The organism is Streptomyces sp. 4F14 (assembly GCF_048159485.1).
In the GTDB taxonomy this organism is placed as follows: Bacteria; Actinomycetota; Actinomycetes; order Streptomycetales; family Streptomycetaceae; genus Streptomyces.
In genome coordinates this window covers 113,299-169,389 of record NZ_JBLRVY010000025.1, presented here as the reverse complement: position 1 = coordinate 169,389, position 56,091 = coordinate 113,299, and the positions used below count along the sequence as shown (strand labels likewise).

The 56,091-nt window shown below is 70.5% G+C and carries 53 protein-coding genes, 1 pseudogene and 1 riboswitch (1 of these 55 only partly in view); of the genes and pseudogenes, 7 read left to right on the top strand and 47 right to left on the bottom strand.

Translation table 11 applies throughout. The features are described from left to right. The first annotated feature begins 154 nt into the window (after nt 1-154). Nucleotides 155-808 carry an LAETG motif-containing sortase-dependent surface protein gene (locus tag ACLZOT_RS35355; RefSeq protein WP_416973252.1) on the top strand — a complete coding sequence of 218 codons (654 nt, stop codon included), beginning with the start codon at nt 155-157 and terminating at the stop codon, nt 806-808. A 32-nt stretch (nt 809-840) separates the two neighbouring features. On the opposite strand, the gene ACLZOT_RS35350 is transcribed toward ACLZOT_RS35355, so the two are convergent. From ACLZOT_RS35350 to rpsB, 10 genes are all read right to left on the bottom strand, one after another. Beyond that, complete coding sequence (locus tag ACLZOT_RS35350; protein WP_416973228.1) at nt 841-1,617, bottom strand: maleylpyruvate isomerase N-terminal domain-containing protein; 777 nt, start codon at nt 1,615-1,617, stop codon at nt 841-843. Between the two features lie 9 nt (nt 1,618-1,626). Further along, nucleotides 1,627-2,652, bottom strand: a complete 1,026-nt coding sequence (locus ACLZOT_RS35345) for an ABC transporter ATP-binding protein (protein ID WP_416973227.1) — start codon at nt 2,650-2,652, stop codon at nt 1,627-1,629. After that, a complete protein-coding gene (locus tag ACLZOT_RS35340; protein WP_416973226.1) occupies nt 2,653-4,254 on the bottom strand; it encodes an ABC transporter permease in 1,602 nt (533 codons plus the stop codon). A 14-nt stretch (nt 4,255-4,268) separates the two neighbouring features. Next, the gene (locus tag ACLZOT_RS35335; protein ID WP_416973251.1) at nt 4,269-5,312 is read right to left on the bottom strand and encodes a thiamine ABC transporter substrate-binding protein; all 1,044 of its coding nucleotides are present in this window, start codon (nt 5,310-5,312) and stop codon (nt 4,269-4,271) included. Between the two features lie 32 nt (nt 5,313-5,344). Continuing rightward, nucleotides 5,345-5,452: riboswitch (TPP riboswitch) on the bottom strand. 19 nt (nt 5,453-5,471) lie between these two features. Continuing rightward, nucleotides 5,472-6,578 (bottom strand): 23S rRNA (adenine(2503)-C(2))-methyltransferase RlmN, encoded by a 1,107-nt coding sequence (rlmN, locus tag ACLZOT_RS35330; RefSeq protein ID WP_416973225.1) that lies wholly within the window; start codon nt 6,576-6,578, stop codon nt 5,472-5,474. A gap of 296 nt (nt 6,579-6,874) precedes the next feature. Further along, entirely contained in the window at nt 6,875-7,978 is a 1,104-nt protein-coding gene (locus tag ACLZOT_RS35325) for a phosphatidate cytidylyltransferase (protein WP_416973224.1), read from the bottom strand. Continuing rightward, nucleotides 7,978-8,535 (bottom strand): ribosome recycling factor, encoded by a 558-nt coding sequence (gene frr, locus ACLZOT_RS35320; RefSeq protein WP_055720515.1) that lies wholly within the window; start codon nt 8,533-8,535, stop codon nt 7,978-7,980. Before frr ends, ACLZOT_RS35325 begins: the two co-directional genes overlap by 1 nt. Before the next feature lie 118 nt (nt 8,536-8,653). Then, nucleotides 8,654-9,403: a UMP kinase gene (pyrH, locus tag ACLZOT_RS35315; RefSeq protein ID WP_416973223.1), complete on the bottom strand. Its 750-nt coding sequence runs from the start codon at nt 9,401-9,403 to the stop codon at nt 8,654-8,656. Nucleotides 9,404-9,564: 161 nt separating this feature from the next. Further along, the gene (gene tsf / locus ACLZOT_RS35310; RefSeq protein ID WP_416973222.1) at nt 9,565-10,401 is read right to left on the bottom strand and encodes a translation elongation factor Ts; all 837 of its coding nucleotides are present in this window, start codon (nt 10,399-10,401) and stop codon (nt 9,565-9,567) included. A 138-nt stretch (nt 10,402-10,539) separates the two neighbouring features. Then, complete coding sequence (rpsB, locus tag ACLZOT_RS35305; protein ID WP_416973221.1) at nt 10,540-11,460, bottom strand: 30S ribosomal protein S2; 921 nt, start codon at nt 11,458-11,460, stop codon at nt 10,540-10,542. A 270-nt stretch (nt 11,461-11,730) separates the two neighbouring features. Here rpsB and ACLZOT_RS35300 point away from each other — a divergent pair, with 270 nt between their 5' ends. Continuing rightward, nucleotides 11,731-12,279: a M23 family metallopeptidase gene (locus ACLZOT_RS35300; protein WP_416973220.1), complete on the top strand. Its 549-nt coding sequence runs from the start codon at nt 11,731-11,733 to the stop codon at nt 12,277-12,279. Here ACLZOT_RS35300 and ACLZOT_RS35295 read toward each other — a convergent pair. The 18 genes from ACLZOT_RS35295 to proS form a co-directional block, all read right to left on the bottom strand. Beyond that, the gene (locus ACLZOT_RS35295) at nt 12,171-12,725 is read right to left on the bottom strand and encodes a TetR/AcrR family transcriptional regulator (RefSeq protein ID WP_416973250.1); all 555 of its coding nucleotides are present in this window, start codon (nt 12,723-12,725) and stop codon (nt 12,171-12,173) included. The two genes, ACLZOT_RS35300 and ACLZOT_RS35295, sit on opposite strands and share 109 nt — an antisense overlap. 62 nt (nt 12,726-12,787) lie before the next feature. Next, nucleotides 12,788-13,627 (bottom strand): RNA polymerase sigma factor WhiG, encoded by an 840-nt coding sequence (whiG, locus tag ACLZOT_RS35290; RefSeq protein WP_055724640.1) that lies wholly within the window; start codon nt 13,625-13,627, stop codon nt 12,788-12,790. A gap of 253 nt (nt 13,628-13,880) precedes the next feature. After that, nucleotides 13,881-15,026: a DNA-processing protein DprA gene (gene dprA, locus ACLZOT_RS35285; protein ID WP_416973219.1), complete on the bottom strand. Its 1,146-nt coding sequence runs from the start codon at nt 15,024-15,026 to the stop codon at nt 13,881-13,883. A 266-nt stretch (nt 15,027-15,292) separates the two neighbouring features. After that, nucleotides 15,293-16,900, bottom strand: a complete 1,608-nt coding sequence (locus tag ACLZOT_RS35280) for a YifB family Mg chelatase-like AAA ATPase (RefSeq protein WP_416973218.1) — start codon at nt 16,898-16,900, stop codon at nt 15,293-15,295. A gap of 1 nt (nt 16,901) precedes the next feature. Beyond that, a complete protein-coding gene (locus ACLZOT_RS35275) occupies nt 16,902-17,303 on the bottom strand; it encodes a YraN family protein (RefSeq protein WP_416973217.1) in 402 nt (133 codons plus the stop codon). Between the two features lie 79 nt (nt 17,304-17,382). Continuing rightward, nucleotides 17,383-17,691 (bottom strand): DUF2469 domain-containing protein, encoded by a 309-nt coding sequence (locus ACLZOT_RS35270; RefSeq protein WP_010353840.1) that lies wholly within the window; start codon nt 17,689-17,691, stop codon nt 17,383-17,385. 56 nt (nt 17,692-17,747) lie between these two features. Continuing rightward, complete coding sequence (locus ACLZOT_RS35265) at nt 17,748-18,281, bottom strand: NUDIX hydrolase (RefSeq protein WP_416973249.1); 534 nt, start codon at nt 18,279-18,281, stop codon at nt 17,748-17,750. A gap of 141 nt (nt 18,282-18,422) precedes the next feature. Continuing rightward, the gene (gene lepB / locus ACLZOT_RS35260) at nt 18,423-19,208 is read right to left on the bottom strand and encodes a signal peptidase I (RefSeq protein ID WP_416973216.1); all 786 of its coding nucleotides are present in this window, start codon (nt 19,206-19,208) and stop codon (nt 18,423-18,425) included. 115 nt (nt 19,209-19,323) lie between these two features. Then, nucleotides 19,324-20,304 (bottom strand): signal peptidase I, encoded by a 981-nt coding sequence (gene lepB / locus ACLZOT_RS35255; RefSeq protein ID WP_416973215.1) that lies wholly within the window; start codon nt 20,302-20,304, stop codon nt 19,324-19,326. After that, nucleotides 20,192-21,292: a signal peptidase I gene (gene lepB / locus ACLZOT_RS35250; protein ID WP_416973214.1), complete on the bottom strand. Its 1,101-nt coding sequence runs from the start codon at nt 21,290-21,292 to the stop codon at nt 20,192-20,194. Before lepB (ACLZOT_RS35250) ends, lepB (ACLZOT_RS35255) begins: the two co-directional genes overlap by 113 nt. Next, on the bottom strand, nt 21,285-21,971 hold the full coding sequence (gene lepB / locus ACLZOT_RS35245) for a signal peptidase I (RefSeq protein WP_416973213.1): 687 nt from the start codon (nt 21,969-21,971) through the stop codon (nt 21,285-21,287). The genes lepB (ACLZOT_RS35250) and lepB (ACLZOT_RS35245) overlap by 8 nt, the downstream gene beginning before the upstream one ends. A gap of 36 nt (nt 21,972-22,007) precedes the next feature. Continuing rightward, complete coding sequence (gene rplS, locus ACLZOT_RS35240; RefSeq protein ID WP_030943163.1) at nt 22,008-22,358, bottom strand: 50S ribosomal protein L19; 351 nt, start codon at nt 22,356-22,358, stop codon at nt 22,008-22,010. A gap of 137 nt (nt 22,359-22,495) precedes the next feature. Beyond that, nucleotides 22,496-23,329, bottom strand: coding sequence for a tRNA (guanosine(37)-N1)-methyltransferase TrmD (gene trmD / locus ACLZOT_RS35235; RefSeq protein ID WP_416973212.1), 834 nt, complete (start codon nt 23,327-23,329; stop codon nt 22,496-22,498). Beyond that, nucleotides 23,329-23,895: a ribosome maturation factor RimM gene (rimM, locus tag ACLZOT_RS35230; protein WP_416973211.1), complete on the bottom strand. Its 567-nt coding sequence runs from the start codon at nt 23,893-23,895 to the stop codon at nt 23,329-23,331. Before rimM ends, trmD begins: the two co-directional genes overlap by 1 nt. A 100-nt stretch (nt 23,896-23,995) precedes the next feature. After that, nucleotides 23,996-24,235, bottom strand: a complete 240-nt coding sequence (locus ACLZOT_RS35225) for an RNA-binding protein (protein WP_003973401.1) — start codon at nt 24,233-24,235, stop codon at nt 23,996-23,998. A 5-nt stretch (nt 24,236-24,240) separates the two neighbouring features. Beyond that, a complete protein-coding gene (rpsP, locus tag ACLZOT_RS35220; protein ID WP_416973210.1) occupies nt 24,241-24,660 on the bottom strand; it encodes a 30S ribosomal protein S16 in 420 nt (139 codons plus the stop codon). 249 nt (nt 24,661-24,909) lie between these two features. Then, nucleotides 24,910-25,506 carry a hypothetical protein gene (locus tag ACLZOT_RS35215; protein ID WP_355861052.1) on the bottom strand — a complete coding sequence of 199 codons (597 nt, stop codon included), beginning with the start codon at nt 25,504-25,506 and terminating at the stop codon, nt 24,910-24,912. A 262-nt stretch (nt 25,507-25,768) separates the two neighbouring features. After that, nucleotides 25,769-27,184, bottom strand: a complete 1,416-nt coding sequence (gene proS / locus ACLZOT_RS35210) for a proline--tRNA ligase (protein ID WP_416973209.1) — start codon at nt 27,182-27,184, stop codon at nt 25,769-25,771. A 215-nt stretch (nt 27,185-27,399) separates the two neighbouring features. Between proS and ACLZOT_RS35205 the strand changes: the two genes are divergently transcribed. Then, nucleotides 27,400-28,191: a class I SAM-dependent methyltransferase gene (locus ACLZOT_RS35205; RefSeq protein ID WP_416973208.1), complete on the top strand. Its 792-nt coding sequence runs from the start codon at nt 27,400-27,402 to the stop codon at nt 28,189-28,191. 52 nt (nt 28,192-28,243) lie between these two features. On the opposite strand, the gene ftsH is transcribed toward ACLZOT_RS35205, so the two are convergent. The 6 genes from ftsH to ACLZOT_RS35175 form a co-directional block, all read right to left on the bottom strand. Continuing rightward, nucleotides 28,244-30,178 (bottom strand): ATP-dependent zinc metalloprotease FtsH, encoded by a 1,935-nt coding sequence (ftsH, locus tag ACLZOT_RS35200; protein ID WP_416973207.1) that lies wholly within the window; start codon nt 30,176-30,178, stop codon nt 28,244-28,246. 124 nt (nt 30,179-30,302) lie between these two features. Further along, nucleotides 30,303-31,850 (bottom strand): signal recognition particle protein, encoded by a 1,548-nt coding sequence (gene ffh / locus ACLZOT_RS35195; protein ID WP_416973206.1) that lies wholly within the window; start codon nt 31,848-31,850, stop codon nt 30,303-30,305. A gap of 108 nt (nt 31,851-31,958) precedes the next feature. Next, complete coding sequence (locus ACLZOT_RS35190) at nt 31,959-34,397, bottom strand: [protein-PII] uridylyltransferase (protein ID WP_416973205.1); 2,439 nt, start codon at nt 34,395-34,397, stop codon at nt 31,959-31,961. A gap of 26 nt (nt 34,398-34,423) precedes the next feature. Beyond that, on the bottom strand, nt 34,424-34,762 hold the full coding sequence (locus tag ACLZOT_RS35185; RefSeq protein ID WP_055725071.1) for a P-II family nitrogen regulator: 339 nt from the start codon (nt 34,760-34,762) through the stop codon (nt 34,424-34,426). After that, nucleotides 34,759-36,093, bottom strand: coding sequence for an ammonium transporter (locus ACLZOT_RS35180; protein WP_416973204.1), 1,335 nt, complete (start codon nt 36,091-36,093; stop codon nt 34,759-34,761). Before ACLZOT_RS35180 ends, ACLZOT_RS35185 begins: the two co-directional genes overlap by 4 nt. A 317-nt stretch (nt 36,094-36,410) precedes the next feature. Beyond that, nucleotides 36,411-37,889 carry a hypothetical protein gene (locus ACLZOT_RS35175; protein ID WP_416973203.1) on the bottom strand — a complete coding sequence of 493 codons (1,479 nt, stop codon included), beginning with the start codon at nt 37,887-37,889 and terminating at the stop codon, nt 36,411-36,413. 460 nt (nt 37,890-38,349) lie between these two features. Here ACLZOT_RS35175 and ACLZOT_RS35170 point away from each other — a divergent pair, with 460 nt between their 5' ends. Continuing rightward, nucleotides 38,350-39,003, top strand: coding sequence for a bifunctional DNA primase/polymerase (locus ACLZOT_RS35170; RefSeq protein WP_416973202.1), 654 nt, complete (start codon nt 38,350-38,352; stop codon nt 39,001-39,003). Between the two features lie 153 nt (nt 39,004-39,156). Here ACLZOT_RS35170 and ftsY read toward each other — a convergent pair whose 3' ends face one another. Beyond that, entirely contained in the window at nt 39,157-40,335 is a 1,179-nt protein-coding gene (ftsY, locus tag ACLZOT_RS35165; protein ID WP_416973201.1) for a signal recognition particle-docking protein FtsY, read from the bottom strand. A gap of 134 nt (nt 40,336-40,469) precedes the next feature. Between ftsY and ACLZOT_RS35160 the strand changes: the two genes are divergently transcribed. After that, nucleotides 40,470-41,441 carry an LLM class flavin-dependent oxidoreductase gene (locus ACLZOT_RS35160; protein ID WP_416973200.1) on the top strand — a complete coding sequence of 324 codons (972 nt, stop codon included), beginning with the start codon at nt 40,470-40,472 and terminating at the stop codon, nt 41,439-41,441. 134 nt (nt 41,442-41,575) lie between these two features. On the opposite strand, the gene ACLZOT_RS35155 is transcribed toward ACLZOT_RS35160, so the two are convergent. From ACLZOT_RS35155 to ACLZOT_RS35140, 4 genes are all read right to left on the bottom strand, one after another. After that, nucleotides 41,576-42,991 (bottom strand): sugar porter family MFS transporter, encoded by a 1,416-nt coding sequence (locus ACLZOT_RS35155; protein WP_416973199.1) that lies wholly within the window; start codon nt 42,989-42,991, stop codon nt 41,576-41,578. 224 nt (nt 42,992-43,215) lie between these two features. After that, a complete protein-coding gene (locus tag ACLZOT_RS35150) occupies nt 43,216-47,064 on the bottom strand; it encodes an AAA family ATPase (RefSeq protein ID WP_416973198.1) in 3,849 nt (1,282 codons plus the stop codon). 191 nt (nt 47,065-47,255) lie between these two features. Then, nucleotides 47,256-47,459, bottom strand: a complete 204-nt coding sequence (locus tag ACLZOT_RS35145; protein WP_010353869.1) for a hypothetical protein — start codon at nt 47,457-47,459, stop codon at nt 47,256-47,258. Between the two features lie 357 nt (nt 47,460-47,816). Further along, nucleotides 47,817-48,098, bottom strand: coding sequence for an acylphosphatase (locus ACLZOT_RS35140; protein ID WP_416973197.1), 282 nt, complete (start codon nt 48,096-48,098; stop codon nt 47,817-47,819). A 127-nt stretch (nt 48,099-48,225) separates the two neighbouring features. On the opposite strand from ACLZOT_RS35140, the gene ACLZOT_RS35135 reads away from it, so the two are divergent. Together ACLZOT_RS35135 and ACLZOT_RS35130 are read left to right on the top strand one after the other, a co-directional pair. After that, on the top strand, nt 48,226-49,251 hold the full coding sequence (locus tag ACLZOT_RS35135) for a CAP domain-containing protein (protein WP_416973196.1): 1,026 nt from the start codon (nt 48,226-48,228) through the stop codon (nt 49,249-49,251). Nucleotides 49,252-49,318: 67 nt separating this feature from the next. Continuing rightward, the gene (locus ACLZOT_RS35130; RefSeq protein WP_416973195.1) at nt 49,319-49,717 is read left to right on the top strand and encodes a winged helix-turn-helix transcriptional regulator; all 399 of its coding nucleotides are present in this window, start codon (nt 49,319-49,321) and stop codon (nt 49,715-49,717) included. Here the strand turns inward: ACLZOT_RS35130 and mutM are convergent. The 8 genes and pseudogenes from mutM to ACLZOT_RS35090 form a co-directional block, all read right to left on the bottom strand. Further along, on the bottom strand, nt 49,690-50,550 hold the full coding sequence (gene mutM, locus ACLZOT_RS35125) for a bifunctional DNA-formamidopyrimidine glycosylase/DNA-(apurinic or apyrimidinic site) lyase (protein ID WP_416973194.1): 861 nt from the start codon (nt 50,548-50,550) through the stop codon (nt 49,690-49,692). The two genes, ACLZOT_RS35130 and mutM, sit on opposite strands and share 28 nt — an antisense overlap. Nucleotides 50,551-50,617: 67 nt before the next feature. Next, the gene (gene rnc, locus ACLZOT_RS35120; RefSeq protein ID WP_416973248.1) at nt 50,618-51,406 is read right to left on the bottom strand and encodes a ribonuclease III; all 789 of its coding nucleotides are present in this window, start codon (nt 51,404-51,406) and stop codon (nt 50,618-50,620) included. Nucleotides 51,407-51,423: 17 nt separating this feature from the next. After that, a complete protein-coding gene (rpmF, locus tag ACLZOT_RS35115) occupies nt 51,424-51,597 on the bottom strand; it encodes a 50S ribosomal protein L32 (RefSeq protein ID WP_007493396.1) in 174 nt (57 codons plus the stop codon). Between the two features lie 2 nt (nt 51,598-51,599). Continuing rightward, entirely contained in the window at nt 51,600-52,244 is a 645-nt protein-coding gene (locus ACLZOT_RS35110) for a YceD family protein (protein WP_416973193.1), read from the bottom strand. 135 nt (nt 52,245-52,379) lie between these two features. Continuing rightward, on the bottom strand, nt 52,380-53,444 hold the full coding sequence (locus ACLZOT_RS35105) for a cell division initiation protein (protein ID WP_416973192.1): 1,065 nt from the start codon (nt 53,442-53,444) through the stop codon (nt 52,380-52,382). A 66-nt stretch (nt 53,445-53,510) separates the two neighbouring features. Next, nucleotides 53,511-54,020, bottom strand: a complete 510-nt coding sequence (gene coaD, locus ACLZOT_RS35100; RefSeq protein WP_416973191.1) for a pantetheine-phosphate adenylyltransferase — start codon at nt 54,018-54,020, stop codon at nt 53,511-53,513. Then, nucleotides 54,017-54,643, bottom strand: a pseudogene (rsmD, locus tag ACLZOT_RS35095) (16S rRNA (guanine(966)-N(2))-methyltransferase RsmD); the annotation flags it as partial. The pseudogene rsmD and the gene coaD, both read right to left, overlap by 4 nt. Before the next feature lie 31 nt (nt 54,644-54,674). Further along, nucleotides 54,675-56,091, bottom strand: partial view of a helicase-related protein gene (locus tag ACLZOT_RS35090; protein ID WP_416973190.1) — the end only. It continues 1,571 nt past the right edge of the window; only the last 1,417 of its 2,988 coding nucleotides appear in the window; the start codon falls outside the window, past its right edge; its stop codon occupies nt 54,675-54,677.

Here is a 56,091-nt window from a genome sequence, read left to right as displayed (position 1 = left end):
ACACTTCTTATGGCGCGCTTATACACCTGTGAGCCTCAAGGGGATGCTGATGCGCCCCCCGCGGGCTCATCCCCCCTACAGCCCCCCGCAGTTGCGCCTCCCGCAAAGGACAAACGTGTCCATATCCCGCCGCACCGCCGCCCGTTCGGCTCGTATGCTCGGCGTAGCCGCCGCTTCCGCGGCCGTCGTCCTCTCCGCGTCCACGAGCGCGCTCGCCTGCAACATCCGGGACTTCTCCGCCACCCCCGAGTGCGACGGCGACAAGGGCGTCATCAAGGTCACCGACGTGGACGCCACCGGCGTGACCGCCACTGTCGCCGTCTACCTGGAGAACAACGGCAGCGACCTCCGCAAGGTCGGAGAGCAGGAGGTGAAGGGCAGCCTCACCGGCACGACCATCACCTTCGCCGAGGACTGGAAGCCGAACGCGGAGTACCGCATCCACGTCACCGCCGGCAAGCTCGTGAACGACGACATCAGCCCGAACCTCACCACCCCCTCGAAGGCGTGCAAGACCGAGGAATCCCCCTCGCCGTCCCCCTCGGAGCCGGAGTCCTCCCCGAGCCCGTCCCCGTCCCCCTCCGACTCCGCCGCCACCCCGCAGCCGTCGCCCTCCCCCAGCGACAGCAGCACCCCGATCACCCCCGTGAACAACGCCCCCACGCCCGCGGTCGGTGACTCCCACCTCGCCGAGACCGGCGCGAACTCCAACACCGGCCTGATCGCCGGCATCGCCGCGGCCCTCGTCGTCATCGGCGGCGCCGCGATCTTCTTCGGCATGCGCAGGAAGGGCAGCAGCAACCGCTGACGCCCCGGGGTGAGCACTCCCACCCCGGGTGCTCACCCCATGCTGGCCCGCTGCAACCAGTACTCCAACGTCCGGCGCTCCCCCACCACTTCGACCGCGTCGAGCGGCAACCGCCGGTAGAACGCGAGCATCACGTCGGTGAGCGGCCCCCGCATCGCCACGTCCGCCTTCTCGTGCGCCCGCCGCCAGGCCACCCCGCCCGGCCCCCACTCCACGAGCCACTCGGCGCCGGGCACGTCGGTCGCGTGCAGATGGAGACTCCCCCGCGCCCCCTCCCCCAGTTCCTCGGCGGCGGCGTGCGGCATGTTCCGCTGCACCCAGACGACGATGTCGAGCCACTCGTCGAGCGTGTCGGCGGCGACCTCGGCCGCCACCTCGTACCGCGCCCCCGCCGCGAACGCCGCGTCGGCGCCGTGCACGGTCAGCTCGTGTGCCATACGGCGTGCCCAGAACCCGGAGCCGGCCCGCGCCGCCCACGTCCAGGTCCACACCGGCGCCTCGGCCCCGGCCTCCCGCAGCGCGCCCACGACGCCGTGCCCGGTCTCCGCGAGCCACGCGTCGAGCGCCGCCGCGTCTCCCGCGAACTGCGGCGCCACCACCTCCGGCAGCCGCTCCGCCGACCGCGCCCGCACCATCCGCTCGACCCACCCGAGCGCGCCCCCGACATGCCGCATCAGGTCTTCCAGGGACCAGTCGGGGCAGGTCGGGACCACCGTGGTGAGATCCGTCCCGGAACTCACCACCGCCCGCAGCCCCGCCACCCGCAGGGCGATCTCGTCGCAGTAACGGTCGTGCGAAAGAAGCGTCATACTCCGACGCTAGTCGGATTCGTCCCCGCCGAGAACGACCACTTCGGCCGCGTCGAACCCCACCCCGACGACGTCCCCGATTCCCGGCGCCTCCCGCAGCGCCACCGCCGCCTCCAGCCGGGGCCCGTCACCCTCGGGCGCCAACTGCACCGAGACGTGGGTCCCCTTGAACGTCCGTCCGACGACGACACACCGCGCCCCGTCCCCGATCCGCACCCCGGCGGCCCGCACCAGCACGTCCCGCTCCCCCTGCGCCGACCCGGCGGGCACCGGCACCTTCCCCCACGGCGTGAGCGCGAACTCCCCCTGCACAGAGGCCGGTACAACGTTCTCGAACCCGAGGAACCGCGCGACGAACGCGTCGGCGGGCCGCTGCCACACGTCAAGGGGCGTACCGGACTGGGCGATCCGCCCGTCCCGCATGACGATCACCCGGTCGGCGAGCGCGAACGCCTCCCCCTGATCGTGCGTGACGGCGAGCACGGTCGTCCCCAACCCCCGGAACAGCTCCCGCAGTTCGACGACGAGCCGCTCCCGCAGCGACCGGTCCAACTGCCCCAACGGCTCGTCCAGCATGAGCAGTCGAGGCCGGGGAGCCAGCGCCCGGGCCAGCGCGACCCGCTGCTGCTCACCCCCGGACAGCGCGGCGACAGCCCTGCGACCGGCTCCCGGCAGCCCGACAAGGTCGAGCAACTCCTCGACCCGCGCCGCCTGTTCCCCCTTCGAGGCACCGTGCATCCGCAGCCCGAAAGCGACGTTCCCGGCGACATCCCGCTGCGGAAACAGCTGATGGTCCTGGAACATCAGCCCGACCTCCCGCCGATGCACGGGCACCCCACCCTGGTCCTTCCCCCCGAGCGACACCCGCCCGGCGTCGAGGGGTTGCAGCCCGGCGACCACCCGCAGCAGCGTCGACTTCCCGCTCCCGCTGGGCCCGAGCACGCACACCACCTCGTGCTCGCCCACCTCCAGATCGACGGCGTCCAGCACGGCCCGCCCCCCGAACCGCACGGTCGCACCCTCAAGCCTCAGCACCTAGAACTCCCCGCTCCGATCGGTCCGCAGCCGCTCAAGCACCAGCAGAGCCACCGCGCACACCAGCATCAGGATCGTCGAAAGGGCCATCGCCTGCCCGTAGTTGAGCTCCCCGGCCCGCCCCAGCAGCCGCGCCACGGCCACCGGCAGCGTCGGGTTGTCGGGCCGCGCGATGAACACGGTCGCCCCGAACTCCCCGAGCGACACGGCGAACGCGAACCCGGCGGCGACGAGCAACGCCCGTCGCACCAACGGGAGATCGACCTCCCGCCACACCCGCCACGGCGACGCCCCGAGCACGGCCGCCGCCTCCCGCAGCCGCTGGTCCACCGCGCGCAGCACCGGCAGCATGGTCCGCACGACGAACGGCACCCCCACGAGCGCCTGCGCCAGCGGCACCAGGATCCACGAACTCCGCAGATCCAGCGGCGGCTCGTCGAGCGAGATGAGGAACCCGAACCCGACGGTCACCGCCGACACCCCGAGCGGCAGCATCAGCAGCGCGTCGAACCCCCGCACCAGCCGCCCCGCGTCACGCCGGGCGAGCGCGGCGGCGGCGAGTCCGCCGATCAGCAGCGCGATGCCGGTCGCGACGACCGCGTACTGAAGCGAGTTGCCGATCGCCTCGATCGGCGGCACCAGGAAGACGTTGCCCTCGTCGGAGGTCAGCGCCCGGTAGTAGGCGAAGTCCGTGCCGCCGAGGGAGCGTTGGACCAGGACGGCGAGGGGGAGGACGAGAAGAAGGGCGATCGTCGTCAACACCCCGGCCAGCAGCGCCCATTGGCCGAGGCCGCGCGGCCTGCGCGCCGTCACCGACGCGTCCACCAGCCGCAGCGCGCTCTCCCGCCGCCGTACGGTCCACGCGTGCACGGCGAGGATCGCGCCCACCGACAGGAACTGAACGACCGTGAGCACAGCGGCCGTCGACAGGTCGAAGATCTCGGACGTCTGCCGGTAGATCTCGACCTCCAGCGTCGAGAACGTCGGCCCGCCGAGGATCTGCACGACCCCGAACGACGTGAACGTGAACAGGAACACCATCAGCGCGGCAGCCGCGACAGCGGGCCCGAGCGCGGGAAGGGTCACGCTGCGGAACGCCCGCAGCCGCGACGCCCCCAGCACCCGCGCCGCCTCCTCCTGCCGCGGGTCGAGCTGCGCCCAGAGCCCGCCGACGGTCCGCACGACGACCGCGTAGTTGAAGAAGACGTGCGCCAGCAGGATCGCCCACACGGTCGTGTCGAGCCGTACGCCCCACAGCTCGTCGGTGAGCCCGCCGCGTCCGACGAGCGCCAGGAACGCCGTACCGACGACGACCGTCGGCAGCACGAACGGGACGGTGACGACCGCGCGCAGCACGCCCCGGCCGGGGAAGTCGAGGCGGGCGAAGACGTACGCTCCCGGCAGCGCGATCAGCAGGGTCAGCGTGGTGGAGGCGAGTGCCTGCCAGGTCGTGAACCACAGGACGTGCCGGATGTCGGACTGCCCGAGGACGTCCCACAGCCGCCCGAGGTGCCAGGTCCCGTCGGCGTGCAGGCCGCGCAGCAGGATCGCGACGACCGGGTAGGCGAAGAAGATCCCGAAGAACGCCAGCGGCAGGGCCATCAGGCCCAGCCGGACTACTTGAGGACGAGAGAGGCCCACGTCTTGACCCAGTCGTCACGGTCGGCGGCGATCTTCGCCGGGGCCATGGTCTCGGGGGACTTCGCGGCGGGCCCGAACTTCGTGAACTCGGCCGGGACCGCGGCGCCTTGGAGCACCGGGTACACGAACATGTTCAGCGGCATGTCCTGCTGGAACTCCCTGCCGATCAGGAAGTCGATCAGCGCCTTGCCGCCCGCCGCGTTCTTCGCGTTGCTGAGCAGCCCCGCGAACTCGACCTGCCGGAAACACGTCCCTTCGGCAACCCCGGTCGGGGCCTGTGCCGGCTTCGGGTCCGCGAAGATCACCTCGGCGGGCGGGGAGGAGGCGTACGACACGACGAGCGGCCGGTCCCCCTTCGCCTTCTTGCCGCCGGCCGACCCGGAGAACACCTCGTTGTACGCCTGGTCCCAGCCGTCGACGACCTCGACGCCGTTGGCCTTGAGCTTCTTCCAGTAGTCCTGCCAGCCCCCGTCCCCGTACCTGGCGGCCGTCCCGAGCAGGAACCCGAGGCCCGGGGAGGAGGTGGAGACGTTCTCGGTGACCAGCAGGTCCTTGTACTCCGGCTTGACCAGGTCGTCGTACGTCGCCGGCGGGGCCAGCTTGTGGTCGGCGAAGTACTTCTTGTCGTAGTTGACGCAGATGTCGCCGTAGTCGATGGGCGTGACCCGGTGCTTTCCGGCGTCGAGCCGGTACTCCGCGCCGACCTGCGCGAGCCCCTTCGCCTCGTACGGCTGGAAGAGGCCGTTGTCGAGGGCGCGGGACAGGAGGGTGTTGTCGACGCCGAAGAAGACGTCGCCCTGGGGGTTGTCCTTCGTCAGGATCGCCTTGTTGACGGCCTGCCCGGCGTCGCCGTCCGTGAGGACCTTGACCTTGTAGCCGGAGGTCTTCTCGAAGGCGGCGAGGACGGGCTTGGAGACGGCCCAGGAGCTGTGGCTGACGAGGGTGACGGTCTTGGAGCCGGAGGAGGTCTGACTATCGGACTCCCCGGACGATGATCCGCACGCGGACAGCGCGACCATGCCGAGACCCACGGCGACGACGACGAACTTCTTCACGGTGATGACCGAACTTCCTACCCAGAATGACCTGGGCGAGGTTCAGAGGGTCTGCGGCCTGTGCACCGCACTCTCAGCGCTGTCGCGCTCCCCTGTCGGATATATGGATGTACGACTACGAGCTTATCGTTCGGTGGCGGCGAGCTGTCCACACGCCCCGTCGATCTCCTGGCCCCGGGTGTCCCGGACGGTGACCGGCACGCCGTGCGCGGCGATGGCCTCCACGAACGCCTTCTCGTCCTCGGGCCGCGACGCGGTCCACTTGGACCCCGGCGTCGGGTTCAGCGGGATCAGGTTGACGTGCACGGGCTTGCCGCGCAGCAGCCGCCCGAGGCGGTCGCCTCGCCAGCCCTGGTCGTTGATGTCCCGGATCAGCGCGTACTCGATCGACAGCCGGCGGCCCGACTTCTCGACGTACTCGAACCCGGCGTCGAGCACCTCGCGGACCTTCCAGCGGGTGTTGACGGGGACGAGGGTGTCGCGCAGCTCGTCGTCGGGCGCGTGCAGCGAGATCGCGAGCCGGCACTTCAGCCCCTCGTCGGCGAACCGGTTGATCGCCGGGACGAGCCCGACGGTCGAGACGGTGATCCCGCGCTGCGAGAGCCCGAGGCCGTCGGGGTTCGGGTCGGTCAGCGCGCGAATCGCACCGACGACCCGCTTGTAGTTGGCGAGGGGCTCGCCCATCCCCATGAAGACGATGTTGGAGAGCCGGGCAGGCCCCCCGGGCACTTCCCCGTCCCGCAGCGCCCGCATCCCGTCCACGATCTGGTGCACGATCTCGGCGGTGGACAGATTCCGGTCGAGACCAGCCTGCCCGGTCGCGCAGAACGGGCAGTTCATCCCGCACCCGGCCTGCGAGCTGATGCACATCGTCACCCGGTCCGGGTACCGCATCAGCACGGACTCGACGAGCGTTCCGTCGAACAGCCGCCACAGCGTCTTGCGCGTAGCCCCCTCGTCGGTCGACAGATGCCGCACGACACTCATCAGCTCAGGGAACAACGCCTCCTGAAGCTTGCCCCGCGCCCCCGCCGGAATGTCCGTCCACTCCGCCGGATCATGCGCGTACCGCGCGAAGTAGTGCTGCGAAAGCTGCTTCGCACGAAACGGCTTCTCCCCGATCTCCGCGACGACCTCTTTCCGCTCGGCGGGCGAGAGGTCGGCAAGATGCCGCGGCGGCTTCTTGGCTCCGCGGGGGGCGACGAAAGTAAGTTCTCCGGGCTTAGGCATAACACTCACCAGTGTCGCAGATCCCCACGCGTACGCCGACCGGGTCAGAAGAGCGCCAGCACGGCACCGATGACATTCGATGTGTACGACTTCGTCCGATGCCACGGCCCGCAGTACAACTTCGCCCGCCGCCGCCCGTTCTGGCTCAGCAGCGCACCGCACCACCGGCACTGTAAGTCCCCGTGATAGGTGCCGTCCTCTTCACGTCTCGCACGATTCATGCGCGCACCCTACGCAACGAGCCCCCACCCGGAGAAGGGAGGGGGCTCGGCGTTGCAAGGCTGCTACACAGCAGGTCAGCCGGAGCCGACGAACAGCACCAGCAGCGACCACACCACCGGCGCCGTCGGCAGCAAGGAGTCCAGGCGGTCCATGATTCCGCCGTGGCCCGGCAGAAGCGTGCCCATGTCCTTGATGCCCAGGTCCCGCTTGATCATCGACTCGCCGAGGTCGCCGAGTGTGGCGCTCGCGGCGACGGCGAGACCGAGGAGGAGCCCCTGCCACCAGGTGCCGTCCTCGATGACGTACTGCATGAGGAGGGCGCCGGCGGCCATCGCGAAGGCGATGGCTCCGAGCAGGCCCTCGCGGGTCTTGCCGGGGCTGATGCGGGGCGCGAGCTTGTGCTTGCCGAAGCGCCAGCCGACGGCGTACGCACCCGTATCGCTGACGACCGTCAGGACCAGGAAGACGAGCACCCGGCGGTGCCCGTCCTCGGCGGTGAGCATCAGCGCGACGAACGTGGCCAGGAAGGGCACGTAGAACGCGGCGAAGACCCCGGCCGTGACGTCCTTCAGATACCCCTCGGGGGGTTCCGTCATCCGCCAGACCAGCACAGCCAGGGCCGTGAGCGCCATGGCGACCCAGGCCCCCTCGGGCCCCCGGACGTACCCGGCGACGACCATCGCGGCCCCGCCGACGGCCAGCGGCACCAGCGGCGCCTTGATCTGCTTGCGCTCCTGGAGCCTGCTGGTCAGCTCCCACAGACCGACGACGACGGCGACCGCTATCACCCCGACGAACACGGCCTTGACGATGAACAGCGAGGCGACGATCACCGCCCCGAGCCCGACCCCGACCCCTATGGCCGCGCCCAGGTCACGGCCCGCGCTCTTCTTCTGCGGCGCGGGCTGCCGCTCGTCGGCCATGGGCTCCGGTTTCTGCGGCACCGCCGCCTGAGGCTGCGCCGACGGGATCTCGTCACGGAACAGGGGACCACCGCCCGCTGCGGCGGTCCACCGGTCGTCATCCTGGTCTCCGCCATGAGCGGGTACGTCGGGCACGATGGGCATGGGGCGAGTCTGCTGCGCCTGCGGCGCATCGTACGCGGGACCCGCCGGAGCGCCCCCCCAATACCCGGCCTGTCCGGCCTGTGGCGGCGCCCCCCAGGAAGAGTCGTTCATCAGACTTCGAGCAGCTCCGCTTCTTTGTGCTTGAGCAGCTCGTCGACCTGGGCGACGTACTTCGCGGTCAGGTCGTCGAGTTCCTTCTCGGCGCGGCGGACCTCGTCCTCGCCGGACTCCTTGTCCTTGACGAGCTTGTCGAGGGTGTCCTTGGCCTTGCGGCGGACCGCGCGGATGGAGACCCGGGAGTCCTCGGCCTTGCCGCGCGCGACCTTGATGTAGTCGCGGCGGCGCTCCTCGGTCAGCTCGGGGAAGTTGACGCGGATGATGTTGCCGTCGTTGCTCGGGTTGACCCCGAGGTCCGAGTCGCGGATCGCCTGCTCGATGTTGCGCAGCGCCGTCTTGTCGAACGGGGTGACGACGGCCATGCGCGGCTCCGGCACGGAGAACGAGGCCAGCTGGTTGATCGGCGTCGGCGCACCGTAGTACTCGGCGACGATCTTGTTGAACATCGCCGGGTGCGCACGGCCGGTGCGGATCGCGGCGAAGTCCTCCTTGGCGACCACGACGGCCTTCTCCATCTTCTCCTCGGCTTCGAGGAGGGTCTCTTCGATCACCACTTGCTCCTGCGTGTCTTGAGTAGGCCCGGCTGCGGTTACCTGTCGGCGGCGGCCGGCTGCGTCGCGTCTTCTTCCTGCACGGTTCCCGACCGGCAGGACATTGTCCATCCCCCGGTCAGGCCCGGGTGTCCTGGTCACCCACCAGCGTGCCGATCTTCTCACCCTTGACTGCGCGCGCGATATTGCCCTCGGCCAGCAGCTCGAAGACGAGGATGGGCAGCTTGTTGTCGCGGCAGAGCGTGATCGCGGTGGCGTCGGCGACCTTGAGGTCGCGGGTGATGACGTCGCCGTAGCCGAGCGCGTCGAACTTGACCGCGTCCGGGTTGGCCTTGGGGTCGGAGTCGTAGACCCCGTCGACGCCGTTCTTGCCCATGAGGAGGGCCTCGGCGTCGATCTCCAGGGCGCGCTGGGCGGCGGTGGTGTCCGTGGAGAAGTACGGCATGCCCATACCGGCGCCGAAGATGACGACGCGGCCCTTCTCCAGGTGGCGTACGGCGCGCAGCGGGATGTACGGCTCGGCGACCTGGCCCATCGTGATGGCGGTCTGCACCCGGCTGTCGATGCCCTCCTTCTCCAGGAAGTCCTGGAGGGCGAGGCAGTTCATGACGGTGCCGAGCATGCCCATGTAGTCCGAGCGGGCCCGGTCCATGCCGCGGACCTGGAGCTCGGCGCCCCGGAAGAAGTTGCCGCCGCCGATGACGACGGCGATCTGGGCGCCGTCCCGGACGACGGCGGCGATCTCCCGGGCGATCTTGTGCACGACGTCGGGGTCCACACCCAGGCCGCCGCCCCCGGCGAACGCCTCGCCGGACAGCTTCAGCATGAACCGGCCGCGTACCTTGCCGTCGTCGCTCTTCTGGGTCATGGGTGATCCCGCCTCTTTCACGTGGTGCACATACGAAGAAGGCCACTGCCGGTGGGGTGTGTTCGCAACCCGTGCGCGGCAATGGCCTCCTCGTCAGATCTGCTGTCGTCCGTCACGCGCACCCGACCTTATCGGGATCGGGCGCTCGTCGCGGTACGGACTCAGATGCCGACCTTGATGCGCGTGAAGCGCTTCAGGGTGACACCGGCCTCGTCCAGGACCTTCTGGACGGACTTCTTGTTGTCCAGCGCGTAGGGCTGGCCGAGCAGCGTGGCGTCCTTGAAGAAGCCGTTCACGCGACCCTCGACGATCTTGGCGATCGCGGCCTCGGGCTTGCCCTCGGCGCGGGTGGTCTCCTCGGCGATACGGCGCTCCGACTCGACGACCTCGGCCGGGACCTCGTCCTTGGTGAGGTACTTCGGCGCGAAGGCGGCGATGTGCTGGGCGATGCCCTTGGCCACCTCGGCGTTGGGCTTGTCCAGCTCGACGAGGACACCGATCTGCGGGGGCAGGTCGGGCATCGTGCGGTGCATGTACGCGAGGACGAAGCCGTCGTCGTACTGCGCGAAGCGGTCGAGGACGATCTTCTCGCCGAGGTTGGCGTTGGCCTCGTCGACGAACGCCTGGACGGTCTTGCCGGCCTCGATCTCGGAGGAGAGGAGGGTGGCGAGGTCGGCCGGGGAGGTCGCGGCGACGTGCTCGGCGATCTGCTGGGCGACGGCCTGGAACTTCTCGCCCTTGGCGACGAAGTCGGTCTCGCACTTCAGCTCGACGAGGACGCCGGTGGAGTTGTCGTCCGCGATGATCGAGACCACGGCGCCGTTCTCGGCGGAGCGGCCCTCGCGCTTGGCGACGCCCTTCTGGCCCTTGATGCGCAGCGCCTCGACGGCCTTCTCGACGTTGCCCTCGGCCTCGTCCAGCGCCTTCTTGCAGTCCATCATGCCGGCACCGGTGAGCTCGCGGAGCTTCTTGACGTCGGCGGCGGTGTAGTTCGCCATGAGTCTGTAAGTCTTTCTCGAAGTCTGGAAGATCTACCCGGTCCCGGCCTACGTGCAGCGGTGGCGCGGGACCTGTGGGTGAACGGCGGGGGCGCCTTGGATGGCGTCGCCCCCGCCGTCAACGCTGACGGTGGCGGATCAGCCCTGCTCGGCCTCGGCGGCGGGCGCCTCGACGGCCTCGGCCTCGGCGGCCGGGGTCTCCTCGGCGGCGGCCTCGACAGCCTCGGCCTCAGCGGCGGGGGCCTCGACAGCGGCGGCCTCGGCGGCGGGCGCTTCGTCGGCCTTCTTCTCGCCCTCAAGGAGGTCGCGCTCCCAGGCCGCGAGCGGCTCGGCGGCGGCCTTGTCGCCCTTGTCACCGGTGTTGACGCCGGAGCGGGAGATGAGGCCCTCGGCGACGGCGTCGGCGATGACGCGGGTGAGCAGGGTGACGGAGCGGATCGCGTCGTCGTTGCCCGGGATCTTGTAGTCGACCTCGTCGGGGTCGCAGTTGGTGTCGAGGATCGCGACGACCGGGATGTTCAGCTTGCGGGCCTCGCCGACGGCGATGTGCTCCTTCTTGGTGTCCACGATCCAGACGGCGCTGGGGACCTTGGACATCTCGCGGATACCGCCGAGGGTCTTCTCCAGCTTGGCCTTCTCGCGCGAGAGCACGAGGAGTTCCTTCTTGGTGAGACCGGACGCGGCGACGTCCTCGAAGTCGATGAGCTCAAGCTCCTTCAGACGCTGAAGGCGCTTGTAGACGGTGGAGAAGTTGGTGAGCATGCCGCCCAGCCAGCGCTGGTTGACGTACGGCATGCCGACGCGGGTCGCCTGCTCGGCGATGGCCTCCTGCGCCTGCTTCTTCGTACCGACGAACATGACCGTGCCGCCGTGGGCGACGGTCTCCTTGACGAACTCGTAGGCGCGGTCGATGTACGACAGCGACTGGAGCAGGTCGATGATGTAGATGCCGTTGCGCTCGGTGAAGATGAAGCGCTTCATCTTCGGGTTCCAGCGACGGGTCTGGTGACCGAAGTGGACGCCGCTCTCCAGCAGCTCCCGCATCGTGACGACGGCCATGGCCGCACTCCTTGTTTTTCTCGGTTGTGCCGCGGGTGCCGGACGGCTCCCGCGCCTGACGCCCACGTGCGCCGAGCCACGAAGGACCGAGGGGCGCAGATACGGGCCGTTTCCGGCCCCGTACCGGGGCGTGCGAAGTCGACCCGGTGACCCGGATCGCCGCTAGAAGTGTACGGGACGCGTACACCCCCGGATGACGCCGCTGTCCACAACCCGGGAGTACTCCACAGGCGTGAACGTGCGAGGCCGCCGGGGACCACGCTTGCGGGCATGCACAAAGCCCTCTGCGCCCTGCTCCTGCTCCTGCCCCCGACCGCCACCTGGCCGGTGACTCCCCGGCCCCCGGTCCTGCGCCCCTACGAGCCGCCCCCGACGCCGTACGCCGCCGGCCACCGGGGCGTGGACCTGTCAGCGCCTCCGGGCACCCCGGTCCGCGCGGTGTCCCGGGCCCGGGTGGCCTTCGCGGGCCGGGTGGCGGGCAGGGGAGTGGTCACCCTGGAACTGACGGCGACAGGACTCCACACGACCTACGAACCGGTCCGCCCCACGGTCTCCGGGGGAGACGAGGTCGAGGAGGGACAGATCATCGGCGAGGTGGAACCCGGCGGAACCCACTGTGCGATCCCCTGCCTCCACTGGGGCCTGAAACAGGGAGACACCTACCTCAACCCCTGGTCGCTCCTCCCCCGGACCCCACCCAGACTGCTCCCCTACCTGGACACTCCCCGCAGCACCATCGCCACCGCCGCCTCGGCGACCACCCCCGGCTCCTCCACCCCCAGCTCGATCCGCCGTACCGCGGAGTCCACCACGCCCTGAACCAGCATCGCGGCGAGCCGCGGCTCCTCGTGACCCAGTTCCGCCAGCGCCTCGACGATCATCGCGACGAGGCCACCGTGGGCGGCGCGGATCTTCTCCCGGGCCCCCGCGTCCAGCTCGCTCGCGGAGATGGCGACGACAGCGCGGTGGCGCCGGTCCCCGACCAGCTCCAGCTGCTTGCGGACGTACGCCTCGACCTTGGCGGCACCCCCGCGGGCCGCCCCCATGGCCTTCTCGACCTCGGCGGCCCAGACGGGGAAGTCGACCTCGCACAGCTCCTCGACGACGGCCGCGCGGGAGCGGAAGTACTCGTACACCGACGACCGCGCGAGCCCCGTCCGCTCGGCGAGCGCGGGGAAGGTCAGCTCCTCCGTGCCCCCCTCGGACAGCAGGGACCGGGCCGCGTCCAACAGGGCGGCGCGCTGCATCGACCGGTGCTCGGCCACGGAGGCCGCTCGAATCCTTGGCACACGTCCACTGTACGGACGCCCCGCCCCGCACGGGAGACTCAGCGTCCGAACCCGGCCAGCTTCGCCCGCAGCTGCAGCACCGACTTCGTGTGGATCTGGCTGACCCGGCTCTCGGTCACCCCCAGCACGTTCCCGATCTCCGCGAGCGTGAGCCCCTCGTAGTAGTACAGCGTCACGACGGTCTTCTCCCGGTCCGGCAGGGTGTTGATCGCCCGCGCCAGGAACCTCCGCAGCTCCCGGTCCTCGGCGACCTCGACGGGGTTGTCAGCGGCGTGGTCCTCCAGGGTGTCCACGAAGCTGAGCCCGTCGCCGCTCTCGCTCCCGACGTGCAGCAGCTCGTCCAGCGCGACGACGTTGGCCAGCGACAACTGGCTGAAGACGGCGTGCAGGTCCTCGACGGCGATCCCCAGCTCCGCCGCCACCTCCTGCTCGCTGGGCGTACGCCGCAGCCGCGCCTCCAGCGTCGCGTACGCCCGCTCGACGTTGCGCGCCTTCTGCCGCACGGACCGCGGGATCCAGTCCAGCGCCCGCAGCTCGTCGATCATCGCCCCCCGGATCCGGGTGATCGCGTACGTCTCGAACTTGATCTCCCGGCCGACGTCGAACTTCTCGATCGCGTCGATCAGCCCGAAGATCCCGGACGACACGAAGTCCGCCTGCTCGACGTTGGGCGGCAGCCCCACGCTGACCCGTCCCGCCACGTATTTCACGAGGGGCGAGTAGTGCAGGATCAGCTGCTCCCGCAGCCGCTCGTCCCCCGTCTCCTTGTACGACCGCCACAGCTCGTCGAGCGTCGAGGGAGCGGGCCGCACGCTGCCACCGTCCCGGGCGGCTGGGGGGACAGCCGTCCGGTCGGACCCGGAGGTGTGCTGGGGCATTCGTCGCCTTGTGCCGTTCTGCCGTGCGTACGTGAGGTAGGGGTGCCTACGGCCGGTCTGTGCCGGAATCCTCGTGAGCGTAGCGTGACAAAGCTGTCGCGGTGTGCGAGGAACGAGCCCCGGACGGTGCGCAGATACGTTCACTCTCCGGTCTCCCAGGGCTCCGCCCGGTACTCGTGTGATCTGTCGCGTCCGTCAACTGCCGGAATTCCCAAGGGGTTACGCGTTCCCTCGGACGGCCGAACCGCGCGCCTCACCGACCGCCCCGACCGTCGCGAACGGACATCACCGCCTGGCGTGTCAACTTCCAGCTCTCGCCGTGTCGTTCGACGTACCCGAGCGCCCGCAGTTCGTACAGCCGGGCGACCGCCTCGTCCCGGGAGGTCAGCGCGGCCCGGGCGATCTCCGCGGCCCCGGCGGGCCGGTTCCCCGGCAGCGCCTCCAGCACCTGCGCGGTCGCCGGGCCCAGCAGGTCCCGGGGCAGGACGGGACCCCTGCGCTCGGGGCCCAGTTCGCCCATCTCCCCCACCAGCTCCACGACATCGGCGGCGTCCGTCACCACCAGGCCGTCGCCGCGCAGCAGTTCGTGCACGCCGGCCGAGAGCGCGCTCGTCACCGGGCCCGGCACGCCCATCGTGTACCGGCCCAGCCGCTGCGCCGCCCGGGCCGTCACCAGGGAGCCGCTGCGCACCGCCGCCTCCACGACGACCGTCCCCCGTGTCAGCGCGGCGATGACCCGGTTGCGCAGCACGAACCGGCTGGGCGTCGGGTGCGCGCCCGGCGGCAACTCCCCGACCACGAGGCCCTGCTCGGCGATCCGCTCGATCAACTCCGTGTGCCCGCGCGGATAAGCCTGATCCACACCGCAGGCCAGCACGGCGACGGTCGCCCCGCCGACCCCCAGCGCCCCGCGATGAGCGGCCCCGTCCACCCCATAAGCGCCCCCGGACACCACGACCCACCCCCGCTCGGCCAGCCCCGACCCCATGGCGGCCCCCACATGAGCCCCGTACTCCGTGCAGGCCCGGGCCCCGACGACGGCCACCGACCGCAACGCCCACACCCGCAGACTGGCCCGCCCCCGCACCCACAGTCCCAAGGGCCGCGCATCCCCCAACTCGTCCAGCGTGGACGGCCACTCCCCCTCCCCCGGACCGACGAACCGAGCCCCCACCCCCCGAGCCACCTCAAGATCCCGCTCAGCCTCGACTCCCGAGGCCCGCCCACACATCCCACTCCACTTCCGCTCCCCGATCCCCTCCGGCCCCATCCCACCCCGCCGAACCCACCGCACCGCCTCCACAGCCCCCACCTCCCGAACCCACCGCCCCCCAGCCTCATCCCCCGGCTCGACAACCCGCCCAAGAAAAACCCGAGCCACCCGCTCTTCCTCGTCCATCCACCGCTCCTTCCATCGCCGCAAAAACCCTCTGGTCACCGCAAACACCCTCTGAAGGGGCCGCCCGTCGAACACCCTCAGGGGGACCGCCGATCACCTCGAACACCCTCGGGGAGTGGACCGCCGATCGCCTCGGACATGCTCGGGAAGGGAACGGCCCATCGACTCCGGTGCCCTCGGGAAGGGGCCGCCCCTCACCTCTGACACCTCTGGGAAGAGGGCTGCGCACCCACCACAGATGCGCAGCCCGAGCCACCGCTCCCGCGTCACGAACCGATCGCTTCGAGGACCGCTCCCCGCCGGATCCCGGTACGCAGCTCCAGAGCCCAGTTGACGTCGTTGGCCGAGGGACGGTCCCGGCCCGCGAGGTCGGCGACGGTCCAGGCGACCCGCAGGACGCGGTCGAGCCCCCGAGCGCTCAGCAGACCCCGGTCCAAGTCGGCCTCGGCCTTCATGAGCGCCCCGGACTGGACGTGCCAGCGGGTACGCAGCTCATGGCCGGGCACCTCGCTGTTGGTCCGCCAGGGGTGCCCCTCGTACCGCCGGGCCGCCCGTTCACGCGCCAGGCGGACCCGGTCGGCGACAACGGCGGTCGACTCGCCGCTCACACCCGCCCCCAGGAGTTCCGCGCGGCTGACCGGCTCCACCGTGACCCGCAGGTCGACCCGGTCCATCAAGGGCCCGGACAGCCGCGCCCGGTACCGCTTGATGGACGAGGGCCGGCATTCACAGATGTCGTCCCCCATCCCGAACCTGCCACAGGGACAGGGGTTCGCCGCCAGGACCATCAGGAACCTGGCGGGCATCCGGAGCATCCCCGCCGCCCGGGCGACCACCACATGGCCGGACTCCAGAGGCTGGCGCAGGCTGTCCAGGACGCTGCTGTGGAATTCCGCCGCTTCATCCAGAAAAAGCACGCCATGGTGAGACAAGGAGACCGCGCCGGGCCTCGGGAAGCCGTTCCCGCCACCCACCAGGGAGGCCATGGTCGCCGAGTGGTGCGGGGCGCAATAGGGCGACCGGTCCACCAGGGGGTGCCCCGGCGGCAGGACGCCCGCGACGGAGTGCACGGCCGTGACCTCCAGGGACTCCTGCCGGCTCAGCTCGGGCAGCAGCCCCGGGAGCCGTTCGGCGAGCATCGTCTTGCCGGCGCCCGGCGGGCCCTTGAAGAAGACGTGATGCCGTCCGGCCGCCGCCACCTCCAGGGCGGTCCTGGCCAGGGTCTGCCCGGCCACGTCGGCCAGATCCGGCTGGTGTCCGCCCGGCGGCCCGCCGCCCAGTCCGGTGCCGGGCAGGGCCAGCCCCGCCAGGAACGGGTCGGGGCGCACCTCCCCCAGCACCGGTTCCTCGTCCGGCACGGGCTCGTCGGTGAGGACGGCGATCAGCTGCCGCAGACTCCGCACGCCCAGCACCGACACCCCGGGCACCAACGACGCCTCCGGTACGCCGGACTCGGGCACCACCACCTGCTCGTACCCCGCGTCCGCCGCCGCCAGTACGGCCGGCAGGACCCCGCGCACCGGACGCACCCGGCCGTCGAGCCCCAGCTCCCCGATCATCACGATGTCGGCGAGGACCCTCGGGTCGATCCGCTCGGCCGCTCCGAGCACCGCCGCCGCGACCGCGAGGTCGAACCCGCTGCCGCTCTTCGGCACGGACGCCGGGCTCAGGCCCACGGTGAGCTTCTTGGACGGCCAGACAGCCCCCGAGTTGACGACCGCCGCCCGCACCCGGTCCTTGCTCTCCGTCAGGCTCTTGTCCGGCAACCCCACCAGCGTGAACGCCGCCACCCCCGGCTCCAGATCCGCCTGGACCTCGACGACGACGCCCTCGACGCCGACCAGGGCGACGGAACACGTGCGTGCGAACCCCATCTCAGGCCACCCCCCGCACGTGCTCGACCACGGCGGCGCCCCGCCGGGGCAGGAGGACCGCGACGACGTCGATGCGGACGCCCCCGGGCGGGGCGCCGCCGTGGGTGTGGAGCCAGTGTTCGGCGAGGCCGCGCAGGCGGTCCGCCTTCTGGGAAGTCACACCGGCGAGGGGGTGCTGGAAGGCCCCGTCCCGCCGTGTCTTCACCTCGCAGACGACCAGGACGTCCCCGTCCCGCGCCACGATGTCGATCTCACCGGCCCTGCCGGAGCGCCAGTTGCGCTCCAGGACCGTCATCCCGGCGTCGGCCAGCCGCCGCGCGGCCAGCTCCTCGCCGTACTCTCCGATTGCCTTGCGTGCCAGATCGGCGTTCATGTCGGCACCACCTCCGGCACCGACGATCACGCATCCCGCGACCCCGAAAGGATCTTGGTGGACAAGCGGACGCCTGTGGAAAACTCCGTCACCCACAAGGGTGACGCGCTCAGTTCCCCGGCAGCTCCAGATCGCTCTTGTTCAGCTCCTCGATGTTCACGTCCTTGAACGTCAGCACCCGGACCTGCTTCACGAACCGAGCCGGCCGGTACATGTCCCACACCCAGGCATCCGCCATGGACACCTCGAAGAACACCTCACCCTGGACCGAGTGCACCTGCATCTCGTAGTCGTTGGTGAGATAGAACCGCCGCTCCGTCTCGATCACATACTTGAACAACCCGACGACATCGCGGTACTCCCGATAGAGCTTCAGCTCCATCTCGGTCTCGTACTTTTCGAGGTCCTCGGCGCTCATGGCATGTTCCCCTTCAGCCGTGCGGTCCCACCATTGTGCGCCAGTCCCGCGCGCCCCTAGACGATTTCCGTGTCAAGGGTCACGGGCCTGGGCGGGGGCCCTTCGTCGAGCAGCCGGCGCAGCAGCTCGGCAAGTCTGGTCGGATACACCGTCTCATGCGCCCGCCCCAGTTCCTGACAGGTCCACCAACGCGCACCGGAGACGCTGCGGCGCTCCAGCTCCGTGAGGGCGGTGGCACGGGTCGCCGTCGTCGTCGTACGCGCGAGGTAGTACCACTCGTCCTGGTCCCAGCGCCGCCCCGCGAAGGGGAAGGAGCACACCCGCCGCCACAGCACGGGCCCGAGCCGTACGTCCCTGATCCCGGTCTCCTCGACGAGTTCCCGCAGGGCGGCCTCCTCGCGCGTCTCCCCGGCCTCGACGCCCCCGCCGGGGGTGAACCACCAGTCGTTCCCGGGGTCGTCGGGCTCATGCCCGTGCAGCAGCAGGACCCGGTCCTCGGGGTCGAGCAGCACGACCCGGGCGACCTTCCGCAACGGCCCCGAGGCGAGCGCCTCAGCCGCACCGGCCGGTCCACCGGAAACCCCGTCCACACCGGCGGGCCCACCCGAAACCCCGCCCGCACCGACAACCCCGTCCACGCCCGGCAACCCTCCAGCCACCCCGGCCCCGTCAGCCACTACCCCAGCCCCTCCGATCGCCCCGGCCCCACCAGTCGTCCCACCCCGGCCCTCTCAGGCCGCACCGGCCGCCGCCCGAGCCGCCCCCCGCTGCCGTACCCGGCCCACGAACCCCGCGACCGGCCCGTACGCCCCACCGCCCAGCACCAGCACCCCGCCCACGACGATCAGCCCGACGATCATCCGGATCGGCCCCGGCTCGGACAGCGCGCCCAGCGTCTCGAACCCGGTCGGTTTCTTCAGCATCCCGTTCATCGGCCAGACGACCGCGTCGACCCGCGCCTTCACGGCGCTGCGGGCCACCGTCCCCTGCGCCGCGTCCGTGAGGTGCGCGGTGGAGTCCAGCGACCCCTGCCGCTCGTCCCCGAGCAGGAACAGCCGCCCCTCGGGCACGGTGATCGTCGGGAAGCCGGTGACCTCCGCGATCCCGTCGGCGAGATACGGCTCGGTGATCTTCTTGCCGTTGACCGTCAGCTTCCCGTCGGTGCAGCAGGCGACGGTGTCCCCGCCGACCGCGACGACCCGCTTGACGACGGCCGCGTTCTCGACCCACGTCTTGTCGGTGAAGACGACGACGTCGCCCCGGCGCACCTCGCCCCCGCCGATCCGCTCACCGAGCACCCGGTCGCCGGCCTGGATGGTGGGCGACATGGAGTTCGTCGGCACGGTGTACGGCCGGTACACGAGCGCGGCCCAGGCGAACCCTCCCAGGAACATGACGATCCCGAGGGCGACGGCCACCCCGGACAGCCTGTTCCCGAGCTTGCCGCCCGCGGGAGCCCCCGCCGAAGAAGCCTGTCCGCCGCGCGGAGCCGTACGCGTCACACTCTCACCACCCATGACCCGGCACCCTACCGGGCGGTACCGGACAAGCACACACCCCCGGACAACGCGGGAGGCCCGCCAGAACGCACCCGGTGCGTCCCGACGGGCCCCGAGAAGCCCTGCCGAATGGTCAGCCGCGTTCCGCAGCCGCCCCCGCGTGCTTGCGCCGCCGCCACAGCACCACCGGCACCATCCCCACCAGCGCGACCCCCTGCGGAGCCACGCTCAGCGCGGCCGAGGACTGGTTGTTCAGCCCGGACTGGTCGAAGGTGTCCGGAACCGGCAGGGTGCCCCAGCGGTTGATGGGCCACGCCTTGACGATCGCGCGCCCCACGACCTCGTCGACCGGCACCATGCCGTGGTTCTTGTCGGACTGGTTGTAGCGGGAGTCACGGGAGTTCTGGCGGTGGTCGCCCATCACCCAGATCATGCCCTTGGGCACCTTGACGGTGAACTGCCCGCCCTGGTCGTCCATGGAGCAGGGCGTGTTCCCGGGGTAGACGTACGGCTCGTTGAGCGCCTTGCCGTTGACCTTGAGCGGCCCGGTCCCCTTGCACTCGATCGTGTCGCCGCCGACCCCGATGACCCGCTTGATCAGGTCCTTCTCCTGCGCGGACGGCATGAGGCCGATCCAGCTCAGGAAGGTCTGGATCGCGTTCGGGTCGGCCGTCGGCTCACCGGCGAGCCAGTTGTCCGGGTCGTGGAAGACGACGACCTCGCCACGCTCGGGCTCGGACCCGAACCACGGGGTGAGCTTGTCGACGAGAACCCGGTCCCCCTGCTGGAGGGTGTTCTGCATCGAGTCGGAGGGGATCGAGAACGCCTGCACCAGGAACGTCTTGATCAGCAGCGCGAGGACGAGCGCGATCCCGATGAGGATCGGCAGCTCCTTCCAGAAGGAGCGCGGCTTCTTCGCCTTGGGCGCCGATCCGTCCCCGCCCTCGGAAGGGCCGTCCTCCTCGGGTGGCTCCCCGTTCCCGGGAGCGCCCGCGGCGGGCTCACTCCCGGAGGTCACGGCGTCGTCCGCAGCCGGGACGGCGTCCTCCACGGAACGTCCGCGGTGATCCTCGCCGTCCTGACCGGACCGTGCGCCAACCGCCACATCCCTCACGCCAGCTCCTCACTCTGTGCCGCTGCCTGCCCCACCGACGACGCAGGCCCACTACTCCCATAACGAGCGGGAGTTCCGCAGGGCTCGGGAGTCGGACGGTTCCGTTCGGATCGTCCTGGGCAACCCTATGCGACGGCGAGGAGGCGGCGGCCTTCTGCGCTGCCGACTTCGCCACAGAAGCAAAGGTTTGCGGATCCTTGAAGCTCGTCCAGTGACCCACCGGCCAGGCGATGACCATGGCCCGGCCGACGACCTCGTCCTCGGCGACCGTGCCGCCGTACGACGTGTTCTGGTGGGAGCGGGAGTCCGCCGAGTTCGCCCGGTGGTCGCCCATCACCCACAGCCGCCCCTGGGGGACGGTGACCTCGAAGGGGGTCTGGGAGGGCTCGTTGCCCGGATACAGGTACGACGCCTCTTCGAGGGGTACGCCGTTGACGGTGACCTTGCCGTTCGTGTCGCAGCACTTGACGACGTCGCCGCCGACCCCGACGACCCGCTTGATCAGGTCCTTCTCGTTGTCGGACGGCAGCAGCCCGATGAAGGTGAGGACCTCTTTGACCTGCTTGACGACGATGGGGTCCTTCTTCTTGGCCGTCGACTGCTCGTCCGCGAGCCAGCCCCCGGGGTCCTTGAAGACGACGACGTCCCCGCGCTCGGGCTTCGAGCCGAACCACGGCGTGAACTTGTCCACGAGGACCCGGTCGCCGATCTGGATCGTCTGCTCCATCGACCCGGACGGGATGACGAACGCCTGCACCAGGAACGTCTTCAGCACCAGCGCGATCAGGACGGCGACCCCGACGAGCAGCGGTATCTCCCGCATCGCCGAGCGCCGCCGCTTGCGCTTGACCTTGCGCTGGAGCTTGCGCCGCTCCGCGCGGGAGCGCCCGCCGGCGGACGTCGTACCGGACGTGCGCCGCGACCCGGTGGGCAGCAGCTCCTCGGCCGCGCTCTCCGGGATCCCGCGCGGTCTGCCGCGGTTACCCATGCGCACCCTCCGGGACGCGCGCGTAGGCGCCCTCCTCGTCGGGTACGCGCCCGATCCGGCCCCAGGGCCAGACGACGTACTGGGCCCGCCCGACGACGGCGCCGAGGGGGATCATGCCGCCGCCCGGCGAGCCGAGGTGGTCGCGGGAGTCGCTGGAGCGGCTGCGGTGGTCGCCGAGGACGAAGAGCGTGCCCTTCGGCACGACCACGACGAAAGGCACCGAGGACGCGCTGTCGCCCGGGAAGAGGAACGCCGACTCGTCGACGGACCGGCCGTTCACCTGGATCCTCCCCTCCTTGTCGCAGCAGACCACACGGTCACCGCCTACTCCCACTACGCGCTTGACGTAGTCGGAGTTCCCGAAGTACCCGGTGCCGTCGAACACGATGACGTCGCCGCGGCGCGGCTCGGCACCGAAACGGTACGCCAACCTATTTACGAGAACCCGGTCCCCGATCCTCAATCCGTTCTCCATGGATCCGCTGGGAATCTGGAAGGGCTTGGCCACGAACGCGTTGAGGAGCAGGGAGAAGACCAGGCAGAGCAGGAGGGAGAGGGTGATCCGGCCGCCGGGCAGCCGGTCCAGGAACGCGAAACGCGACCGGCCCTCCGGCTCGTCCGCCTGATCGGCGGGACCCGGTGAGCGGTCGCGTTCGGTTGATCGTACTTCGGTGTCCATCGGGGCCAGATGTTATCCGGCCCCGCTGTGCGCACCTCAGTTGTCGCGCTTCTCCTTGATCTTCGCGGCCTTGCCGCGCAGCTCGCGGAGGTAGTACAGCTTGGCGCGACGCACGTCACCGCGGGTGACGAGCTCGATCTTCTCGACGATCGGGGTGTGCACCGGGAAGGTGCGCTCGACGCCGACGGAGAAGGAGACCTTGCGGACCGTGAAGGTCTCGCGGACACCGGCGCCCTGGCGGCGGATCACAACGCCCTTGAACTGCTGCACACGGGAGCGGTTGCCCTCGATGACGCGGACGTGGACGTTGACGGTGTCACCCGGGCGGAAGGCCGGGACGTCGCTGCGCAGCGACGCGGCGTCGACGGTGTCGAGCAGGTGAGACATTTCGTCTGCTTTCTTCACCCATGCCACAGGCCATAGGCGGAAACTAGGTGTTCTGTAGAGGTCTGCCGTTCCCGTCGGAGCGGACGTCGTGTCCCCCTGTGGCAGGGGCGAACGCCGGACGGCAGGGCAGCAGCCGCCTATTCTTCCACGTCAACGGCGCGACGCCAAAATCGGCCGTACGGCGCACCCGCCGGGTCGGGTGCCCAGCCCAGGATCGAGAGCATCTCCCGGTCCTTCTTGTCGAAGCCCTTCGGGTCGGCGCCCTCGATCAGGTCGGGCCGGTTGGCGGTGGTCCGCCTGAGCGCCTCGTCCCTGCGCCAGCGGGCGATCTTCCCGTGGTGGCCGCTGAGCAGCGTCTCGGGGATCTCGCGGCCGCGCCAGGCGGGCGGCTTGGTGTAGACGGGCCCTTCGAGGAGGTTCGCCATGGCGCCGGGCGCGAAGGAGTCGTCCCGGTGCGACTCGGCGTTGCCGAGGACGCCGGGCAGCAGCCGGGCCACGGCCTCGGTGATCACGAGGACGGCCGCCTCGCCGCCGGCGAGGACGTAGTCGCCGATGGACACCTCGTACACCGGCATCCGGGTCGCGTACTCGTCGATGACCCGGCGGTCGATGCCCTCGTAGCGGGCCGGGGTGAACACCAGCCAGGGCCGCTCGGAGAGTTCGACGGCGAGGTCCTGGGTGAAGGGGCGTCCGCTGGGGGTGGGGACGATCAGCGCCGGTTCACGGGCGCCGGCCTCGTACCCGTCGGCGAGGATCTCGTCGAGGGCGTCGCCCCAGGGCTCGGTCTTCATGACCATGCCGGGGCCGCCGCCGTAGGGGGTGTCGTCGACCGTGTTGTGGCGGTCGTGGGTCCAGTCCCGCAGGTGGTGGATCCGTACGTCGAGCTGCCCGCGCGCGCGGGCCTTGCCGACGAGGGAGACGTTCAGGGGGTCGAGGTACTCGGGGAAGATCGTGACGACGTCGAGCCGCATTACGCCTCGTCCCGGGACGACGCACTGTGCTCATCAGCGACTTCGTCGCGGGCCGCCTGGTCGTCGATCAGACCGGGGGGCGGGTCGATGACCGCGCGCTGTTCCTCCAGGTCGATCTCCGTGACGATCTCGGAGACGAACGGGATCATCACCTCGCTGCCGTCGGGGCGCTCGACGATGAAGAGGTCCTGGGAGGGCAGGTGGGAGATCTCGGTGATCCGGCCGACCTCGGTGCCGTCGACGGTCACGACGTCCAGGTCCATGAGCTGGTGGTCGTAGTACTCGTCCTCCTCCTCGGGCAGCTCCTCCGGGTCCACGTCCGCGATCAGCAGGGTGTTCCGCAGGGCCTCGGCGCCGTTGCGTTCGGTGACGCCCTCGAAGCGCAGGAGGAGCCGGCCGCTGTGGACCCGGCCGGTGGCGATGGTGAGGGGACCGGCGGAGGCCGGATCGGTCGCGAGGACAGCCCCCGGCGCGAGCCGCAGCTCCGGCTCGTCGGTGCGGACCTCCACGGTGACCTCGCCCTTGATGCCGTGGGCACGGCCGACGCGAGCGACTACCAACTGCACTGTGCTTGATCTCCTGTCGGAACTTACCGGTACGACTACGGGCCGGGGACGACCCCGAAGAGGCCCTCCCCGGCCCGAGCCGGTGTTGCGTGCGAGTAAGTCAGCGCACGTGGTCCACGTCGACGAGGTCGACCCGGACTCCACGACCGCCGATGGCGCCCACGACGGTCCGCAGCGCGCGGGCGGTACGGCCGTTGCGGCCGATCACCTTGCCGAGGTCGTCGGGGTGCACCCGGACCTCCAGCACGCGCCCGCGGCGCAGGTTGCGCGAGGCGACCTGCACGTCGTCGGGGTTGTCGACGATGCCCTTCACGAGGTGCTCAAGCGCCTCTTCGAGCATGCTGCTCAGGCCTCGGCCGACTCGGACTCGGCGGCGGCCTCGTCCTTCTTCTCGGCCTTCTTCTTCTGGGTGATCGCCTCACCCTTGCCCGCGTCGTCGCCGCCCAGGGCCTCGAACGAGGGACGCGCCTTCTTCGGCTCGGCGACGAGCAGCGGAGCCGGGGCGGGCTCGCCCTTGAACTTCTGCCAGTCGCCGGTCTTCTTCAGGATCGCGAGGACGGGCTCGGTCGGCTGCGCGCCGACACCCAGCCAGTACGCCACGCGGTCCGCGTCCACCTCGATGACCGACGGGTGGTAGGTCGGGTGGTACTTGCCGATCTCCTCGATCGCACGGCCGTCACGGCGGGTGCGGGAGTCGGCGACGACGATGCGGTAGTGAGGCGAACGGATCTTGCCCAGACGCTTCAGCTTGATCTTGACTGCCACGGGAGTGGACTCTCCTGGTTTTGACGTGGTTGGGCACGACGAGCGAGCCGCGTGGGGTTGCGGTACCCGAGTGCCCGATGGACGCGTCAGCCGGAGGAGAGAGGGGTCCTGTGCGACTGTCGAGTACAGCTAGCCATTGTGCCACAGGGTGGGGGGAGCTTCAGTCGCGGGTGGATGCCATGCGCACAGGGGTGCGCACGGCATCACTACGGCCGAACCGGCAGCCACGAGATGCCGGTGCATACGGCGCTAAGCGGCGCCGGCGATCTCGGGGATCCGGAACGGCTTCCCGCACCCCCCGCAGACGATCGGCGCCTGCGCGAGGACCGACGGAACGACCCGGACGTTGCGCCCGCAGTCGCACACGGCCTTGACCCGCACACCGCCCCCGGAGGAGCCGTGCCGGGCGGCGGGCCCGCGGAACGCGCGCGTCGTCTCCGCGGTCGTCGCCGCCGTGTGAGCCTTCAGCGCGCGCTGAAGCCTCTCGATCGTCGGCCGGTACCTGCGCTTGGCCTCGGGGCTGAGCGTCACCAGGGAGAACCCGCTGCTGGGGTGCGGCTCCTCCGGGTGGTCGAGGCCCAGCTCCTCGGCGATCGCGAGGAATCTGCGGTTGTGGTAGCGCCCCGCGCGGGACGTGTCACGCACGCCGCGCGCGGCGGCGATGCCATGGACTGCCTCGTGAAGCAGTCGCTCGAAGGAGAGTTCGTGACCGCACGCGGACGACGACTCCCCGATCAGGGACTCTGGCGCGGCAAGGTCGGGCAGTTCGGGGTGGTACCGCTGGATATCGGCCCACGCCTCCGCCAACTCTGCGGCGAGAACAGGTGGTGTCTGTGTCGTGCTCACGTAATGACAACGAGCGGGAGTGCCGCTGTGTTCCTATTCCGGGCCATCCCAAATAATTTGCACGTACCCGTCAGTTGGCACTGATGCGCGGAGACGAGGGCGGGTGCGCTGATCTGCGGAGAAGCCTCACAGCTCACCGCAAGGTGGTGCGTAGTCACAGATACGCCCCGGCGTGTACGCCGTCTCCACGCGCCGGGGGAGCTGTGATCCCCCGGGGCGCAAGAGCCCTTTCGGTCGCGCTCACGCCACGGGGGCACCGGCCTCAGTACGCGCGGGCGACGACGGCGACGTTACCGGGTGCGTCCCCGTCACCCGGCACCGACCCGTCCTCCGCGAGCAGACAGCGTACGGTCAACGCCCTTTCCCCCAGGCTGACTTCGCCTTCCTCACCCAGCACCGACCAGGGCACCCGCGCCCAACTCCCCGCGCTCGCCGCCTCGATGGCCTCCTCGACCGTCGCGCAGTCCGCCGTCCGGGACTCGCGGCGCTCGCGGGACTGCTGGAGCAGGAGGGCCTGGTCGTCCTCCAGGTACCCGGGAAGCAGCGCGGCAAGCGCGTCGAGCGCGACCGGCTCCTTGGTGCCGGGGATCCGGCGTACGAGGGTCGCGGTGCCGCCCGCCAGGTCACGCGGGCCGACCTCCACGCGCGCGGGGACGCCCTTCAGCTCCCAGTCGACCGCGCGGCGCCCGAAGGGGGTGTCGGTGCGGTCGTCGACCCGGACCCGGAGGCCGGCCGCGCGCAGCCGTTCGGCGACCTCACGGACCTTGGCCAGAACCGCTTCGTCGTCCTTCACGGCCACCACGACCACCTGGACGTGCGCGAGCCGGGGCGGGACACGCAGCCCGTCGTCGTCGCCGTGGGTCATCACCAGGGCGCCGATCATGCGGGTCGTCGAGCCCCAGGACGTCTGCCAGACGTGCTCCTGGACGCCCTCCCGGGACAGGTAGCGGGTGTCGAAGGCGCGCGCGAAGTTCTGGCCCAGCTCATGGCTGGTGACCATCTGGAGGGCCTTGCCGTCGCCCATCATGCTCTCCAGCGTGAGCGTGTTGATCGCCCCCGCGAACCGCTCCCGGGGGGTCTTACGGCCCGACACGAAGTCGATCGCGAGGACGTTCTCGATGAAGTCGCCGTACACCTCGCGCTGGATGCGCGCCGCGAAGTCCCGCGCCTGTTCGTACGTCGCGTGTGCCGTGTGGCCCTCCTGCCACAGGAACTCCGTCGTGCGCAGGAAGAGACGGGGGCGCAGCTCCCAACGGACCACGTTCGCCCACTGGTTGATGAGCAGCGGCAGATCGCGGTAGCTCTGGACCCACTTCGAGAAGTACTCGTTGACGATCGTCTCGGAGGTGGGGCGCACGACCGCCGGCTCCTCCAGCTCCTTGCCGCCGCCGTGCGTCACGACCGCCAGCTCCGGCGCGAAACCCTCGACGTGGTCGGCCTCGCGGGTGAGGTACGACTCGGGGATCAGCAGCGGGAAGTACGCGTTCTCCGCGCCGACCGCCTTGATCCGGGCGTCCATCTCCGCCTGCGTCCGCTCCCACAGCCCGTAGCCGTACGGTCGGATCACCATCGTGCCGCGCACCGGCCCGTTGTCGGCCAGCTCGGCCTTGGTGATCAGATCCTGGTACCAGCGCGGGAAGTCGACGTCGCGCGGCGTGAGAACGGGTGCTTTCGCCATGGCCCGATGCTAGGGGCCCACGTTGCCGGGACGTGAATTCTTTTCCCTCGCGCGGACGCGCCCGTAAACCAACCCCTTCGACCCCTGGACGGCTCCCCCGTACGGGAGTTACCTGACAACTGCGGGGAGAAGTGCCGCAGCACTGCACGGGGGCCCACGCGGAATCGACACGGCGACACGCTTCGAGAACTCTCGGCGGATTGGGGCGCTCTTCGATGACACCTACGCTCGTGCGCCAGGCCCTCCCCCACGCGGGCACCGCCCCGCCGGCGGAACCGGGGGCCCGCGCGCGTGACTGGTCCGAGATCCAGGAACGGATGCTCGTACCGCTCTACGAGGCCGCGTACGACCGCCTCGACGTCGGCCCCGGCACCCGGCTCCTGGGCCTCGCCTGCGGGTCGGGGCTGGCCCTGTTGATGGCCGCGTCCAGAGGAGCCGCCGTCAGCGGGGTCGAGCCCGGCTCACCGGAACGCCTCGCCCTCGCGCGCGAGCGCCTGCTGCCGGACACCTGGTCCCCGCGCGCGCGTACGGGGACGTACCTCGGCAGCGCCCTCCCCCCGGCGGACCGGACGTACACCCTCGTGACCGCCTTCGACGGCACCGGCCTCCTGGCGGACGCCGTCCCCCTCGCCGAACGCGGCTCACCGGTCGTCCTCACCGGATGGGGACCGGCGGAACGCTGCGCCACGTCGGCCGTCCTGCGCGTCGCCGACCCCCTGTACGGCGGCTGGCGCCCCGCCTGCCGCGACGACCTGGAGGAGGTCGCCCACCGGGCGGGTCTCAAGCCCGACGGCTCCGGCCGCGTCGCGTGCCCCTTCGGGTACGCCGACACCGACAGCGCCGTACGCGGACTGCTGTCGACGGAACTGTTCGACGCGGCCGTCGAGGCGAGCGGCCAGGACCAGGTGGACAAGGAGATCCGGGAAGCGCTGCACCCGTACGTACGGCTGGACGGGACGGTCTGGATGCCGAACGTGTTCCGGTACCTGATCGCCCGCGTGCCCTGAACGCGCTCCCCTATGAGGGCGTCGATCTGGTCAGAAAGCGACACGCCCTGTCCTAGTCCGCGTCCTTCGTCAGCCGCGTGACCCCCGCGACCCGGTACGCGTCCGCCTCCTCCAGCGTCTCGCTCTCCAGCAACGCCAGCGCGAGAGCGTCGAGTTGGTCCCGGTGCTCGACCAGCTTGCGGCACGCCTCGGCGTAGCACTCGTCGACGATGCGCCGCATCTCGCCGTCGATGACGTCGAGGGTCTGGGGCGCGGCGGCGAGGCCGTACGCGGACTGGGCGTCGTTCGGGAGCGCCGACAGGCGGCCGACGCGCTCGCTCATGCCCCAGCGGGCGACCATCCCGCGCGCGATGTTGGTGACCTGCTCCAGATCGCTCTCCGCGCCGGTCGTGATCACCCCGTACACGACCTGCTCGGCCGCCATCCCGCCGAGCGCGCCGATGATCCGGCCGCGGAGGTATTCCTCGGTGTACGCGTACTTGTCGGCGTCCGGCGTGGACAGGGTGACGCCCAGCGCGCGCCCGCGCGGGACGATGGTGATCTTGCGGACCGGGTCGGCGCCGGGCTGGAGCATGCCGAGCAGGGCGTGCCCGCTCTCGTGGTACGCGGTACGGCGCCGCTCCTCCTCCGGCATCACCAGCGGCCGTTCCGCGCCGAGCTGGACCTTCTCCAGGGCCTCCGACAGGTCGGTCTGGGTGACCAGGTCCTGCTTGCGCTTCACGGCGAGGAGAGCGGCCTCGTTGGCGAGGTTGGCGAGTTCCGCGCCGGTCATGCCCGGGGTGGTGCGGGCGACCTGGGCGAGGTCCACGTCCGGGGCCAGCGGGATCTGGCGGGTGTGGATCTCCAGGATCGCCTTGCGGCCGCCCCGGTCGGGCGGGGAGACCTGGACGACGCGGTCGAAGCGTCCTGGACGCGTCAGCGCCGGGTCCAGGACGTCCGCGCGGTTCGTCGCCGCGATCACGATCACGCCCTCCGAACCCGAGAAACCGTCCATCTCCGTGAGGATCTGGTTCAGCGTCTGCTCACGCTCGTCATGACCGCCCATGCCCGAACCGCCGCCCCGCGCGCGGCCGATCGTGTCGATCTCGTCGATGAAGATGATCGACGGCGCCACCTTCCGCGCCTCCGCGAACAGCTCCCGCACCCGGGACGCCCCGACGCCGACGATCATCTCGATGAACTCCGACGCGGACGCCGAGAAGAACGGCACCCCCGCCTCCCCGGCCACCGCGCGCGCCAGCAGCGTCTTGCCGGTGCCGGGAGGGCCCGCGAGGAGCACACCACGCGGCATCTTGGCACCCATCCTCCGATAGGCGTCCGGGTTCTTCAGGAAGTCGACGACGTCGTTCAGCTCGCCCTCGACCTCGTCGATCCCCGCGACGTCCTCGAACGTCGTCCGCTTCTCCCCCGCCTCCAGCTCCACCGGCTTCGGCGCCGACCTGCGGCCCAGCATGCCGCCCGCGCCGCCCATCCCCGCACTCATCCGGCGCGCGATGAAGATCCACAGCACCACCAGGAGCAGCATCGGCGCCAGCGAGATCAGCAGGTTCACCAGGAAACTGCGGTGCTGGACGACCGGCTCGGCGGTGACGTTGACGTTGTTCTTGGTCAGCCCCTCCCAGAGCTGGTCGTCCGCGAACGTCGGCCGCTCGGTGTTGAACTTCGTGTACTTCTCACCGCCGTCCGGGTCCTTCTGCTCCTTCTTCAGCTGGCCCTGGATCGCGTCGCCCTTGGCGTAGATCTTGCTGACGTTGCCCGCGTCGACCTGCTTGCTGAACTCCGTGTACGAGATCGTCGGCTCGTCCTCGTCGCCGAAGTACGACAGCACGATGTTCGCCAGCAGGTACACGACCAGCGCGAAGAACACGAGCCGCCACCAGCCGCCCCGCATCCGCCGCCCGCCCGACGGCTTCGACGGCTCATCCGGGGTCCCCTCGGTACGCCAGGGCTGGTCCGGCGACTTGCGCGGCGGGGCAGGGTTCGTCATACCCGGACGGTACGACAGCGATCCGCGCGGGGCACACGAAGGGCACCCTTCCGAAGAGGGGTGCCCTGGGTGGTCGTACAAGAATATTTACGGCCAAGCTGCTTTCAGCCCACGCCGGGTGCCTTCAGCCCATGAACTTCTTGAACTCGTCCGGCAGCTCGAAGTCCTGCGCGCCCTGCTGCGGCAGCCCGAACGCGTTGCCCTGCGCCGCCGCCTCCCGGCGCTGCGCCTCCTCCAGCTCCTGCTGCTTGCGCTTCATCGGGTTGCCGGAGCGCTGCTTGCCCTTCGCCTGCTTCGGCTGCTTCTTCGTACGGCCGGGGCCGCCGCCCATGCCCGGGATGCCCGGCATGCCCGGCATCCCGCCGCCCTGCGCCATCCTCGACATCATCTTCCGCGCCTCGAAGAACCGCTCCACCAGGCCCTTCACCGCGCTGACCTCGACGCCGGAGCCCTTCGCGATACGGGCGCGGCGGGAGCCGTTGATGATCGTCGGGTCCGTGCGCTCCGCCGGGGTCATCGACTTGATGATCGCGGCCGTGCGGTCGACGTCCCGCTCGTCCAGGTTGTTGATCTGGTCCTTGATCTGGCCCATGCCGGGGAGCATGCCGAGCAGCTTGCTGATGCTGCCCATCTTCCTGACCTGCTCCATCTGGGACAGGAAGTCGTCCAGGGTGAAGTCCTGGCCCTTCTTCGACGCCAGCTTCGAGGCCATCTTCTGGGCCTCTTCCTGACTGAACGTCTTCTCCGCCTGCTCGATCAGGGTGAGCAGGTCACCCATGTCGAGGATGCGGGAGGCCATCCGGTCCGGGTGGAACGCGTCGAAGTCCTCCAGCTTCTCGCCGTTCGACGCGAACATGATCGGCTTGCCGGTGATCTGCCGGATGGAGAGCGCCGCGCCGCCTCGGGCGTCGCCGTCGAGCTTGGACAGCACCACGCCGTCGAAGCCGACGCCGTCGCGGAAGGCTTCCGCGGTGTTGACGGCGTCCTGGCCGATCATCGCGTCGACGACGAAGAGGATCTCGTCGGGGGAGACCGCATCGCGGATGTCCGCGGCCTGCTGCATCAGCTCCGCGTCGATACCGAGGCGGCCGGCGGTGTCCACGATCACGATGTCGTGGACCTTCGACTTCGCGAACTCGATGGAGTCCTTGGCGACCTGCACGGGGTCACCGACGCCGTTGCCCGGCTGGGGGGCGTACACGGCGACACCTGCGCGCTCGGCGACGACACTGAGCTGGTTGACGGCGTTGGGGCGCTGGAGGTCGCAGGCGACGAGGAGGGGCGAGTGGCCCTGCTCCTTCAGCCACTTGCCGAGCTTGCCGGCGAGGGTGGTCTTACCGGCGCCCTGGAGGCCGGCGAGCATGATGACGGTGGGGGCGGTCTTGGCGAAGCGGAGACGGCGGGTCTCGCCGCCGAGGATGGTCACGAGTTCGTCATTGACGATCTTCAGGACCTGCTGGCCCGGGTTGAGGGCCTTGGAGACCTCGGCGCCGAGCGAACGCTCCTTGACGTTCTTGATGAAGGAACGGACGACCGGAAGGGCCACGTCCGCTTCGAGGAGCGCGATGCGGATCTCACGGGCCGTGGCGTCGATGTCCGCTTCGCTGAGCCGGCCCTTGCCCCGGAGGGTCTTGAAAGTCGCTTGCAGGCGGTCAGAAAGAGTATCGAACACGGCGGCGTCGGTCCTCGGAGTCGGGGGCAGTATGAGCGTCTTCCAGGGTATCCGGCCCTACAAGCAAATCGTCCCCGCCCATTGCATTCAACGGACGGGGGCCCCGCCTCACGCCCTCAGCGTCTCCTCCAGCTTCCGAGCCACCGCCCCCGCCTCGTCACCCGGCAACGGCGCCCCCGACCCCGACGTCACGTAGAACGCGTCGACCGCGTTCGCCCCGAGCGTGCTCACGTGCATGCTCCGCACCCGCACCCCCGAGTCCTCCAGCGCAGCCCCGATCCGGAACAGCAGCCCCGGCGCATCCTGTGCCCGCACCTCGATGACCGTCGCGTGCCGGGAGGCCGCCGAAGCGACGGTCACCCGGGGTGGTGGGGCCACCCAGCCTCGGCGGCGGGGATAGGCCGCGTCCCGCTCAGCCAGTCGCCCGGCGATGTCGAGGGAACCGTCCAGCGCGCGCACCAGGTCCGCGCGCAACCGCGCAGCCTGCGGCAGGGAGCCGTACTCCGCCGCGACGCGCCAGTCCAGGAGCAGCACGGAACCCTGGTCGACCCCGTCCGGCAGCTCCAGCTCGCGCAGCTCTGCCGTGCGGACGGTCAGCCGGTGCATGGCCAGCACCCCGGCCACGGCGGGCAGCACCCCCGGCTGGTCCGGGACGGCGATGAGCAGTTCGACGCCCAGTGGCTCGCCGGGGTCCATCTCCTCCTCGTGGGTCTGGGCGCGCAGTGCCAGCACCGGTCCGCCCGTGCGGTGCGCCTCGATGGAGAGGCGTTCCTGTTCGGCGGTGGGGGCGGAGGTGTCGGGAACCGAGGGTTCGTCGCCCGCCAGGACCGCGCCGACCCGTTTGACCAGCTCCGTGACGAGGGAGCCCCGCCAGGAGGACCAGGCGGCCGGGCCGGTGGCCAGCGCGTCGGCCTCGGTGAGCGCGTGGAGCAGCTCCAGCGTGCTCTGCGTGCCGACCGCCTCCGCGACGGAGCGGACCGTGGCGGGGTCGTCGAGGTCGCGCCGGGTGGCTGTGTCGATGAGGAGGAGGTGGTGGCGTACGAGCGCCGCCAGCACCGCCACGTCCGTACGGTCGAAGCCGATGCGCGCGGCGACGTCCTTGACGATGATCTCGCCGGCCACGGAGTGGTCGCCGGGCCAGCCCTTGCCGATGTCGTGGAAGAGCGCGGCGACCAGAAGGAGGTCGGGCCGGCTCACGCGGCGGGTGAACTCCGAGGCGCGGACGGCCGTTTCGATGAGGTGGCGGTCGACGGTCCAGATGTGGACGGCGTTGCGCTGGGGGCGGCAGCGGACGCGTTCCCAGTCGGGCAGGAGCCGGGTGATCAGGCCCTCGGCCTCCAGGGCTTCCCAGACGTCGATGGTGGGCTGGCCGGAGCCGAGCAGGGTCACCAGTTGCTCGCGGGCCTCGGCGGGCCAGGGTGTCGGCAGGGGTCGTACGGTCGCGGCGAGGCGTCGTACGGCGTGCAGGGAGAGCGGGAGTCCGGCCTGTGCGGCTGCGGCGGCCGCGCGCAGGGGCAGGACCGGGTCGCGTTCGGGGCGGGCGGCGCGGGCGAGGACGACCTCGCCGTCCTGTTCGACGACTCCTTCGGCGAGCGGGGAGCGTTCGACGACCTGTTTGCCGCCGCCGAGCATGGCCCGCAGCCGGGGCCGTACGGCTCGGGAGCGCAGGACGCGGCCGACCTCGCGCCAGGTGACGTCGCTGGCGTAGGAGATGACGCGGGCGGATTCGTAGACCTGGCGGAGCAGGGTGTCGGCGTCGAGGAGGCCCAGTTCGGCGGCGACCTGGTCCTGTTCCTGGAGGGCGAGGCGGTCGGTGGCGCGGCCGGTCGTCAGATGCAGCGCGTCCCGGACGTCCAGCAGCCGTCTGCGGGCGTCGTCGAGTCCTTCGCGGGGTGCGTCGGCGAGCCAGGACGCGGCGACGGCGCGCAGGGCGGTGGCGTCGCGCAGGCCGCCGCGGGCTTCCTTGAGGTCGGGTTCGAGGAGGTACTGCAACTCGCCCTGGCGCTCGGCGCGTTCGGCGCAGAGTTCGCGCAGTTCGGGGAGGCGTCTGGGGGCCTGGTTGCGCCAGTCGGCGAGGATCGCCGTACGCAGTGAGGAGGTGAGGCCGAGGTCGCCGGCGAGGTGGCGGGCGTCGAGGAGGCCGAGTTGGACCTTGAGGTCCTCGGCGGCGGTCCTGCGGGCCTCGGTGGGGGTGCGGACGGAGTGGTCGAGGTCGAGGCCGAGGTCCCAGACGGGGTACCAGAGGCGGTCGGCGACGGTGGCGACGGCCTTGGTGTCGCTGCCGTCGTGCAGGAGGAGGAGGTCGAGGTCGCTGCGGGGGGAGAGTTCGCCGCGGCCGTAGCCGCCGACGGCGACCAGGGAGATGCCTTTCAGGTCTCCGGTGGCGGAGGCGAAGAGGCCGGCCAGCCAGTCGTCCGTCAGTTCGGCGAGGGCGGTACGGCGCGGCGGCCCGGCCGCTCCTCCCTCGGTGAGGAGGTGCAGCCGGGCCGCCGCGTAGCCGCTGGGTCCCGAGTCCTCTGCTTCGCTTCGCTCGTCCGTGCTCGTCACCCAGCGACTCCTGTTCTGTTCTTCCGTCAGAGCGCGTCCGGGCCGCGCTCGCCGGTGCGGACCCTGACGGCCGTGTCGACCGGGAGGGACCAGACCTTGCCGTCCCCGATCTTGCCGGTGCGGGCGGCCTTCACGATGACGTCGATGAGCTGTTCGGCGTCGTCGTCCTCGGCCAGCACCTCGATGCGGATCTTGGGGACGAGGTCGACCGTGTACTCGGCGCCCCGGTAGACCTCGGTGTGTCCCCGCTGTCGACCGTAACCGCTCGCCTCGGTGACCGTCAGGCCGTGGACGCCGAACGCCTGGAGGGCTTCCTTGATCTCGTCGAGCCGGTGGGGCTTGACGACGGCGGTGATGAGCTTCATGCGTCCACCTTCTTGGACTCGGCTCCGACCCCGGCGGGTACGGCGGACGACTTGACGATGCCGCCGCCGGCGCCGCTGAAGTCGTAGGCGGTCTCGGCGTGTTCGGCCTGGTCGACGCCGGAGATCTCCTCGTCCTCGTCGACCCGCATGCCGAGGGTCTTGTCGATGAGGAAGGCGAGGACCGCGGAGGCGATCAGGGAGTAGGCGAGGACGGCGCCGACACCGGCGAGCTGCTTCCAGAGCTGGTCGGCGTTGCCGCCGTAGAAGAGGCCCTTGACGTCGGACTGGCCCTTGCCGCTGGCGAAGAAGCCGATGAGGACCGAGCCGAGGACACCGCCGACCATGTGGACGCCGACGACGTCGAGGGAGTCGTCGTAGCCGAACTTGAACTTGAGGCCGACGGCCATGGCGCAGACGACGCCGGTGATGAGGCCGATGCAGATCGCGCCGACCGGGGTGATCGCGCCGCCGGAGGGCGTGATGGCGACGAGCCCGGCGACCGCGCCGGAGGCGGCGCCCAGCGTGGTGAAGGCGCCGTGGCGGATCTTCTCGTAGGCGAGCCAGCCGAGCATGGCGGCGGCGGTGGCGATCTGCGTGTTGACGAACATGAGCGCGCCGACGCCGTCGTCGTTGCCGAGCCAGGACCCGGCGTTGAAGCCGAACCAGCCGAACCACAGGAGGCCCGCGCCGAGCATGACCAGCGGGAGGCTGTGCGGGCGCATCGGGTCCTTCTTGAAGCCGACACGCTTGCCGATGACGAGGATCACGCCGAGCGCCGCCGCACCCGCGTTGATGTGGACGGCGGTGCCGCCCGCGAAGTCGATGACGCCGAGTTCGAAGGCCCAGCCGCCGGTGCCCCAGACCCAGTGGGCGACGGGGAAGTAGACGACGGTGGCCCACAGGGCGACGAACAGCGCCCAGGCGGAGAACTTGACGCGGTCGGCGACGGCACCGCTTATCAGCGCCGGGGTGATGATCGCGAACATCATCTGGAAGACGGCGAAGACGAACACCGGGATGGTGTAGCCGGACCAGATGTCCATCTTGTCGATGCCGGACCAGCCGACGAAGTCGGACTCCCAGCCGATGAGGGAGCCATGGTCCGTGCCGAACGCCATGGAGAAGCCGTAGAGCACCCACAGGACGGTGACGATGCCCATGCTGATGAAGCTCATCATCAGCATGTTCAGGGTGCTCTTGACGCGGACCATGCCGCCGTAGAAGAAGGCCAGGCCGGGCGTCATCAGCAGCACCAGGGCGGAGCAGATGAGCATGAAGCCTGTGTTGGCGGCAGACAGTTTGTCTGCGGCGATGGTGATGGCTGGAGCCATCGGCGTCTCCTCGTCGTCGTACGGCCCCGTGCGGGCGAAGCCTCGGCTGCGGAGTGGGGGCGGGCCGGTTATGGGCCTTGAGACTGGCGCAGCGCGGTTTCGGTCGGGGCCCGTCGCTGTTTCGCGGCGGTGACGAAGGCGTCGTGTGTGTTACGCGTCGATGAATTGCCTGATGTTCGGCCCGGGGATCGTTATCGTGGCGCAACCTTCCCCTTCCGGACACAGGCCGGCCGCGGTCGGACCCTCCGAATGACCTGGCATGGGGGAGCCGAGTCGGGCAGTTCGGGAGGGCCGGCCGCGGCCGGGGTCTCGGTGGGTCAGACCGCTTCGGCGGTCTCGGGGAGTTCGGCGGCGAGGCGGTCGGTGAGGTCGACGACGTCGGTGAGGTCGCCGAACTCGCGGGCGGCGTTGTCGACGGTCTTTCGGATACGAGTGTTGACGCGTTCGGAACGGACCCGCTTCGCGGCGGCCATCGCCTCGGTGGCGTATTTCGCGCTCTGTTCGGGCTCCCGCTTGAGGAGATGGACGGTGGCGACGCCGATCAGGTTGAGTGCGTACGACCGCTGGTACTCGTCGGACTCCTTCGCGAAGAGGTCGACGGCGCGCAGCATGAGGGGTTCGGCGAGGGAGGCGTACGTGGGGCTGCGGCCGGCCACGTAGGCGAGGTCGCGGTAGGAGTGGCTGTTCTCGCCGTACAGCTCGGCCTCGGTGAAGAAGCCGATCCAGTCGGGGTCGGGCTCGTCCCAGTCGGCGGCGTCGGCGAAGGTGTCCTCGGCCATCCGCACGGCTCGTTTGCAGCGGCCCGGCTGGCCCATGTTGGCGTAGGCGCGGGCCTCCATCGCATACAGCATCGACTGGGTGCGCGGGCTCGCGCAGTCGCGGCTGCCGTACTGGGCGAGGTGGATGAGTTCCAGAGCGTCTTCCGGCCGTCCGAGGTGGATCATCTGGCGGCTCATGTTGGACAGGACGTACGAGCCGAGGGGGCGGTCGCCGGCTTCCTTCGCGGCGTGCAGGGCGAGGACGAAGTACTTCTGCGCGGTGGGCTGGAGTCCCACGTCGTACGACATCCAGCCGGCCAGTTCCGCGAGTTCGGCGGCGCACTTGAAGAGGCGTTTGGCGGTGGACTCGGGGTGGGGTTCCTGGAGGAGGTCGGTCACCTCGTGGAGCTGGCCCACGACGGCCTTGCGGCGCAGTCCGCCGCCGCACTGGGCGTCCCACTTGCGGAACATCGTGGTCGTCGCCTCCAGCAGCTCCAGTTCGGGCCGGGAGAGGCGGCCGCGGGCGCGGCTGGTGGGCAGCGGGTCGGTGCTGCGGGGGGCGCTCGGCGGGGAGGGGACCAGCCAGCGCTGCATCGGCTCGATGAGGGTGGGGCCCGCGGACAGGGCCAGCGAGGTGCCGAGGAAGCCGCGGCGGGCCAGCATCAGGTCGCTGCGGGAGAACTCGCTGAGCAGGGAGATCGTCTGGGGGCCGGTCCAGGGGAGGTCGACGCCGCTGACGGACGGGGACTGGCGGGCGGCGCGCAGGCCGAGGTCCTCGACGGAGACGACGCAGCCGAACCGCTCGGAGAACAGCTCGGAGAGGATGCGCGGGATGGGTTCGCGGGGGTTCTCGCCGTCGAGCCAGCGGCGTACGCGCGAGGTGTCGGTGGAGATGTGGTTGGCGCCCAGCTGGCGGGCGCGGCGGTTGACCTGGCGGGCGAGTTCGCCCTTGGACCAGCCGCTGCGCACGAACCAGGAGGAGAGCAGCTCGTTGGGGCGCTTGTCCGCGCTGGTCCCGCCGCCTTCGTTGCCGCTCACTGGAACGCCCCCATCCCTGAGACCACTTGCAGTGCGGGCCGCGTCGCCCGACTGCGCCAAGCCCTATCAGAATGCCGGTAAATAGACCTACCGTCCGGCGTTTGTCACCCTTCGAACTGAAGAGCGACTTGCCGGTGGCATATCCACCGTCGCGTGTACCCCCAGGCCCCGCACACTCAAAGTAATCCTACGATCACCCGTCCGGCCATGGCGTTCCGGGAATCGCCACCATTCGCCACCCCTTCGGATGAACTCAGAGTGGCGCGCGCGCGATTGACTTGACGCGGGACAGCCCGAGCGAACGAAAAGGTGCACTCGGGGGCGCGCACGGGCGGGTTCACCACCCTCGCGCTTCAGTGCGCCGCCCCGGTCCGAGGGCATTCCGGAGATCATGAGTACGGAGAGTCACGCCGCGCGCCCTTTGCGTGACCACCGGTGCGTCGGACCCGTTGGAGGGGGCATGGGCTTCACGATCGGCGGCATTCGCGAGATCCGTTCCGGCGCGCGCAGGCGCGGTCGCACCCCCGAGTGCACGGCCATCGCCGAGTTCACGGGCCTGTGGGGCTGGGACGTCGTCCCCGGCGCGCACGCGGCCTCCGGCGCCTGTTCCTGCGGCCGCCCCTGCCGCACCCCCGGCGCCCACCCCCTCGACTTCGCCCCCCGCCTGCCCGCGGGCGCGACCCTCGACGAGGCCACGTCCCTGTGGTCCGACCTCCCCGACGCGACGGTCATGCTGCCCGTGGGGCACACGTTCGACGTGATCGAGGTGGCGGAGGCGGCGGGGCGGCGCGCGTTAAGCCGCCTGGAGCGCATGGGCCTGCCGCTGGGCCCGGTGACGGCGACGCCGGACGGCCGGGCGCACTTCTTCGTGGCCCCGGGAGCGGCGGCCTCCCTGCCGGACCTCCTCTACCGCATGGGCTGGGACGACCCGACGACCCTGGACCTGCGCGGCCTGGGCAAGGGCGCGTACATCACGGCGCCCCCGTCGGACCGGGGCGGCCTGGGCCCGGTGACCTGGCTGCGCGCACCCGACCTGGACTCGGCGACGAAGCCACCGGCGGCGAGGCTGCTGCTGGGGACGCTGGCGTATGTGGCGCACAGGTCGAGGGCGTAAAGAAGTGCCCGCTCCTGATGAAGAAGCGGGCACTTGATTGCCTTCAGGGGCGCGGGGCTGTGTTCAATTTGCGGCTCCCGCCGCGTGGGCGCGACCAGCCACGGACAACCCGCAGCCGCCACACCACAGAACCCGGCACCCCAGTAGGCACCCTCAGTCCCCGATAAGGGCGTCAACGAACGCCTCCGGCTCGAACGGCGCCAGATCGTCCGCCCCCTCCCCCAGCCCGATCAACTTCACCGGCACCCCCAGCTCCCGCTGCACCGCCACCACGATCCCGCCCTTGGCGGTCCCGTCCAGCTTGGTCAGCACGATGCCGGTGATGTCGACGACCTCCGCGAACACCCGGGCCTGAACGAGCCCGTTCTGCCCCGTGGTCGCGTCCAGCACGAGCAGCACCTCATCCAGCGGCGCCTGCTTCTCGACGACCCGCTTGACCTTCCCCAGCTCGTCCATGAGCCCGGTCTTGGTGTGCAACCGCCCGGCCGTGTCGATGAGCACCACGTCGACGCCCATCTCCTTGCCCTCCTTCACCGCGTCGAAGGCGATGGAGGCGGGGTCACCGCCCTCGGGCCCGCGCACGGTGTACGCCCCGACCCGCTCCCCCCACGTCTGCAACTGATCCGCGGCGGCGGCACGAAACGTATCGGCAGCGCCGAGGACGACGGTCCGCCCGTCCGCGACGAGCACCCGCGCCAGCTTGCCGGTGGTGGTCGTCTTCCCGGTCCCGTTGACCCCGACGACCATGACGACGCCCGGCTTGCGCCCCTCGGGCTCGGTCTTCACGACGCGGTCCACATCCGTACCGACCAGCTTGAGCAGTTCCTCGCGCAGCAGCCCCCGCAACTCGTCCGGCGTGCGCGTACCGAGCACCTTCACGCGCTCGCGCAGCCCGTCGACGAGTTCCTGCGTCGGCATGACCCCGACGTCCGCGGTCAGCAGGATCTCCTCGATCTCCTCCCACGTCTCGTCGTCGAGGTGCTCGCGCGACAGCAGCGTGAGCAGCCCCTTGCCGAGGGCGTTCTGCGAACGGGAGAGCCGCGCGCGGAGCCGGACGAGCCGGCCCGCCGTGGGCTCGGGGACCTCGATCGCGGGAGCCTCGGGCTCCACCACGACCGGCAGGTCGACTTCCTCTATGGTGCGCCGCTCTTCGTCGCGCGGCGTCTCGGCCTCGTCCCCGACATGCGGTTCGGCGGGTGGCGCGGTCAGGTCGGGCGTGGCGGACGGCGGCGGCGCGGGCAGCGACTTCTTGCGCCGCGTGCCGACCACGAGCCCGCCGATCGCTCCGAGGAGGACCACGGCGATGATGACTACAAGGATGACGGTTTCCATAACGGCACCAGTATGCGCGACCTCCCGATCGGGGGATCGGCGGCGGCACGGGGTCCGGCGGGGACGTGACCGCACCCCTGGCCATCTGACGCCCCCTCAGCTACGGTCCCTCCCCACCGACGAAGGGGCCCGCCATGCCCGTCTCCGTGCTCCGTTTCAATCTCGCCGCTCCCGACGCGACCCCCGCCGAGCTGGCGGCGCGCTATCAGGCCGCGCTGCGCATGGCCGCGTACGCCGATGACCACGGCGTGACGACGGTCCAGACGGAGGAGCACCACGGCGCCGACAACAACTGGCTGCCGTCGCCGTTCACGTTCGCCGGGGCGGTGCTGGGCGCGACCAGCCGCCTCGCGGTGACGGTCTCGGCGGCGATCGGCCCGCTCCACGACCCCCTGAGGCTCGCGGAGGACATCGCCGTACTGGACCTCCTCAGCGGCGGCCGGCTGATGACGGTGGCCGGTATCGGCTACCGGCGGGAGGAGTACGACCGGGCGGGCGTCCCCTGGGAGCGGCGGGGACGTCTCCAGGACGAGCTGCTGGAGACCCTGCTCCAGGCGTGGACCGGCGAGAGGTTCACGTACCGGGGCCGTACGGTACGCGTCACCCCGCGCCCGGTGACCACCCCGCACCCCCTCCTCCTGGTCGGCGGCTCCTCGGAAGCCTCCGCCCGCCGGGCGGCCCGCCTGGGCCTCCCCTTCTTCCCGAGCGCCCACCTCCCCGCCCTGGAGACCTACTACAAGGACCGCCTGACGGAGTACGGCACGGAGGGCTGGGTCCTGATGCCCCCCGCCGAGACCCCGCTCCTGCACCTCTCCACCGACCCCGACCACACCTGGTCGGCGTATGGCCACCACTTCCTCCACGAGGCCCGCACCTACGCCGCCTGGCAGTCGACGGACATCCACTCGGTGGTCCGCTCGGGGGCGACCACGGTCGACGCCCTCCGCGAGGAAGGCGTATACAGAATCCTCACCCCGGACGAGTGCCTCACCCAGGGCCTCGACAACCTCGTACTCCACCCCTTGGCCGGCGGCATGCCGATCGAGGAGGGCTGGCGGAGCCTGCGGCTGTTCACGGACCAGGTGCTGCCGGGAACCGGGGGCTGAGAGGGGCTCGCCGGTGCTTCACTGAGTGAGCCCGGTATACGAAACCCGCCGCCCCCGGGGACCCGGGAGCGGCGGACGTGTTCGGGGAGAGGGACGGCGGGGACTTGGTCCCTCCCCCCGGCTCGGGGAGGGCGTCAGCCCATTTCCTCCAGGGACTTGCCCTTCGTCTCCTTGACGAACTTGAGGACGAAGGGGATGGAGAGGGCGGCGAAGACGGTGTAGATGATGTACGTCGCCGAGAGGTTCCAGTCGGCGAGGGACGGGAAGCTGGCCGTGATGGCCCAGTTGGCGATCCACTGGGCGGAGGCGGCGACGCCGAGGGCCGCCGCGCGGAGCCGGTTGGGGAACATCTCGCCGAGGAAGACCCAGACGACGACACCCCAGGACAGCGCGAAGAAGAGGACGAAGATGTGGGCGGCGATCAGGGCCGTCCACCCCTGCGCGGTGGGCAGCTTGCCGTCGACGAGGTCGTAGGAGAAGGCCCACGCCTCCAGCGCGAGGCCGATCACCATGCCGACGGAGCCGACGAGCGCGAGCGGCCTGCGGCCCACCCGGTCGACGAAGATCATCGCGATGACCGTACCGACGATGTTGATGATCGACGTCGTGAAGGAGTAGAAGAACGAGTCGGTCGGGTCGACCCCGACGGACTGCCACAGCGTCGAGGAGTAGTAGAACGCGACGTTGATGCCGACGAACTGCTGGAAGACGGAGAGCCCGATGCCGATCCAGACGATCGGCATGAAGAAGAAGCCGCCGCCGAGCAGGTCCTTGAACGTCGACTTGTGCTCGCTCTTCATCGCGTGCTCGATCTCGGCGACCCGCGCGTCGAGATCCGCGCTCTCGCCCTCGACCTCCGCGAGGATCTCCCGCGCCCGCTCCCGCTTCCCCACGGACAGCAGGAACCGCGGCGACTCGGGGATCGCGAAGGACAGCAGCCCGTACAGGACGGCCGGTACGACCATCACACCCAGCATGACCTGCCACGCTTCGAGCCCCATGAGCTTCCCGCGCTGGTCCCCGCCGGCGGCGTTCAGCAGCCCCCAGTTGACGAGCTGCGAGATGGCGATGCCGATGACGATCGCGGCCTGCTGGAAGGACCCGAGCCGTCCCCGGTACGCGGGCGGCGCGACCTCGGCGATGTACGCGGGGCCGATGACGGACGCCATCCCGATGGCGAACCCGCCGACGACCCGCCACAGCGCGAGGTCCCACAGCGCGAACGGCAGCGCGGAGCCGACCGCGCTGATCGTGAAGAGCCCGGCGGAGATCTGCATGCACCGGATACGGCCGATCCGGTCGGCGATGCGTCCCGCCGTCGCCGCGCCGATCGCACAGCCGATCAGCGCGATGGCGATGACCTGCGCGAGCGCGGCGGACCCGATGTCGTACCGGTCCCGGATCGCCTCGACGGCGCCGTTGATGACGGAGCTGTCGTAGCCGAAGAGGAACCCGCCCATCGCGGCCGCGGCGGCGATGAAGATGACGTGCCCGAGATGATCGGGATGAGCCGGGGCTCCTGACTTGGACGCCTGCGCTGTGCTGGTCACGATCAACTCCTCGGGCCACCGGCAACGCTGCCGGCCTCGGTCAGCCCTTCCAGTGGCGCACAGCAGGCCGCCGCCCACCACCTGAAGGGAAAAGCAACGCCCCAGAGACTATGCCTTCAAGTTGTGAACTCCAATGCGGGGTGATGTGAGATGACAGTCACTCCTGGACCGGAATGTATTCAAGTCTTGAACTCAATCCTCATTCATCACACCATCCACACCCTTCACCGCAGCCGCTGCGAGATCACCTTCGAAACCCCGTCCCCCTGCATCGACACCCCGTACAGCGCGTCCGCAACCTCCATCGTCCGCTTCTGGTGCGTGATCACGATCAGCTGCGACGACTCCTGCAACTCCTGCATGATCCGGATCAGCCGCTGCAGGTTCGTGTCGTCGAGCGCCGCCTCCACCTCGTCCATCACGTAGAACGGGCTCGGCCGCGCCTTGAAGATCGACACCAGCAGGGCTACGGCGGTCAGCGACCGCTCCCCGCCCGACAGCAGCGACAGCCGCTTGACCTTCTTGCCGGGCGGGCGGGCCTCGACGTCCACACCCGTCGTCAGCATGTTGTCCGGATCCGTCAGGATCAGCCGGCCCTCACCGCCGGGGAAGAGGCGCCCGAAGACCCCCTCGAACTCCCGCGCCGTGTCCCGGTACGCCTCGCTGAACACCTGCTCGACGCGCTCGTCCACCTCCTTCACGACCTGGAGGAGATCCGTGCGCGTCTTCTTCAGGTCCTCCAGCTGCTCGCTGAGGAACTTGTGGCGTTCCTCCAGCGCCGCGAACTCCTCAAGCGCGAGCGGGTTCACCTTGCCGAGCTGCTGGTACGCCCGTTCGGCCGACCTCAGCCGCTTCTCCTGCTCGGCGCGGACGAAGGGCACCGGCCGCGGGTCCTCCTCCGGCTCCTCCCCCTCCGCCGGGGGCGAGGGCGGGACGAGCTGATGCGGGCCGTACTCGGTGACCAGGCCCTCCGGTTCGACGCCCAGCTCCTCCAGCGCCTTCGTCTCGACCTGCTCGATCCGCATCCGCTTCTCGGCGCCGAGCACCTCGCCCCTGTGCACCGAGTCGGTCAGCTTGTCCAGCTCGGCCTTGAGGTCCCGGCCGACGGTCCGCTCCGCCGCCAGCTCCTGTTCCTTGGCGGTCTTCTCGGCCTCGGCCTCGGCACGTTCCTGCGCGGCGCGGGTCACGGAGAGTTCGACCTGCGCGAGGAGGCGCCGGGCGCCCTCCGCGACGGCGCCCGCCACGGTCGCCTCGTACTTCAGCCTGCGCTGCCGCTGCTCCGCCCTCGACCTCGCCTCGCGCTCCGCCCGCGCCGCGCGGTCCAGTGAATCGGCCCTGCCCGCAAGGGCCTTGACCCGCTCCTCGTGCGTACGGGCCTGGAGGCGGGCCTCCATCTCCGTCTGCCGGGCGTTCGCGCCGTCCGCGGCGAGACGGTCCCGTACGGCGGTGTCGGGTTCCTCCTCCACGGGCAACTCCTCGGCGACCGTGAGGCGTTCGGCGAGGATCTCGACTTCTTCGAGTGCCTTGTCCAGGGCGTCCTGGGCGCGGGCCGCCGCTGCCGTGGCCCTCTCCGCCTCGCCGGTCGCGCCTCTCGACTGGCCTGCGAGGCGGCCCAGTTGCTGGGCCACCGCGGACTTCTCCCGGTCCGCGGTCCGGCGTTGGTCGGCCAGCTCCTCGACTCGGGCCGCGGAATCCCCGCGGTGCTCTTTCGCCGCGTCCTGTTGTGCCGACAACTCCTCGCAGCGGACGGCGAGTTCCTCCAGCTCCGCCGCCGCTTCGTCCACGGACGCCTGGACTTCGAGGAGGCTGGGGGCGCCGGCCGAGCCGCCGTGGGCGAGGTGGGGGGAGAGGAGGTCGCCTTCGGTGGTGACCGCGGTCAAGTGGGGGTGGGCGCGGATGAGTTGTTCGGCTTCTTCGAGGGTGTTGACCACGGCGATGTCGTGGAGAAGGTGGTGGATCGCCGGGAGGAGGTCGGTGGGGGCGCGGACCAGGTCGGTGGCGAGAGGGGGTGTGGCGGGTGCGGGTTCGTTGTGGTTGTTCGCGCAGTTCCCTGCGCCCCTGGAAGGTGCCGCGTCCTGTTGTTCGTCGTCTGCGGGTGCATCGTGGTTGATCGCGCAGTTCCCCGCGCCCCTGAGAGACGTGGTTGCGCTGAGATCATCGGCTGCGGGTGTCGCGCCCGCGCGGCGGTAGCCGCACATCGGACACAGCCCCGCGCCCCTGAGAGACGTGGTTGCGCTGAGACCATCGGCTGCGGGTGTCGCGCCCGCGCGGCGGTAGCCGCACATCGGACACAGCCCCGCGCCCCTGAGGGACGCGGGTCCCGCCGTCCGCTGCAAGGGCTCAGCCGCCTCCGGTCCCCCCGCCAGCAGCAGCGTCGCCCTCCCCCCGTCCTGCTTCCGCAGCAACCGGATCGCCTCCGCCGCCTGCTTCACCCCCGTCACCGCGACCGCGTCCGCCGCCGCGCCGAACGCTGTCGCGAGTGCGATCTCGTAGCCCGGTGTGATGCTCAACAGCTCTGCCGCCGGGCCCAGTACGCCGGTCAGCCGGTCCTTGGCCGCGAGCAGTATTCCCGTGCCGTCCTTGCGGCGCAGGCCGAGGGACAGGGCGTCGTGCCTCGCCTTGGTCGCCGCGCGTTCGCGTTCCGCTGTCGCGTGCGCTTCTCGGGCCGCGCTCAGGGTCGCCTCGGCCTGGGACAGTTCGCGTTTCGCTGTTTCGTGGGCCTCGGCGAGGTTGGAGTCCTCGGTGTCCAGGCCGTCCACTTCGGCCCGCAGTGCCTCGTACTCCTCCTGTGCGGTGGCCGCGCGTTCCTGGGCCTCGTCCCGCGCGGACGCCAGCCGGTCGATCTCGGCCTGCGCCGAAGCCGCGCGCGAACGGGCCGCGTTGACCTGGCCGCCGAGGCGCGCGAGGCCCTCGCGGCGGTCGGCGATGGCTCGGGCCGCGTCCTTGAGGCGGCGTTCCTCGGTGGCCAGCTCGTGTTCGAGGTCGGCGCGGTGGGCGACCGTGTCCTCCAGGGCGCGTTCGGCGGCTTCGAGGGCGGCCTCCAGTTCCGCTTCCTGTTCGCGGACGCGGGCCGCCTCGCGTTCGAGGTCCTCGGGGTCGCGGCCCCGGCGTTCCTCGGGAGGTGCGGAGGTCGCGCTCGTCACGCGGGCGTCGGCGAGGGAGATGGTGCCCCGGACGCGTTCGGCGAGCTGGGAGAGTTCGTACCAGGTCTGCTGGGTGCGCTGGAGGCGCGGGGCGAGCCGGCGGACCTCGTCCTCCAGGTGGGCTTCGCGCTGGAGGGCCTTCCTGAGGTCCTGTTCGGCCGTCTCCTTGCGCTGCTTGAGCGCGGCCTCGTCGGCGATCTCGGTGCGGAGGGCGGCCCGCAGGCGTACGAGGTCGTCGGCGAGGAGCCTGAGGCGGGCGTCCCGCAGGTCGGCCTGGATGACGGCGGCCCGGCGGGCGACGGCGGCCTGCCGGCCGAGCGGCTTGAGCTGGCGGCGGAGTTCGTCGGTGAGGTCCTGGACACGGGAGAGGTTGGCCTGCATCGCGTCGAGCTTGCGGAGCGCCTTCTCTTTCCGCTTGCGGTGTTTGAGGACGCCGGCGGCCTCTTCGATGAAGGCGCGGCGGCCCATGGGGTCGGCGTGCAGGACGGAGTCGAGCTGGCCCTGCCCGACGATGACGTGCATCTCACGGCCGATGCCGGAGTCGGACAGGAGGTCCTGGATGTCGAGGAGCCGGCAGGTGTCGCCGTTGATCTGGTACTCGCTGGAGCCGCCCCGGAACATGATCCGGGTGATGGTGACCTCGGCGTACTCGATGGGCAGCGCGCCGTCGGAGTTGTCGATGGTGAGGGAGACCTCGGCGCGGCCGAGCGGAGGGCGGCCGGTGGTGCCGGCGAAGATGACGTCCTCCATCTTGCCGCCGCGCAGGGATTTGGCGCTGTGCTCGCCCATGACCCAGGTGAGGGCGTCGACGACGTTGGACTTGCCCGACCCGTTGGGCCCCACGACACAGGTGATCCCCGGTTCGAACCGGAGCGTGGTCGCCGAGGCGAACGACTTGAACCCGCGCAGGGTCAGGGCCTTGAGGTGCACGCCGTCGGACTCTACCCGTCGGGGCCCGGCGGTTTCGTGGGTGAACGCGCCGGGCACACCACACGTTGAAGAGGGTGAGCGGGGGCGACGAGAAGACGCGGGGAAGTCGCCGGAAAGAAAAGAAGGGACGCCGAGGCGTCCCTTGCAAATCTTGACAACTCAAACGGTGCCGTGGAGCGGTGCAGCAGCGATCAGGTGAACGCAGGCTCCGGCTGGTGTGCGTCGATGCTCTCCATGAGCCTGTCGTGAGAAGCGGCAGCCGTCAGTGCGTCGTTCTCGGCCTGGATCCGTCCGAGCTCGGATTCCAGATCCTGGACGCGCTGCTGGAGCCGTCGCATCTCGGCGAGGAGTCGCGGGTCGGAACCGCCGACGTAACCGAGAAGCGCCTTTGCCATGATGGATGGTCCTCCACACTGAGTGACCGACCGAAACGGTGTGGGTCGTGAGGGAATCGCACCCGGCTTCTGGGCAGGATCTGTTGTAGCTGCCGTTCATCCATGCCGAACAGCTAGGTGCGCGGGGTTCCCTCAGCGTCTCACCAAAAAGTTTGACGGTCAACACGATCACGCCCCGTACGGAGCGCCCCGAGCGGCGGGCACGGCGCCCTGCGGCGGTGCCGCGAGCCTCGCGGAGCCCGGGGGCGTGGCGGTCACACTTGGACGGGGAGCCTGCCAGAGCGCGCGCTTCTTGGCAACCACCTGCTTCTTTTCCTCCGGGCACCCGATCCCGCGCACCGCGCACCCCCTCGGGGCTCAGCGGATCGCGAATCCGTCGTACCCGCCCCGGGGTGTGTCCCAAATCTCGGTGACACCGTCCACACGGCCGGGCGTGTCGTCTCCTGTCAGCCAGTTCAGCAGTCCCTCACAGTCGCCCCGGGTCCCCTCGGCGACGACTTGTACGCGCCCGTCGGCCAAATTGAGAGCAAAACCACTCAGCCCTCCGATCTCCAGTGCCTTGGCCCGCGTGAACCAGCGGAATCCCACGCCCTGTACGTGTCCACGGACCCAGGCGACCAGTCGTGCGTCCTCGCTCATGGAGGCAACCCAACCAGACCGATGTCGCTCAGGACACTTCCTCCTCGGACGTCATGGGGTACCGTCCCCACCCAAAAGAAACTCACCCGATCGAGTGATTCGGGGCGACCGCGAGGAAGGCCAGCAGATGGGACGCCACCGACGCTCCGCCGCCGGACGCGCCGAGACGGGCCACGCGTACGGCACCGAGGCCCGCGAGGAGGAGCACACCCCGGGGATGGGCATGCCGCCCTCCGTGGACCCCGAGGCGTACGCGGACGCCAACGCGCTCAGCTCCGACTACCTGTACGCGACGGACACGGCGGCCGAGACGGCCTCCGGCGCCCCGCACCGGCGCCGCAGGAAGCGCCCCGTGCGCACCGGCCTGCTGGGTGTCTCGGCGGCGGTCGCGCTCGGCGCGGTCGCGGTGACGTCGGGGATCGTCCCGGGCCTGGAGAGCTACAAGCTCGGCGGCGACAGCTCCTCCGACGCCTCCGGCAAGCACGTCAGCGCCTCCGACTCCCCCACCAACGCGGCCTCCGAGCAGGGCGGCGCGGCGGGTACGGCGGACAGCGCGGCCGGAACGGCGCCGAAGGCCCCCGCGGCATCCCCCTCCCTGGCGCCGAAGCCCGCGCCGGAGAAGGAGAAGAAGGCGCCGGAGAAGAAGGCGGCCGAGGCGAAACCTTCCGCCACCCCGTCCAAGGCTGCCGAGGCGGCCGAGGCGCCCGCAAAGGAGACCCCGGCCGAGAAGCCCGCAGCCCAGGCCCCGGCGAAGGCCGCTAGCGCCGTGTCGGCGGAGTTGCAGGCCGCCGCCCAGGTCCTGGTGCTCGTCAACGAGGAGCGGGCGAAGGTCGGGTGCAGCGCCCTGTCCGCGAACAGCGCGCTCGCCGGCCTCGCGCAGGAGTTCAGCGAGGACATGGCCGCGCGGGGCTTCTTCGACCACACCGACCCGGACGGCAAGTCCCCCTGGGACCGGGCCTCCGCGGCCGGCATCAGCGACCTCGCGGGCGAGAACATCGCCCGGGGCCAGGCCGACGCCGCGTCCGTGATGGAGGCGTGGATGAACAGCCCCGGCCACAAGGCGAACATCCTGAACTGCGACTTCAAGACGCTGGGGGTCGGGGTGCACTTCGGTTCGGGCGGGCCGTGGTGGACGCAGGACTTCGGCTACTGACCAGTTAGCGCTTACCGATAGTTAGTGCAACCTGTCGGTAAGCGCCTCTTTCCCCTACCCTTACCCCATGACCAGCATCCAGGAGCCCCCCGTCGAGGACCTGCCGTACAGCGTGTTCGCGAAAGCCTGCGCCTCGCGGGGAACCCTGGAACACGTCACCGGCAAGTGGGGCGCCCTGACCCTGGGCGCGCTGTACGAAGGCTCCCTGCGCTTCAACGAACTGCGCCGCCGCGTCGACGGCGTCAGCGAGAAGATGCTCTCCCAGACCCTCCACGCCCTGGAGCGCGACGGCTTCGTCCACCGCGAGGCCCAGCCCACCAACCCCCCGCGCGTGGACTACGAGTTGACGCCCCTCGGCCGCGACGTCGCCGAACGCCTCCTGGCCCTGATCCAGTTCGTCGAGGGCCACATGGACGACGTGCTGGTCGCCCGCAGCAGCTACGACGAGACGCGCGGCGGGCGCTGACACCTCGGGCAGAAGTAGCTGGACCTGTTCATCCACGGCCGTCTGCGCATCGCCGTTCCGCAGCGGTGGCACGGCTCGCCCTCGCGGCCGTACGCGTCCAGGGAGCGGTCGAAGTAGCCCGACTCGCCGTTGACGTTGACGTACAGGCTGTCGAAGCTCGTGCCGCCCACCGCGAGGGCCGCGTTCATCACGTCCCGGACGTGGCCGAGGAGTTCGGTCGTACGGGGGCGGGTGAAGCCGGTGGTCGGGCGGTCGTAGTGCAGGCGGGAGCGCCAGAGGGCCTCGTCCGCGTAGATGTTGCCGACGCCGCTGATCAGGGACTGGTCCAGGAGGGCGCGCTTGATCGTGGTGCGCTTGCGGCGCAGGGCCTCGTGGAACGCCTCGTCGTCGAAGAGGGGGTCCAGCGGGTCGCGGGCGATGTGGCCGATGACGTCCGGGAGGCCGTCGTCCGTCGTGTCGTGCAGGGAGAGGCCGCCGAAGGTGCGCTGGTCGACGAAGCGCAGCTGGGTCTGGACCTCGTCCGCGAAACGGACCCGGATGCGCAGGTGCTTCTCGTCGGCCGCGTCCGGGGGCTGGACCAGGAGCTGGCCGCTCATGCCGAGGTGCGCCAGGATCGCCTGGCCGCCGTCGTCGAGGGGCAGCCACAGGTACTTGCCGCGCCGGGACGGCGTACCGATCCGGTGCCCCTTGAGGCGGTGCGCGAAGTCGTCGGCGCCGGCCAGGTGGCGGCGTACGGCTCTGGGGTGCAGGACCTCCGCGTCGGCGACCGTGCGGCCGGCCACCCACCGCTGAAGACCCCGCCGGACGACCTCGACCTCGGGCAACTCGGGCATGGCGCTCCCCCGGATGTGAACCGAGCGCCCGGCCCCGCGGACGGGGTGGGCGCTCGGTGATCAGTACTTACGCGGAGGCGGATTCGGCGTCGGCGGCGGCTTCGGCAGCGGCCGCCTCCTCCTGCTTGATCCGTTCGTCCGCGGCGGCGCGGATCGCGCGCCACGCGGACTCGGCGGCTTGCTGCTCCGCCTCCTTCTTGCTGCGGCCGGTGCCGGTGCCGTACGAGACGCCTCCGACGCGGGCGGCAGCAGTGAAGGTCTTCTCGTGGTCGGGGCCGGTCTCCGTGACCAGGTACTCGGGGACACCGAGCCCTTCGGTCGCGGTGAGCTCCTGGAGACTGGTCTTCCAGTCCAGGCCGGCACCGAGGTTCGAGGACTTCTCGATCAGCGGGTCGAACAGGCGGTGCACCAGTTCGGAGGCCGCGTCGAGGCCCTGGTCGAGATAGACCGCGCCGATCACCGCTTCGAGGGTGTCGGCGAGGATGGACGCCTTGTCCCGGCCGCCCGTGCCCTCTTCACCCCGGCCGAGCCGGATGAAGGAGCCGAGGTCGAGGCCACGGCCGACCTCCGCCAGCGCGCGCGAGTTGACCACCGCGGCCCGGAGCTTGGCCAGTTGGCCTTCCGGGAGGTCGGGGTGGGTGTTGTACAGCGTGTCGGTGACGACGAGACCGAGCACGGAGTCCCCGAGGAACTCCAGCCGCTCGTTCGTCGGCAGACCGCCGTTCTCGTACGCGTAGGAACGGTGCGTCAGCGCACGCACCAGAAGGGCGGACTCCAGCCGGTAGCCGAGCCGCCCTTCCAGAAGCGTGTGGGACGAGGCCGTGTTGTCCGCAGAGTTTTTCTTCGGCGTGGACACAGTGCCTCTCACCAGCCTCAGACTTCGAGGACCTGGCGCTTGTTGTAGGTGCCGCAAGACGGGCACGCGATGTGCTGCAGCTTGGGCTCGTGGCAGCGCTCGCACGCAACCAGGGTGGGGACCGCAGCCTTCCACTGCGACCGGCGGTGGCGCGTGTTGCTGCGCGACATCTTCCGCTTCGGAACAGCCACGGCTACTTCTCCTGCTTCTCGTCGACGCCTGCTTCAGCGCCGCTGATCTTGTCCTTCTCATCGGATTCGAGCGAACCCGAGAGTCCCTGCAATGCCGCCCAACGGATGTCGACGGCGTCGTGCTGGTGGTCCGGGTCGTCCGCGAGCCGCGCTCCGCACTCGGAGCACAGTCCCGGGCAGTCTTCCTGGCACACCGGCTGCATCGGCAGTGCGAGCACCACCGCGTCACGCAGCACCGGTTCGAGGTCGAACAGGCCGTCCTCGACGAAGAGCGTGTCCTCGTCGTCCTCGGCGTCGTCGGCCGGTTCCGCCTTGGGGCGGCCACGGTCGTCGGCGTCAGGGTACGAGAACATCTCCTGGAAGTCCGCGTCGACCTCAAGGCCGACCGGCTCCAGACACCTTACGCACTCCCCCTTGGCCTGTGCACGGGCGGTACCTGTGACAAGCACCCCGTCCATGACCGACTCCAGCCGGAGTTCCAGCTCGACCGGGGCGCCTTCCGGCACCCCGACGACCCCTTCGATCCCGAGATCCCGGGGGGCGTCGATCTCACGGGTCAGGCGCTGGAGCGCGCCAGGCCGCCGGCCCAGCTCGTGCGTGTCGAACACGAGGGGGTTGCGGTGGTCGAGGCGGGCGTTCGCGGCCATTCCTGCTTTCGATCTCTTCCGAGCTGGAGGGGACGCCGCCCAGCGGTGTTTCGGGGCAGCGCTGATCGCTGATGTGCACGCGACCGAAGAGCCAGGATACTGGAGCTTTCGCCCACAGCCCAATCCGGGTCCTGGCTAGAGCCCTCGCCCCTGCTCGTACGCCCGCAGCTGCTCCGGCGTGATCATGCCGGTGTCGAAGAGGCTCGTCTCGTCGAGGGCGTACGCCTGCTGGGCGTGCTGCTGCGGCTGCTGGGCCTGCTGCGGGTCGTACGCCTGCTGCTGCTCGTAGCCCTGGTAGGCGCTCGCCGCGTACGGGTCGGCCTGCTGGTAGGCGTACGGGTCCGGCTGGGCGTACGGCTGCTCGTAGCCGCCGTAGCCGTCCTGGTAGCCGTAGGCGGGCTGCGGCTCGTAAGCCGGTGCGGCGGGCTGCTCGGTCTGGGCCGGGAGCGGGGTCGAGCCGGTGCGGGAGGACTCCTCGCGGTCGGAGAGGGCCGCGAGGTCGGCGAGGTAGTCGGCGTCCGAGGAGTGCTGGAAGGTCGAGGTGTCGTCGGCGAGGGCGCCGAGGTCGTCGGTGGCGATCCGGCCGTGCAGCTTGTCGCGGCCCCGGCCGACCGCCTCCAGCGTCTTGGCGAGGACCGCCTCGAAGGCGCCCAGCTTGGCGTCGACGTACGCGTCGGCGTCCTTGCGCAGGATCTCCGGGTCGTGGCTGCGCTCGGGGGCGTCCTCGTCCTCGTAGCCGTTCTCGTCCAGGCCCGGGCCGGTGCCGAGGAGCTTCTCGCGGCCCCGGCCGACCGAGCCGAGGGTCTTGGTGAGGACGACCTCGAAGTTGGCGAGCTTGGAGTCGACGTACTCGTCGGCCTCGGCGCGGACCTCCTCCGCGTCCCTGCGGGCCTCCGCGAGGATGCGGTCCGCCTCCGCCTGCGAGCTGCGGGCGACCTCGGTGCCGGAGATCAGCGAGCCGCGCTCGGCGTGCGCGGTGGTGATGATCCGCTCGGCCTCCTGGCGGGCCTGCTGGACCATCTCGTCACGGCCGCCGATCAGCTCCTCGGCCTGGGCGAGGGAGTCGGGCAGCGCGGCCCGGACCTCCTCCAGCAGGGCGAGCAGGTCGGCGCGGTTGACCACGCACGAGGCCGACATGGGCATCGACCTCGCGCCGGACACCGCGGCGACGATCTCGTCGAGCTTCTTCTGTACGTCCACCTAGGCTCGCCACTCTCTACCGCTGTGTTGGAGACGGACAGGGCGACTGTAGCCCCCGGCGTCCCATCAGTCCTTGCGCAGGCGCTCGTTGAGCGCCGCGAGGACGATCGGCGGCACGAGATGCGCCACGTCGCCGCCCCAGGTCGCGACCTCCTTGACGAGCGAGGACGACAGGAAGCTGTACTCCGGGTTCGTCGGCACGAACAGCGTCTCCACCCCGGACAGGCCGATGTTCATCTGCGCCATCTGGAGCTCGTAGTCGAAGTCACTGACCGCTCTGAGGCCCTTGACGATCGCGGGGATGTCCCGCTGTTTGCAGAAGTCGACCAGCAGTCCGTGGAAGGACTCCACGCGTACGTTGCCGTACTCGGCCGTGACCTGGCGGATCAGGTCGATCCGCTCGTCGACCTCGAAGAGGCCCTGCTTCGATTTGTTGATCATCACCGCGACGTACACCTCGTCGTAGAGGCGGGAGGCGCGGGAGATGATGTCGAGGTGTCCGTTGGTGATCGGGTCGAACGACCCGGGACAGACGGCGCGGCGCACTTGTGATCCCTCGCTCTCCGGTCCGGTCATCGTGCGTCTTCGCACGTAGAGGCGTCGCCGACGGTGGCGTTGTCGCCCGTGGCGGCGCGACCGTACCAAAACGTTCCCTCGCCGTAGCGACGGGCCTTGACCGCCTCGAAACCCGCCGGCCAGTGGAATTCTCCGCCTCTGGTGCTGCGCTCCACGGTGACGATCGCGTCCGGTGTGAGCCAGCGTTCGGTGCGGAGTGTGAGGAGGATCTCGCGAAGATCGTGATCTGCGACCGCGTAGGGGGGGTCGAGGAAGGCGAGGTCGTAAGGGGCCGTGGGGGGCGCCTGGATGATCTGTTCGGCCTTGCCCTGGCGGACCTCGGCGCCGGGGAGGGCGAGGTTCCCGACGTTCTCGCGGATGGTTCGCACCGCTTTGGGGTCGGCTTCCACGAGGAGGGTGTGGCTCGCGCCCCGGGAGAGGGCTTCCAGGCCGACGGCGCCCGAGCCCGCGTAGAGGTCGAGGACTCGTTCGTCCGTGAAGGGGCCCGCGAGGAGGGATTCCCAGGTGGACATGAGGGCCTCGCGCGCGCGGTCCGAGGTCGGGCGGGTGCCGGTTCCCGGAGGGACGGCCAGTCGACGTCCGCCGGCGGTGCCGGCGATCACGCGAGTCATCTTGAGGTCCTTGGTACGGGGACGAGTACAGGTCCAGTGTGGCTCAGCCCTTCTCCAGGTACTGCTCCCTCTCCTCGTCCAGCAGCGCGTCCAGCGCTGTCCTCAACCCCGGCAGGCCCTCCAGGTCCGGGTTCTCCGTCACCAGCCTCGTCGCCTCCTCGCGCGCCTCCGCGATGACCTCCTCGTCCTCGATGACCTCCAGGACCCTCAGGGAGGTGCGCGCGCCCGACTGGGCCTGGCCGAGGACGTCGCCCTCCCGGCGCTGCTCCAGGTCGATGCGGGACAGCTCGAAGCCGTCCAGTGTCGAGGCGACCGCGTTGAGGCGCTGGCGGGCCGCGCTCGCCTCCGGCATGTCCGTGACGAGGAGACAGAGGCCCGGCGCGGAACCCCGGCCCACCCGGCCGCGGAGCTGGTGGAGCTGGGACACTCCGAAGCGGTCGGCGTCCATGATGACCATGGCGGTGGCGTTGGGGACGTTGACGCCGACCTCGATGACCGTCGTCGCCACGAGGACGTGGGTCTCCCCCGCCGCGAAGCGCCGCATCACGGCGTCCTTGTCGTCCGGGTGCATACGGCCGTGCAGGACCTCGACCTCGATCCCGTTCAGCGGGCCCTCGGAGAGCTGGCCGGCGACGTCGAGAACCGCGAGCGGCGGACGCTTGTCCCCCTCCGCCTCCTTCTTCGCCTTCTTGGCGTCCTCCTCGTCCCCGATGCGGGGGCAGACGACGTACGCCTGATGTCCCTTGGCCACCTCTTCGCGCACCCGCTCCCACGCGCGGGTGAGGAAGTGGGGCTTGTCGGCGGCCGGGACGACGTGGGTGGCGATCGGTGAGCGTCCGGCCGGGAGCTGGTCGAGGACGGACGTCTCCAGGTCGCCGAAGACGGTCATCGCGACGGTCCGGGGGATCGGCGTCGCGGTCATCACGAGCAGGTGGGGCGGCTGCTTGCCCTTGCCCCTGAGGGCGTCCCGCTGCTCCACCCCGAAGCGGTGCTGCTCGTCGACGACGACCAGCCCCAGATCGTGGAACTGCACCTTGTCCTCGATCAGCGCGTGCGTCCCGATGACGATGCCGGCCTCGCCGGTCACCAGGTCGAGCAGCGCCTGCCTGCGGGCGGCGGCCCCCATCGACCCCGTGAGCACCACGACCTTGGTGGCCCGCTCGGACCCGCCCAGCATCCCGCCCTCGGCGAGATCCCCCATCATCTCCACGACCGACCGGTGATGCTGCTGGGCGAGCACCTCGGTGGGCGCGAGCATCGCGGCCTGCCCGCCCGCGTCGACGACGGCGAGCATGGCGCGCAGGGCGACCATCGTGTTGTGGGTGACGGTGAAGTTGTCGGTGACGTAGGCGTGGCTGGGGTGAGCGACGCTGATGCACCGGACCGGTTTGCGGCCCACGTACTCGACGGCCCGGACACCGCGCCGGAAAGTGTCGTCCTGCGGCCGGGGACGGACACGG

Excerpts from the sequence above, each read along its gene's own strand:
- ACLZOT_RS35325 (WP_416973224.1), bottom strand. The coding sequence starts at position 7,978 with ATGAACGACTCTTCCTGGGGGGCGCCGCCACAGGCCGGACAGGCCGGG.
- ACLZOT_RS35170 (WP_416973202.1), top strand. The coding sequence starts at position 38,350 with ATGGGCTTCACGATCGGCGGCATTCGCGAGATCCGTTCCGGCGCGCGC.
- lepB (WP_416973214.1), bottom strand. The coding sequence starts at position 21,292 with ATGGGTAACCGCGGCAGACCGCGCGGGATCCCGGAGAGCGCGGCCGAG.
- ACLZOT_RS35205 (WP_416973208.1), top strand. The coding sequence starts at position 27,400 with ATGACACCTACGCTCGTGCGCCAGGCCCTCCCCCACGCGGGCACCGCC.
- ACLZOT_RS35340 (WP_416973226.1), bottom strand. The coding sequence starts at position 4,254 with ATGGCCCTGCCGCTGGCGTTCTTCGGGATCTTCTTCGCCTACCCGGTC.
- tsf (WP_416973222.1), bottom strand. The coding sequence starts at position 10,401 with ATGGCGAACTACACCGCCGCCGACGTCAAGAAGCTCCGCGAGCTCACC.
- ACLZOT_RS35110 (WP_416973193.1), bottom strand. The coding sequence starts at position 52,244 with ATGGCCGCGAACGCCCGCCTCGACCACCGCAACCCCCTCGTGTTCGAC.
- ACLZOT_RS35335 (WP_416973251.1), bottom strand. The coding sequence starts at position 5,312 with ATGGTCGCGCTGTCCGCGTGCGGATCATCGTCCGGGGAGTCCGATAGT.
- rlmN (WP_416973225.1), bottom strand. The coding sequence starts at position 6,578 with ATGCCTAAGCCCGGAGAACTTACTTTCGTCGCCCCCCGCGGAGCCAAG.
- whiG (WP_055724640.1), bottom strand. The coding sequence starts at position 13,627 with ATGCCCCAGCACACCTCCGGGTCCGACCGGACGGCTGTCCCCCCAGCC.
- ACLZOT_RS35135 (WP_416973196.1), top strand. The coding sequence starts at position 48,226 with ATGGGACGCCACCGACGCTCCGCCGCCGGACGCGCCGAGACGGGCCAC.
- coaD (WP_416973191.1), bottom strand. The coding sequence starts at position 54,020 with ATGACCGGACCGGAGAGCGAGGGATCACAAGTGCGCCGCGCCGTCTGT.
- ACLZOT_RS35355 (WP_416973252.1), top strand. The coding sequence starts at position 155 with ATGCTCGGCGTAGCCGCCGCTTCCGCGGCCGTCGTCCTCTCCGCGTCC.
- ACLZOT_RS35270 (WP_010353840.1), bottom strand. The coding sequence starts at position 17,691 with ATGAGCGCCGAGGACCTCGAAAAGTACGAGACCGAGATGGAGCTGAAG.
- ftsY (WP_416973201.1), bottom strand. The coding sequence starts at position 40,335 with ATGGAAACCGTCATCCTTGTAGTCATCATCGCCGTGGTCCTCCTCGGA.
- ACLZOT_RS35300 (WP_416973220.1), top strand. The coding sequence starts at position 11,731 with ATGCACAAAGCCCTCTGCGCCCTGCTCCTGCTCCTGCCCCCGACCGCC.
- mutM (WP_416973194.1), bottom strand. The coding sequence starts at position 50,550 with ATGCCCGAGTTGCCCGAGGTCGAGGTCGTCCGGCGGGGTCTTCAGCGG.
- trmD (WP_416973212.1), bottom strand. The coding sequence starts at position 23,329 with ATGCGGCTCGACGTCGTCACGATCTTCCCCGAGTACCTCGACCCCCTG.
- rplS (WP_030943163.1), bottom strand. The coding sequence starts at position 22,358 with ATGTCTCACCTGCTCGACACCGTCGACGCCGCGTCGCTGCGCAGCGAC.
- ACLZOT_RS35145 (WP_010353869.1), bottom strand. The coding sequence starts at position 47,459 with ATGGCAAAGGCGCTTCTCGGTTACGTCGGCGGTTCCGACCCGCGACTC.
- ACLZOT_RS35225 (WP_003973401.1), bottom strand. The coding sequence starts at position 24,235 with ATGCTCGAAGAGGCGCTTGAGCACCTCGTGAAGGGCATCGTCGACAAC.
- dprA (WP_416973219.1), bottom strand. The coding sequence starts at position 15,026 with ATGGACGAGGAAGAGCGGGTGGCTCGGGTTTTTCTTGGGCGGGTTGTC.
- ftsH (WP_416973207.1), bottom strand. The coding sequence starts at position 30,178 with ATGACGAACCCTGCCCCGCCGCGCAAGTCGCCGGACCAGCCCTGGCGT.
- ACLZOT_RS35280 (WP_416973218.1), bottom strand. The coding sequence starts at position 16,900 with ATGGGGTTCGCACGCACGTGTTCCGTCGCCCTGGTCGGCGTCGAGGGC.
- lepB (WP_416973216.1), bottom strand. The coding sequence starts at position 19,208 with ATGGGTGGTGAGAGTGTGACGCGTACGGCTCCGCGCGGCGGACAGGCT.
- lepB (WP_416973213.1), bottom strand. The coding sequence starts at position 21,971 with ATGGACACCGAAGTACGATCAACCGAACGCGACCGCTCACCGGGTCCC.
- rpsB (WP_416973221.1), bottom strand. The coding sequence starts at position 11,460 with ATGGCCGTCGTCACGATGCGGGAGCTGCTGGAGAGCGGCGTCCACTTC.
- ACLZOT_RS35160 (WP_416973200.1), top strand. The coding sequence starts at position 40,470 with ATGCCCGTCTCCGTGCTCCGTTTCAATCTCGCCGCTCCCGACGCGACC.
- ACLZOT_RS35140 (WP_416973197.1), bottom strand. The coding sequence starts at position 48,098 with ATGAGCGAGGACGCACGACTGGTCGCCTGGGTCCGTGGACACGTACAG.
- ACLZOT_RS35130 (WP_416973195.1), top strand. The coding sequence starts at position 49,319 with ATGACCAGCATCCAGGAGCCCCCCGTCGAGGACCTGCCGTACAGCGTG.
- ACLZOT_RS35180 (WP_416973204.1), bottom strand. The coding sequence starts at position 36,093 with ATGGCTCCAGCCATCACCATCGCCGCAGACAAACTGTCTGCCGCCAAC.
- pyrH (WP_416973223.1), bottom strand. The coding sequence starts at position 9,403 with ATGACCCAGAAGAGCGACGACGGCAAGGTACGCGGCCGGTTCATGCTG.
- ACLZOT_RS35350 (WP_416973228.1), bottom strand. The coding sequence starts at position 1,617 with ATGACGCTTCTTTCGCACGACCGTTACTGCGACGAGATCGCCCTGCGG.
- proS (WP_416973209.1), bottom strand. The coding sequence starts at position 27,184 with ATGGCGAAAGCACCCGTTCTCACGCCGCGCGACGTCGACTTCCCGCGC.
- ACLZOT_RS35185 (WP_055725071.1), bottom strand. The coding sequence starts at position 34,762 with ATGAAGCTCATCACCGCCGTCGTCAAGCCCCACCGGCTCGACGAGATC.